General features: G+C 50.6%; 31 protein-coding genes (1 of these 31 running past the window's edge). 25 read left to right on the forward strand and 6 right to left on the reverse strand.

Annotated features, from left to right (window positions below):
• Positions 1 to 348: 348 nt before the first annotated feature.
• The 18 genes from H6F76_RS00445 (at position 349) to H6F76_RS00530 (ending at position 26,789) form a co-directional block, all read left to right on the forward strand.
• Complete coding sequence (locus tag H6F76_RS00445; RefSeq protein ID WP_190447138.1) at positions 349 to 540, forward strand: hypothetical protein; 192 nt, start codon at positions 349 to 351, stop codon at positions 538 to 540.
• Positions 541 to 1,289: 749 nt separating this feature from the next.
• Positions 1,290 to 1,898, forward strand: coding sequence for a hypothetical protein (locus H6F76_RS00450; protein WP_190447137.1), 609 nt, complete (start codon positions 1,290 to 1,292; stop codon positions 1,896 to 1,898).
• 30 nt (positions 1,899 to 1,928) lie between these two features.
• A complete protein-coding gene (locus tag H6F76_RS00455) occupies positions 1,929 to 2,321 on the forward strand; it encodes a hypothetical protein (RefSeq protein ID WP_190504972.1) in 393 nt (130 codons plus the stop codon).
• Between the two features lie 34 nt (positions 2,322 to 2,355).
• Positions 2,356 to 5,481, forward strand: a complete 3,126-nt coding sequence (locus H6F76_RS00460; protein ID WP_190504979.1) for a DUF87 domain-containing protein — start codon at positions 2,356 to 2,358, stop codon at positions 5,479 to 5,481.
• Positions 5,482 to 5,515: 34 nt separating this feature from the next.
• Complete coding sequence (locus H6F76_RS00465; protein WP_190504982.1) at positions 5,516 to 6,622, forward strand: hypothetical protein; 1,107 nt, start codon at positions 5,516 to 5,518, stop codon at positions 6,620 to 6,622.
• A gap of 10 nt (positions 6,623 to 6,632) precedes the next feature.
• Positions 6,633 to 7,793, forward strand: coding sequence for a hypothetical protein (locus H6F76_RS00470; RefSeq protein ID WP_190504984.1), 1,161 nt, complete (start codon positions 6,633 to 6,635; stop codon positions 7,791 to 7,793).
• 78 nt (positions 7,794 to 7,871) lie between these two features.
• Positions 7,872 to 8,615 carry a hypothetical protein gene (locus H6F76_RS00475; RefSeq protein ID WP_190504986.1) on the forward strand — a complete coding sequence of 248 codons (744 nt, stop codon included), beginning with the start codon at positions 7,872 to 7,874 and terminating at the stop codon, positions 8,613 to 8,615.
• 55 nt (positions 8,616 to 8,670) lie between these two features.
• Positions 8,671 to 10,350 (forward strand): hypothetical protein, encoded by a 1,680-nt coding sequence (locus H6F76_RS00480; protein WP_190447131.1) that lies wholly within the window; start codon positions 8,671 to 8,673, stop codon positions 10,348 to 10,350.
• 8 nt (positions 10,351 to 10,358) lie between these two features.
• The gene (locus H6F76_RS00485) at positions 10,359 to 11,129 is read left to right on the forward strand and encodes a hypothetical protein (RefSeq protein ID WP_190504988.1); all 771 of its coding nucleotides are present in this window, start codon (positions 10,359 to 10,361) and stop codon (positions 11,127 to 11,129) included.
• An 89-nt stretch (positions 11,130 to 11,218) separates the two neighbouring features.
• Positions 11,219 to 15,520: a Calx-beta domain-containing protein gene (locus tag H6F76_RS00490; RefSeq protein ID WP_190504990.1), complete on the forward strand. Its 4,302-nt coding sequence runs from the start codon at positions 11,219 to 11,221 to the stop codon at positions 15,518 to 15,520.
• A gap of 168 nt (positions 15,521 to 15,688) precedes the next feature.
• Positions 15,689 to 18,541 carry a peptidoglycan DD-metalloendopeptidase family protein gene (locus tag H6F76_RS00495; protein ID WP_190504992.1) on the forward strand — a complete coding sequence of 951 codons (2,853 nt, stop codon included), beginning with the start codon at positions 15,689 to 15,691 and terminating at the stop codon, positions 18,539 to 18,541.
• Between the two features lie 35 nt (positions 18,542 to 18,576).
• Entirely contained in the window at positions 18,577 to 19,272 is a 696-nt protein-coding gene (locus H6F76_RS00500) for a hypothetical protein (protein WP_190504994.1), read from the forward strand.
• A gap of 153 nt (positions 19,273 to 19,425) precedes the next feature.
• On the forward strand, positions 19,426 to 20,040 hold the full coding sequence (locus H6F76_RS00505) for a hypothetical protein (RefSeq protein ID WP_190504996.1): 615 nt from the start codon (positions 19,426 to 19,428) through the stop codon (positions 20,038 to 20,040).
• A gap of 151 nt (positions 20,041 to 20,191) precedes the next feature.
• Entirely contained in the window at positions 20,192 to 20,407 is a 216-nt protein-coding gene (locus tag H6F76_RS00510) for a hypothetical protein (RefSeq protein WP_190504998.1), read from the forward strand.
• Between the two features lie 133 nt (positions 20,408 to 20,540).
• Entirely contained in the window at positions 20,541 to 22,424 is a 1,884-nt protein-coding gene (locus H6F76_RS00515; RefSeq protein ID WP_190505000.1) for a type IV secretion system DNA-binding domain-containing protein, read from the forward strand.
• A gap of 246 nt (positions 22,425 to 22,670) precedes the next feature.
• Positions 22,671 to 25,340, forward strand: coding sequence for a hypothetical protein (locus tag H6F76_RS00520; RefSeq protein ID WP_190505002.1), 2,670 nt, complete (start codon positions 22,671 to 22,673; stop codon positions 25,338 to 25,340).
• A gap of 128 nt (positions 25,341 to 25,468) precedes the next feature.
• A complete protein-coding gene (locus H6F76_RS00525) occupies positions 25,469 to 25,861 on the forward strand; it encodes a hypothetical protein (RefSeq protein WP_190505005.1) in 393 nt (130 codons plus the stop codon).
• 82 nt (positions 25,862 to 25,943) lie between these two features.
• On the forward strand, positions 25,944 to 26,789 hold the full coding sequence (locus H6F76_RS00530; protein ID WP_190505007.1) for a hypothetical protein: 846 nt from the start codon (positions 25,944 to 25,946) through the stop codon (positions 26,787 to 26,789).
• A 918-nt stretch (positions 26,790 to 27,707) separates the two neighbouring features.
• Here the strand turns inward: H6F76_RS00530 and H6F76_RS00535 are convergent.
• The 4 genes from H6F76_RS00535 to H6F76_RS00550 all read right to left on the reverse strand — a co-directional run bounded on the left by H6F76_RS00535 (position 27,708) and on the right by H6F76_RS00550 (position 34,923).
• Positions 27,708 to 31,127: a HEAT repeat domain-containing protein gene (locus H6F76_RS00535; RefSeq protein ID WP_199321835.1), complete on the reverse strand. Its 3,420-nt coding sequence runs from the start codon at positions 31,125 to 31,127 to the stop codon at positions 27,708 to 27,710.
• A 722-nt stretch (positions 31,128 to 31,849) separates the two neighbouring features.
• Entirely contained in the window at positions 31,850 to 32,557 is a 708-nt protein-coding gene (locus H6F76_RS00540; protein WP_190505009.1) for a DevA family ABC transporter ATP-binding protein, read from the reverse strand.
• A 9-nt stretch (positions 32,558 to 32,566) separates the two neighbouring features.
• A complete protein-coding gene (gene devC, locus H6F76_RS00545; protein WP_190505011.1) occupies positions 32,567 to 33,742 on the reverse strand; it encodes an ABC transporter permease DevC in 1,176 nt (391 codons plus the stop codon).
• Entirely contained in the window at positions 33,739 to 34,923 is a 1,185-nt protein-coding gene (locus H6F76_RS00550) for an ABC exporter membrane fusion protein (RefSeq protein WP_190505013.1), read from the reverse strand. Before H6F76_RS00550 ends, devC begins: the two co-directional genes overlap by 4 nt.
• A gap of 776 nt (positions 34,924 to 35,699) precedes the next feature.
• Here H6F76_RS00550 and H6F76_RS00555 point away from each other — a divergent pair.
• The 6 genes from H6F76_RS00555 to H6F76_RS00580 all read left to right on the forward strand — a co-directional run bounded on the left by H6F76_RS00555 (position 35,700) and on the right by H6F76_RS00580 (position 54,337).
• Positions 35,700 to 35,867 carry a hypothetical protein gene (locus H6F76_RS00555; RefSeq protein ID WP_199305108.1) on the forward strand — a complete coding sequence of 56 codons (168 nt, stop codon included), beginning with the start codon at positions 35,700 to 35,702 and terminating at the stop codon, positions 35,865 to 35,867.
• Between the two features lie 460 nt (positions 35,868 to 36,327).
• The gene (locus H6F76_RS00560) at positions 36,328 to 37,968 is read left to right on the forward strand and encodes a PfaD family polyunsaturated fatty acid/polyketide biosynthesis protein (protein ID WP_190505015.1); all 1,641 of its coding nucleotides are present in this window, start codon (positions 36,328 to 36,330) and stop codon (positions 37,966 to 37,968) included.
• 11 nt (positions 37,969 to 37,979) lie between these two features.
• Positions 37,980 to 45,158: a type I polyketide synthase gene (locus H6F76_RS00565; RefSeq protein WP_190505017.1), complete on the forward strand. Its 7,179-nt coding sequence runs from the start codon at positions 37,980 to 37,982 to the stop codon at positions 45,156 to 45,158.
• A 21-nt stretch (positions 45,159 to 45,179) separates the two neighbouring features.
• Positions 45,180 to 46,013: a hypothetical protein gene (locus tag H6F76_RS00570; protein WP_190505020.1), complete on the forward strand. Its 834-nt coding sequence runs from the start codon at positions 45,180 to 45,182 to the stop codon at positions 46,011 to 46,013.
• A 299-nt stretch (positions 46,014 to 46,312) separates the two neighbouring features.
• Positions 46,313 to 53,320: a PfaB family protein gene (locus tag H6F76_RS00575; protein WP_199321836.1), complete on the forward strand. Its 7,008-nt coding sequence runs from the start codon at positions 46,313 to 46,315 to the stop codon at positions 53,318 to 53,320.
• Between the two features lie 705 nt (positions 53,321 to 54,025).
• Positions 54,026 to 54,337: a hypothetical protein gene (locus tag H6F76_RS00580; protein ID WP_190505021.1), complete on the forward strand. Its 312-nt coding sequence runs from the start codon at positions 54,026 to 54,028 to the stop codon at positions 54,335 to 54,337.
• 109 nt (positions 54,338 to 54,446) lie between these two features.
• Here H6F76_RS00580 and H6F76_RS30790 read toward each other — a convergent pair whose 3' ends face one another.
• The gene (locus H6F76_RS30790) at positions 54,447 to 54,569 is read right to left on the reverse strand and encodes a hypothetical protein (RefSeq protein WP_277881160.1); all 123 of its coding nucleotides are present in this window, start codon (positions 54,567 to 54,569) and stop codon (positions 54,447 to 54,449) included.
• Positions 54,570 to 54,964: 395 nt separating this feature from the next.
• On the opposite strand from H6F76_RS30790, the gene H6F76_RS00585 reads away from it, so the two are divergent.
• Positions 54,965 to 56,734 (forward strand): RNB domain-containing ribonuclease, encoded by a 1,770-nt coding sequence (locus H6F76_RS00585; protein ID WP_206754305.1) that lies wholly within the window; start codon positions 54,965 to 54,967, stop codon positions 56,732 to 56,734.
• Positions 56,735 to 57,037: 303 nt separating this feature from the next.
• Here the strand turns inward: H6F76_RS00585 and H6F76_RS00590 are convergent, their stop codons facing one another.
• Positions 57,038 to 57,671: the 3' portion of a hypothetical protein gene (locus H6F76_RS00590; RefSeq protein WP_190505025.1), read on the reverse strand. The gene runs 467 nt beyond the window's last position; 634 of the gene's 1,101 nt are visible here — the last part of the coding sequence; its start codon lies off the right edge, out of view; the stop codon is at positions 57,038 to 57,040.

Genomic DNA, 57,671 nt, shown 5'->3' on the forward strand with positions numbered 1-57,671 from the left:
TTTGGGGGTGCAGTGACATGGACAAAGCCCCTGATATCAACGCTACTCTGTCATCCTAGTCACTCTTTAGCGAGCAGAGTCTTGTATTAAGCAATGTTTCGCCAGCAGTATCAAAACCTGGGAAGAACCCAGATCTCTTGCTCATTCACACCAAGGTACAGACGATGATGACTCCATCCACTCAATACAGCCATCACTAATGGCAGATACAGATGGCCCACCTGTACTCTTGTTGCACCGCCAAGGCACTTTACAGCTGTTCAAGCGCACCCTTTAGCGTTGGCAAGGCTCGTTAGTCTTGTACCTCTGAACAATGAGAAAGGGCTAGCGAAACTCGGTGGTTTTTACATGAATAATCAAGAACAGAAGAACCAAAAACAGTCAGCATTTTTTGGCAAAGAGCAGGCTTCGTCTTATGAACAGCAATGGGCAAAATCAGCCCCTATTCGTGATGCGCTTCATCTCCTTCTTCGCATCAGGCTTTCAGAACTTCCCAAGGACGCTCTCGTTCTCTGTGTCGACATGGTATACAACCAATGAAGAGGGCGTGCTCAACAACTAGGCTGTTAAACCCAAAGTTTATTCAGCTACCTATCCCTCACCTAAAGATCAGCAACACTACACCATCCAAGCCGTAATCGAAGCTGGTCTCGTTTCCTCAGTTTATTGACTGCCTTCTCTATGGGCGCAAGCGACTAGGAGTAGTCTTCTCTACTCCGGCTGTCTTAAAAACTGTCTGCACTGTATGTTTGCCCTAGCTTTACGGCTGGGGCTTTTGTCGTTTAATTAGGCAATCACAGTGGGCTCATGCATTCAAGCTTTAAGAGAGCCGCACCTTGAAAGTGCGGCATCATATACAGACTCTCATGTAACGATCAATAAAAGCTTTGTTTCAGCCCCTGTAAAGGTTTCAGGCTGCTCACTTTTTGAAACGCATTTGTTGCTAACAGAGGCTTCCCACCCTGCACGTTTTTCCTGTACTAGCTCAAGAGTCATTTTGTTAGAGTAGCTGGCTGGACAAAAAGTCATTCTGTAACAATATTTTTGCCCAGTATTTTGTGTTTGAACGCCTCTTTGCTTTCTGTTACAAAATGTCTAACTCTTGTTTGCTAATTAATGCTCCGTAATAACAGCTAAACCCTCAAAAAGCGCTCTCCTTTTTGGGTGATAGTCCTCGGTACAAAAGTATAAGGAAGACCTTATGGTCTTTGGAAAGCGGCTGTTACAGGCTTTGTTCTGCTCTTTCAGCGCTTCTTCTATATCTTTTGTGTTACTGAGGAAATTCTTCTATGACGACTTCTCTTAGTCCTGCTTCTTCAAGTAGCTGTTTTTGGCTCGATGCCTTTCAGGCTCCTCGTACTCGTTTCTTAATTACGAATGCAGCGTTTCTACTAACAATTAAGTTTGGCATTGAAGGGTTTTTCTTTAATGCGCTTTGTGTGCTGCTTGCCTGGGGTCATGTCTACCCTCACCAACTGCTTAGAATGTCCCGCTCCGCTGAGCGGTTCCTCAACCGGCGTCGTTGGAGCCCGATCGGTTCAATGACTCTGCTGCTTTGTGCCGTTGTGGCAGTTATCGCGCTGGTTGGTCATACCGAACCTGCAAGCGCTCAGTTCTTTAATCAAACCGAGACCTGGATGAAATCAACACTGGGCAAAGGTGCAGCTGGTTCCGGTGGCAACGTTGCCGACATGATTGCTTTAACCTTCAACGTGCTGCGTGGTCTGTTCGTGATTTACCTGGGCATTTCCCTAGTCAAGGTGATCCAAAACGCACGTGACGGTGAAGACTGGCAAACCCTGGCAAAGACACCGTTGATCATTCTCGTGACGGTCACGCTAGGCGATGTCTTGGGTGGGCTGATCACTGGTGGCGGTAGCGGTTCAGCGAAAGCTTAAGCCAGTTTCACTTACGGAGGTAGAGCTTTTATGACCGAACGTCACCGCACTGTAAACCAAGCGTTGGGATTGCAACCACGCTTTGGCCCTATTCCTTCCGATCAACTGTTCCCCTGGCTAGCGATCGCGTTCACCTTCTACTTGGTCTTTAATCAAGCGTTGCGCTTTTCCTGGCTTTGGACAGGACTGCTGATTGTTTGGGCGTGTGGTACCTGGTGGCTGCTGACGGGTTCGCGTTCTTACCGCTTTCTAGGCAAGTTCATTGCCGCTCCGCATTGGACACGAGGGCGGGAACGGTACTGCCCTCTCCAATCAATCATTGCTGAGCAAGAGCGTTTAGTCCTCGAACGACACGCACTCCGTTCTCAAAAGAAGACCCCAGCAAAACAGAAAGCGGGCAGTACCCACAAAAAACGTTCTTAAGTTAATTCCTTCTTATTTGCTGTGAGCGCCCCGTATGAAAACTCAAAAACGTCTTGGTAAGCAAAAGGTGACGGCACCTACCGGTGGGAAAGCGGTCAGCCTGACTGCCATGGAGGATTCGTTAGACCTCCAATTCCCATTGCATTACAACTTACGCGGTCGGTCAACTGGTGCCTTAGTCTTGGGTAAAGGTCAAGCCAAAGATCGTCTCAAGTTCGTTTTTGGGTTTGAGTGCAAGGGGATCCACTCTACTTTGAGGGACAGCCAGATCGAGACTGCCTTTGACAAGCTGGAATCGGGTCTGAAAGACTTGCCACCGGGTGAAACGCTAACGATTCATTTTGGTTCCTTCTCGTCTGACGCTAGCCGTCAACGACGACTCACGGAAATTGCAGCCGGTGCGTCGTCTGACGCTTTAAAGTTCTTGCTTTATAGCGAAAAGCAACGGATTCAAGAACTGACTCAAACGGGCATGCGTAAGCCCAAGTTCTTGAAGCTCTACGTTACTTACACGATTGACCCAAATACCCACGGAGCGACTGACCCAATTGAGCGGCTCACCAAACGTGGGTTGTCGTGGTGGAACAAGTTTACCGGGCAACTGGAAGAAGTTGAACAAGTGCGCTTTGAAGACTTGTTCACGAAAGCCTTTACAGACGGGTTCCAGATCTGGGAGCAGCTACTCGGTAACAAGCTCGGTCTGGATGTGCGTCCTATGGACGAAACCATGTTGTGGAAAAACCTTTGGAGTCGACTCAACCAGACCGACGCACCCCCATTGCCTCAAGTAGTGACCATGAGTGAGCAGGGCTTGTCAGAAGTTGTACGTTCTGACATTCACCCTACAACCCTGCTGCTGGAGTCACAAGAAACAATGCCGGTTGCTGATCGTGCCTGGGCACACGTCAACGGTAAGTTTGTCGGTGCTTTGACCTTCGTTGACAAACCTGCGGGTTGGGCCAGCAAAGACGACCAATTACGTTACTTGTGGGACTTGCTGTCACGCGACAACGTGACTGACACCGAAGTGTTTTGCCAACTACAGCGAGCAAATGAGGCGTTAGTCAAAACCAATATGCAGCGACTGACCAAGCAATCGATCGTGTCGTCGAATTTGGCGACGTCTAAGAATTCGGTTGACGTAGCTGCCCTCTCTAAAGTGCGGAAGGCAGTGGCAGCTCAAGAACAACTCTATGAAGGTTCAGTGCCACTGCACACGGCTGTAGTGATTCTGGTGCACCGTGACTCGCTGGACGACCTTGATGAGGGTTGCCGTTACCTGCAGTCGTGTGTGCGTCGTCCTGCCTGGATTGACCGTGAGCTGGAATATGCCTGGTTGATTTGGCAGCAGACGTTACCTGTCTGTTGGGACTCGATGCTAATCCGTCCCTTCAATCGCCGTTTATGCTACCTCACAGGCGAAGCACCAGGCTTCATGTCATTGGTACTACCCCAAGCAGCGGACGAAGACGGCTTTGAGCTGATCTCAGACGAAGGTGGCGTACCGCTTTACATTGACCTCTTCAACCAGCATCGTCACCTGGCTGTCTTTGGTACCACCCGTTCAGGGAAGTCGGTCATGATTTCAGGCTGGCTGACTCAAGCTCTGAGCCGCAAAATTCCGATTGTGGTCTTAGATTTCCCGACAGACGGAGCTAGTACGTTTAAGGACTACGCAGCCTTCCTGGGTCCTGAGACTGGGGCATATTTCGACATTGGTACAGAGCGAAACAACCTTTTTGAAATTCCCGACTTGCGATCGCTCTCCATGGAGCAAGCGCAGAACCGCATGCAGGACTACATTGCCTTCCTTGAATCAGCGCTCATGACGATGATTTTGGGCGGCGACAGCACGACACCAGAAATGCTGGTGCTGAAGCGGACGATTCGGGCACAAATTAACCTGCTGCTGGGCAAGTTCTTCAACGACCCTGGAATTGACCGTCGTTACCTTGACGCCATGAATGCCGGTGTTGGCACTGCACTGTGGAAGCAAATGCCCACCATGCGTGACTTTCTCGGCATTTGCACTTTAGACAATGTTGGTTCTGGGGTAGCAGACGACCCAGACATTCGACGGGCAATGGGCTTCATTAAGCTACAGCTAGAGTTCTGGTTGAACTCCCGTGTGGGTCGAGCCATTTCGGAACCGTCAACGTTCCGCACTGACGCACCGCTGCTTGTGTTCGCTTTGCGGAACCTGACTGAAGACGACGACGCAGCCATTCTTGCCCTTTCGGCTTACTCTGCTGCTCTACGTCGGGCACTCTCGTCACCAGAGTCCATTTTCTTCATAGACGAGTCACCCATTCTGTTTGAGTTCGACCAAATTTCAGAGTTAGTCGCTAGGTTGTGCGCTAACGGTGCGAAAGCCGGTGTACGGGTGATCTTGTCTGCTCAAGACGTCGACACGATCGCTCAGTCACCGTCTGCCTCCAAAATTCTACAAAACCTTTCAACACGGCTGGTCGGGCGCATTCAGCCGAATGCTGTCGCTAGCTTTGTCAAATACCTGAACTACGACGAGTCGATTATTGCGCGGAATGCGACAGCTTCATTCTTCCCCAAGCGCGAGGGCATTTACTCACAGTGGTTGCTGGACAACAATGTCACCTTCACCTTTTGCCGCTACTACTCGCCGTACTTCCAACTCGGCATTGTAGCAAACAACCCACATGAACAACGGGCTCGCGATGCGTTCGCCGCTGCTTACTCTGATCGCTTTACAGCCGTAGCCAAGTTTGCGACTGAGCTTTGTGCAAGCCTGCGTGACGGTCGTAAAATGCGCCTCCCTAAACCACGTACTGCGATCGCAGCCGCTCCAACCACTCTAAAAGTTGCACCTGAAATTGCAGTTGCTCCGGTCGCTGTAAACGTCCCGCCTGAAGCGGTGGTGGAAGCTCCTGGCAGTCAAGCGGTGGTGGTAACAACGTTGGTGTCTGAGTCTTCCCTGTCTTTAGAGGCAACAGAACCAGAGGTCGAAGTTGAAGCCGCCCAGGAGGAACAGCTAGTTGCACTTGAGCCAACCTGGTCGGTCATCACAGCGCCTCCCTTTAACGGTAATGCGGTCACGTTCATACCGTCTGTTACCCCGTCAGATTCTAATGCTTCCGTGCCTGAGCCAGTTCCAGATTTGACCAGTGTTGGTAGCGCCGTTTAGTGCGCCTGTTTTGTCGGTGTTTGGAGTCCAGTTCTTGTCCTTAGTCTTTTTGGAGGTTGCGGTGGTACGTCAGGTTTCAGTTCCCTTTTCAGTCAAGCAAAACCCGGTTTCCCTGCCGCCATCGGTGCGGTCTCAACGCCGGACAGGTCTTAAAGCAGCGGCAGCCGTTGTATCAGGCGCTTTGTTGTCAGCGTCATTAGGTTTAGCGTCTCCTGGCTTAAGTCAAACATCGTTCAACCCTGGTGCTTCTAGCCCTACTGTTACGTCCACTTCTACTTCTAGTGCCTCGTCTGTGGGCAGCATTGGTGGTATGCAGCAGCAAGTCGAGCAAATTCAGGGGTTCGTAGGCGGCTACCTGAAGCGATTTGAAGCGTTAAAAGGTCAAATTGAAGGCGTTGTTCAAGACTACATTGGCGCTCTTGGAGACGACGTTTCCGAAGCCATTAAGAATGCACTTGGGGACTTGAACTTACCTGATCCTAACAAGCTGCTGAAGGGCCTTTTGGGCGATAAGGATCAAGAGGGCAAACCCGTTGTTCAAGCTGAACTAAACAACGTTAGTGGTGTAATGCCTTCCATTTTGAAAAACAATGCTGCGGCCCCTTTGCTAGCAGACCTTTGGGGACAAGCAAACTTCTCTACGGAAGCCCAGAAGGCAACCAAAGAAGACCTTCAGAACATTGAGAAGCAAGTCAAAGCCTCTCAGCAGGTCGCCTCTGCTTCCGAAAAGCTCACGACTCAGTCTACTCAAGCGTCAAGCACTTCTGGTCAGGCGGCGACAAAAGCGCAACAGCAGGCACAACAGGCACAGAAACGGGTTTCAACACAGGACGCGATTAAAGACCTCAACCTGACAGCTGCTACCTTGTCCAGCCAGTTGGCGGACGAGTCAAAACAGCTTGCGTCTCAGTCTAGTCAACTCGCTAGCTTGTCTCAACTGAACGCTACTCAAGTGGCTCTACTCGGTGATGCGTCTGCCAAGTTGAGCCAAGTCAATTTGGGTGTTGCGGCAGCGGTTACGCAGTTGTCCGACATGAACTCCCAAATGCACGGTGCTGAACAGCAACGCATTATTCAAGAAAACAGCCTGGTTGCTCAAACAGCTGAAGCCAGTGCCAAAGCCTTTCACCTCATTCGTTAGAGCCAAAATTATGCTGCCTTTTGTTTCCTTGTTCAGCCAGGTTAACTCCAATGCGGCTAGTGCCGGCATTCTCGGTGGTGCCGAAGTTATTAGCAAAAACGTGTCTGAAGCCTGGGACCGTACCTGGGACGTTGCCCTAAGTGGCGGTCTTTACGGTGCCATTAACAACATTGGGATTTTTCTTGCTGCTGGAGCATTGGTTTTCTGGTTGTTGGACTTTGTCCGTAAGTGGCTCTCAGACGAAGTAAATGGGCTTTGGGCTTTGCAAGACCTGGTCTGGCCGATCGTCATCATTCTGTTCACTGCCAATAACGGTGCCATGCTCTCTGGCTTCAGTCGTGGATTACGGGACACCTTGAACGACTTCACTCTCCAGGTAGTCCGTGTGGTTGCGGCAGAGCAAAACCTGGAGAAAACGCTCAACGAACTGGGTGATTACTCCATTATTCACGCGAAGTTGGTGACAGCTAGAGGTCAGTGCAACACGATCGTTGAGAATAACAAGTTGACTCAATGCTTAGAAGAGCAAAACAAAGCATTACAAGGCATTCTTTCCGAGTACCAAAACACCTACGGCGCGACTCTGAAGCTGAAGCAGTTGCAGCAAATAGCGTCTGATAACTTCGGTACTCCGGGTAAGGCAATCAGCACTGTGTCTGGTCTTACACCGCCTGCATTGATCCTTAAAGGCGGCAGTGCCCTGGCTTCTAGTGCCACGGTAGGGGTAATTATTCTGTTCATGGCGGCATGCCAGTACTGCTTCCAGCAACTGATTGAAGTCTCCATGCTACTGACAGCGCTTATGGCTCCATTAGCCTTGTCGGCTTCGCTGCTGCCCTTCGGTGCCAAGCCAATTTTTGCATGGTTAACGGCGTTCTGGTCTCTCAGCCTTCTCAAGCTCTCCTACAACATTATTGCGGGTCTGACAGCGCTTTCAATTTACGAAATCTCTGGTACAGAAACGCTCGGTTCTGCCGTGTTCTTTGGTCTGTTTTCCCCTCTGCTAGCAATCGCTATGGCAGCCGGTGGCGGGTTAGCAGTTTTTAACGGCATTCTGGCTGCTTCCGGTGCTGGTAGTGCTTTAGCAGTCAGCAAAATAGCCGCTGTTGGTGGTGGCGGTGGTAGTGCGGCAGCGGCAGCAGCTAGCAAGGTCATTGGAGCTGCTGACTGAGGTTTACCCGCTTTGGTTTACCTGTTTTGGTTGTTCCTTGTTTAGTCCCACAATCCAACACTCATTTCTGGAGTCCTTATGCGTTCGCTTTCCATTAGCAGGTCTGGTACTAAAGACGCCCGTAGCACTCTCGGCTTTTTCGTGCTTGCGTCTCTAGGCATACAAGGTTTTACTCTCCTTGCTCTTTTGCTACTGTTTGGTGCCTACATGGGCTTGTCCCGTAAAGCACCATCGTCTTTAGTGCAACTGGAGTCCGGCAAGACCATTGCAACGGCTCCTATGGACTCTGGTGAACGGACACCTGCGGTCATTCAGAAGTTTGTGCAAGACGAACTCACAATGCTCACCTCTGCAGTGGGTACGTTGCCTCCTTTAGACCCAAAAGTGCCGTTAGCCCCAGACCCAGGGGTTGTTATTAAGCTTCCGTCTGGCACTGCCAAAATTACCACGTTAGCAAGCTATGCCAGTTTCGGGCTTTCCGAAGACTTTCGGACGACCTACTTACAAAGGCTGGCTGAACTGACCCCTCGCAACGTGTTCAACCAGACAGAACGCCTGGTGTTGGTGGTACAGGACGTCAGCACACCGCAACTACTCAAAGATGGTCAATGGAAAGTGGTTGTGGTTGCCAACCTCGTGCGGTTTACGGCTGACAACCAAATTGGTGCGGGCATTCCCTACAACCGTGAAGTCTTTGTGCGTGCGATCACCCCTCCAACGGTGCTGCCTGTGACTTCCGAAGTTGAGCGCCAAATTGCACAGGTGCGATCGGCTGGTCTAGAAATTTATGCCATGCGTGACTTTGACGCCCCTAACCTCTGACGTGACTAACCGCTAACGACTGTTTGCTGACTACCAACACTACGACTCGACTGACATGACTACTTTATTAGAGCTGAACAATAAACACGCCACAGACACGGACACAGACACAGAACCTGACTTTGAGTACGCACAGCCCGACGGAAACAGTTTCGGTAATGGCTTTGACTCTCAAGCGGAGTTTGACGAGGCTGGCGAAGAAGAATTACCACCGCCAGTTTCACAGGTTGAAGACGACGACGAAGCGTTTGCGCCGTCTTTAAACCTGTCTCAATTAGCAGGCTATGACATAAGCAGCGAGGTACAGACATTACCTGCCTCTGCTCTACTGGACGACGACTCAGACGAGCTGCCTGATGCTGGTAAAGCTGCAGTAATTGCCTCTGGTGAAGAGGACGACGAGGAGGACATTGTTGATCCTCGTGCCGTAAAAACGAAACACGGCATTATTGGCAGTCCGTTCACTAAGTTAGCGGTCGTTGGGTCAGGCACGCTGGTCGTGATTCTGATGCTGGGTGCGTTTCTCTCTAGTGTTATGGGCGGTAAGGACGCTAAAGCACCGCTTGTGGTGACGTCTCCTTCTCTGGTGGCTGAAACGGTGACAGCGGACTCGCAGGCAGACGAAGTTGCTAAATACAAGACTCAATCAGCCCTGACGCGTCAAAAAGAGTTGCTGAATGGTGCGTCTAGCCCGAAACCGCTACCAACGACGCAACCGTCACCAGCGGCACCACAGAGAGTGAGTGAAGCTCCGGCACCTATACCTCTGGCTAGCCCAATGCCCATGCCAGCCGCTCCAGAAGCATTTGTCATGTCGTCACCAGTGCCAGCACCGTCACCAATTGCCACACCTGTTGATCCAATGGAGAAGTGGCGCATGGCCGCGACTATGGGTAGCTACGGTAATGTCCCCCCTGGTAGTGCTACTGGCGGTTCTAGCTTCAACAATGCACCGGTTAGTGCCCCAGCTTCAGCACCTCTAGCGTCTGTGTTGCCTGCTGCAACTCCGTCACCTGCTGCTACTGGTGGCGCTCGACCGTTGAGCCAACTGCGTGCTAGCTCCAGCACTCCTGGTTTGCGTGACCGTCCCTTGAGCGCTGTGCTTGTAGGTACAACAGCACTGGCTCAGACAACCACAGGTGTGGTTATGACGGGTGACAACACAACGCCTGTTAGCCCTGACAGCCCTTCCGCTATTAAGTACTTGGTGCAACTAAAATCGGGTCTGAATGACGCGAACGGAGCGGTAGCAATTCCGGCTGGTTCCACTCTGGTCATGGTACCGCGTTCGTTCAGCCCTCAAAATGGACTGGCTGAATTTGTGGTGAGTTCAGTGCTCGTTGACAACAAGGAGTACACCGTACCGAAGGACACGCTTGTGGTGCGCGGCTCTGACGGTGGGTTAGTCGCCTTTGGCAAGCGCAACTCTGGTGGGGGCAGTTTAATCAAGTCGATTCTGCCATCCTTCTTTGCTGGTGTCAGCCAAGCCGGTCAAATTTTGAACCAACCGTCTTCTTCAGCCACCGTGTCAGGCGGCAATGTTAGCGCTACAACCACGTCCAGTAAGGCCAGTCCGTTGGCAGGTTTTGCTCAAGGGTTTGGTAGCAACCTGGCTCAGTCTCTACAGCAAAAAGCACAAGCAGCAAACCAAGCGGCGGCGAATGCCCCAGCGTCTTGGCAGCTCGGTGCTGGTACGGAAGTCAAGGTCTTTGTCAACGCTTCGTTTGAAATGTAGGTGTCACTATGCTGATCCGCTCTGGGCGTTTGCCCTGGTTGGTTACGTTGTTGGTTGGGCTGTCTGCACTCCCGGTGGTGGTCACTGCGTCACCGTCCTTAGCTGAGACAGCAGCAGTGCTCCGTGTCTCGTCTCAGACTGCTGAAGGTACGACCCAGACAGGTATGCAACGTCTGGTTTTAGGTACACAAGGTTTGAATCTGTCGTTCCTGCGTCTGAACGAGTCTGTGCAGAAAGTGTGGTTAGACAACCCTAGTCGTGTCGTGATCGATTTCGACGGTTGCCTCTCGAGTGGCGGCTTGGGTGGTGGAGACAACAGCCGTATCGCTTCTTGTAGCGGTGCTTCAATTATGCGCTTGCGTCAGTTACCGCAGGCGATCGACTTCCCCAAGGGCATTTTTGCTGACGGTAACAGCACTCAGCTCACCGTGATTACAACAGCCAGCGGCGCTCGTAAGGTGTACCTGTTTCAGTTGGTGTTAGCCGGTGGCACGCCACCCTACAGCATGGTGGAGATCGTTCCTAGCCCGCCTCCAGCGCCGGCACAATTGGTCTCAATTTCTCAAGAGTACCAACAAAAAGTTTTGAGTCAGTTGAGTCAAGGTCTAGCGATCGCTGAGACCAGAAACCAAATTGACAAAACAAGTTTGGCTTACCAGCAGTTGACCGCAACGATTGCACTTATGCAGTCTGGTAAGCCTTTTGCTGAAGCGATGCAACAGACTGGCGTACCTAGTGCGCTAGTTGATCGCTTGCGTGGTTATAGCAATGCACCCTGAGGATGCGGCTTGACTACATCTCCTGACAGTTCGATTCCTTCCTGTTCCTTCTGTTTCGTTTTTGTACTTTTACTCTTTGGACGCCTCTCATGCTTCAGTCTTCTTCCGCTACGGTCTCTAAGCCAAAACCCGCTCGTGGTGGTCAAGGTTTCGCTCCCGACAAACAACGCCAACGTCTCAAAGCAGCCGCGCTTGTTTTAGGAACAACTGTTTCAGTTCTGCTTTCCCCAGGTTGGTTGACTGCTGCTCTGTCCGCACCGAAACTTAGCGATTACCCACTGCCACCAAGTTATGACAACAAGTTCATTAATGACATTGTCGGTGCCCAGCTTACAGGTCCGACCTTTCAAAGTTTGGTGGGAGACCTGACTGGCATTACTTACTTCAACGCTTCGGCTCAGACAGGCGGTATTAATGAGTACAACGGGTTTGAACTCTTGGCAATTTCAACCAACGACCCGTTGTTTTACTCCAACACCACACCCCGGTTTTACAAGTACAAGTTTTGCAACTCTGACCCAACCTCTTACTTCATTGTCGGGAATGTCTTGGTGCAATCGGGCGATCAACGACCCGAAGCGAAGAGTGCTTGGTATGGCAGGGACTCAGTGCAACCAACGCCTGACGTGACATTTGACCTGTGTACGCAGCCGAAAGTGCCGTTTGTTTACCCTGCTGGGTTTGTACCAGCAGCGGTAAACGGGAACTACGTTTTTGTTCGTCACTCCTTCGAGCAGAAACTTTCTGACACCGTACCGCAAAACTCACAGGACCCAACCTTTGCAAGAAACGGACTGGCAGTGGTTGTCACACGGACTAATCCTTCGACTCCTTTTGCCATGTCTTACACTCAGCAAGGAACTGCTGTAGTTGGTACTGACTACTCTACAAGTTCAAACAATGGCGTTGTTTTAACTGCAAACACGCTCACTCTTCCCGCTTCAAACCAAATTGAATACGTGCCAATTGGGACGCAAGTGCCGGTCTTCTTCAACCAAAACAATCACCCTCAATCAACCCTGCAATGGGTGTTTACGCCTCCAGCAGCTTACACTTTTCTGGGTCAGTCAACTTGGAACGCACGCATTCTTGAACTGAATAACTCAACAGTGTCAGTCACTCCCGTTAATAGTCAGTCAACCATTACACCTGGTAGCACGGCTGGCGGCTTTGTCTTAACGCGCCTCAATGGTGATCAGTCTAAACCTCTGACTGTAACTTACGGTGTGGCTGGTACAGCCGTTAATGGGACTGACTACGGCTACCTGTCAGGCACAGCAACCATACCTGCAGGTCAAAGTACGTTGAACGTGCCGATTATTGCTCAAGCTCCTTCTGGCTCGACAGCAGTACCTCAGAAAGACGTCCAAATTTCTCTGTCGCCCCCTACTGACTTCAATTACCTGACTCCCGCTTCAGGCGCCGCTGCTCAGTCTCAATCCTTTGTGATCCCTGCCTATAACCCTTCCACTGTGAGCTTCACTCAAGGTACTGGTGGTGGCACACTGACTCCCGGTCAGACCCAACCGTTCACTGTGACTCGTGCGGGTGGTGACACCACGCAACCGCTCACCGTGAACTACATAACAGGCGGTACCGCTCAACCAGGCGTTGACTACCAACCGTTGTCAGGTTCAGTCACGATTCCAGCGGGTCAAACCTCTGCTACTGTACCGCTCTCAGCAATCCAGAAGACAGGAACGACTGCTGCTCCTGCCACGACGCTTAGCCTCACCCCTGCTGCTGGGACGGGGTATGACGCAACGGGCGCAACACCGATTAGCTACGACATTCCGGCGTACACCCCCTCTACAGTAAGCGTGTCGTCACCGTCTAATGGCGGCGCGATTCCAGCAGGCGGTTCGGTGCCTTTCACTGTGACCCGCACAGGCGATACGTCGCAGCCTTTAACGATTCCTTACACCATTGGTGGTACAGCGACTCCTGGTACGGACTATAGCCAGCTTCCTGGCAGCATTACGATCCCTGCTGGTGCAACGTCTGCGACTCAGACGATTACGACTCCTACGAAGAACGGCTCCACGGCTGAACCGTCTGAGACGATCGTTCTGACTCCACAATCAGGTACGGGCTACAGTGTTGACCTGACTGGTGGAACTATAACCTACCAGACAGCTGCTTACACTCCTTCGTCTGTGAGTGCAACTCCTGGTACTGGCGGCAGCACAATTCCTCAAGGCACAACAGGTGGCTTCACGATTTCCCGTACGGGCGACACGAGTCAGCCATTGCCTGTTTCCTATACATTAGGCGGCACAGCTCAAAACGGGACTGACTACAATTCTCTACCTGGTTCTGTGACCATTCCAGCTGGTCAAGCGAGTGTAACTGTACCTGTGACAGTACCAGCAGCAACCGGTTCAGCTGCAACCCCTGCTAAAGACATTCAAGTTGCGGTCAGCCCTGGTAATGGCTATGCGCCTGACGCCACAACACCGACAACCACACTGACGATTCCTGCCTTTGCACCTTCAATGGTAGACTTTGGTACTGGAAACGGTGGGACATTGACACCTGGTAGCACTTCTGACGGTTTCACCGTGACACGCTCAGGTGACACAACAAAACCGTTGACTGTGGGTTATACCGTGGGTGGTACTGCAACGCCTGGTGTTGACTACGGTCAACTGCCTGGGACTGTGACCATTCCTGCTGGCGCAACCTCTGCCACTGTGCCACTTTCAGCCTTCCCTCAAAGCGGTACTGCTGCCGAAGGTGAGGAAGACGTGCAGATCACCCTACAGCCTGGTAATGGCTATGCTCCTAGCAGCACAGCTCCAGCGGTCTACACCATTCCCGCTTATTCACCTAATGCTAACGGTAATTCTGCGGTGACGGTTTCGGTGCCTGCTGGTCAGGACACAATTCTGACTCCTGGCACCAGCACAGACGGCTTTACCGTGACCCGTACAGGTGACACAAGTGCGCCTCTGCCTATTAACTACACTGTGGGCGGTAGCGGTGTCTCTGGTACTGACTACAATCCACTTTCGGGCACCGTAACGATTCCAGCAGGTGCTACGAGCGCTACAGTGCCGCTTGGTATACCTGCTGGTGCAACTCCAGGTCGTACCGTAGCGATCGCTGTTACGCCTGGGTCTGGTTATGACCAGGGGACTAACTCGACTGTTACCTACACGGTCGAACCCCAAACAGCAGTAGCACCGACAGAAGGTGTCATTGGCATTGGCTTCGACTCGTCGATTCCTGCCTTTGTGCTCACCCGCGACGGTGGTGATTTGACTCGCCCACTGACAGTGCCAGTTGATTTCAGCGGCACAGGTGTCTCGGGTGTGGACTACGCTCAGTTGCCCAACGCAGTGACTTTTGGCTCAGGTCAAAAGTCCGCAACGGTGCCTGTACGCTTACTGCCAACGGCGACGACTGGTAAAACACTGGCGGCAACCGTGCCCCCTGGCAGTGGTTACATGGTCGGTGGTGGTAATGGTACTACCTTCACTGTCCCCGCAGGCTACAACGACAAGGTTGCAGTGGCAACGCCTAAACCCGTTCCAGCTACACCTGCTCCGACGACCTCTGGTAAGAAAGGCGGCAACGGTGGTGCTGTTGGGTTTGTAGCGGCTGCTGGTGCTGTGGGTGGTTCAATCGCCCTTGGGAGTGGTGCTTTCGGTGGTGCTGCTGCTGGCGCTGCTGGTGCTGCTGGTAGTGCTTTAGCAGTCCCTGGTCTCCTGGCAAGTGCTGCTTTCGGCATGATGCCTCAGTCCTGCTCTACAACTGGTGAAACCCCAACTGAGCTGGTGCGTTTGATTCCTCAGCTTAAAGAGAGTCAGCCGAACTGGAGTGCAATCACCTTCCGTAGTTTGCCTGCTCCGTCCCAAGCCGGTTCAATGAAATTCGGTGGCAACCGGCGCGATTGGAAAGCCGGTCAAAATGTTGCCGACATTGTCCGCGTCAGCGACACAATAGGCAGCTTCAACCTGCATTGTTTAGGCTTGTCCAGGCTTGCCTCAATGGGTCAAATGGGCATAGCAACGAAGCCGCTCAGCACACTCAACCTGGTATCTGACACGTCTATTCAAGGCTTGAGCAAGACCTTGTACCTCCGTGCTAAGAAGATCGGTGACGTTAAAGGCATGGCTGAATGGCTTGCCTCAAAGTCTAGCGGTAAGGTCACGGCTGAACAGCTTTCAGGCATGAGTTTTGCTGACGCGATCAAGTCTAATCCGTCTTTGGGTGGGCTGCAAATGGGTTCAATGCCTTTGAGTGAGCTACCTGGCTATAACGACATTCTTTTAGGTGACATTCCTAACTGGAAAACGTCGACTGTCTCTCAGGTGTCGGGTTTGGCAAATGTGCCTTTCAGCCAATTTCCCTCACAACCAAAACCGTTGAACGCCCTCAACAAATAGTGTTGGTAGATCATGACTGGGAGTCTTTCGGCGCTCCCAGTCTTCCTTTTTAGTTAGTAATCCAGTGGTAAAGCCCAGTCAGTTGACTTAACTCTGACTCGCCGCTTTACCGCTGGTGTTGCTTTCGTCCCTCGCTGTCTTCTTCACTCTCTTCATAAGTGATCGCTCATGGACTCATTTACACCGGAGTCATTTGCTCTTGGCATTGAAATTATTGTTTGTTTAGGGTTGCTGTACGGCACGTTCTACGTGGGTCAGTCACAGCACAGCGTCAAGGTATCAGCCCTGGTCATTGTGCTGTGGTTTTTGTTGTCTGGTTCTGAGAACGCGCTCGCGCAGACGACTCAGACAACGTCTACAGTAACCGCCCCTTCAACGTTTCCGTCCATTCTGAAAGACGGTGTGACGCTGCCTGACTGGTCGAAGATCAGCTTCGACTCTATGGCTCCTTTTACAGAGGGTGGCGCTGTCGCCATGCCACCCGAGGCTGCCGGGTCTCTAGGTTTTGACAAAATTGAGTGGAAACCAGGACAGAAAATTGCGGACGCTTTACCTTTAGGTGCCATTCAGGGTTGCCTGGGCTTTGAGTCGTTGACCCAGAAGGGTATTGACGGCATTACAGGTCAGGTTTCCAGTACTGTCGGTCTCGACAAGTTTCTCCCAACTGGACTACAAAGTATTAAGTCGTTAAACGACATTGTGCCGAACTTGTCTCAAAAGCTTGTGGGAGAAGTGAAGCCGATCGCTGACTTGCTGACTGCTGGCTTATCTGGTAAATTACCAGGTTTTGACCTTAACAGCCTACAAGGTTTTGCAGGGCAGCTTACAGGCGGCGGCGCTCAACAAATTCTTGACTCTGCTGGTGGCTTGGTAGGTAGCCTCTCCAAGGGTCAATTTCTCGACACAGCGGGCAACCTGGTTGGTCAGGTCAATGGCTCTGGTCAGGTGCTTGACATGGCTGGCAACGCTCTCGGTTCTTTGAACCAAGCCGGTCAGTTTGTGAACCAGGCAGGGCAGGTTGTTGGTGCGTTGTCAAACCCTACAGGTGCGATCACCCAGGCAGCAACCCAGACTGTGGGCCAACAGTTAGGACAGGTAACAGGACAGCTTCCTGGTGGGGCAGGTCAACTGCTGAACGGGGTTAGCCTTCAGTCCCTCACGGTGGGTCAACTGACTGAGAAGTTCCCACAGTTAGCGGCACTAGGCATGAAAAACCTGGATTTGTCGCAGTACATCATGTCCCAAATTCCGGGACTGGAGAACACTCCGCTTAAACAGTTTGCCAACTGGGAACAAGTGCTCATGAAAGGCATTCCTGGGCTGGACAAAGTTCCTTTTAACCAATTTCCCAGTCCTTTGAAAGAAGCCGCTGACGCCTTTGTGGCGCGAGTTGACGTACCGCTGGACAGCGAAGAACAAAACCGCGATCGCTCACTTTCTGGTAGCTACAAAGAAGGTTTCCGCGTTGCCTGCACCGAGAACTGCGAACACGCTGAGCTGTCGCCTATTCAAGGGTCTCAAATGGACGCGGCAAGCGTCGGCGCCTTTGCTAACGGCAAGTCTTGGATGAGCAAAAAGCAAATGGTACAGGGCGGTGAAGGCATTTTGGGTCGTGTCAATGGTGGCAAAGAACCAACCGGTCGTCACCCTTATTGTTCCATGTTCAAGCAGGTGGTCACGAAAGTTGACCAACCGGCTGGGAAGGTAGGCACGTCCATGTACCTACGCCTTTGTAAGCGCGGTGTGCCTGACCTGGGCTGCACACCCTACTTCATTGGTCCACTTCCCTTCCTGACCTACAACGAGAAGCAGTTTATTTACCTCGGTGCTGGCAACCCGAAAGACGACGGTAGCGGCATTGGGTTTCCTGGCAGCGACGATCCGCTGTCCGCTACAGACGGCTTTGACGACTGCGGTGGAACGAAGTTGAGTGGTGAGTCAGTCACTAAAGCGACTGGTGCGGTAGAAAAAGTAGCGAAAACATTGGGTGCTGGGACTGCAAATAACGACGGTGCCTTTAGTACCAGCAGTGCCAATGGCTCTAAACACATTCCACGCATTCTAGCGGCACTAAAAGAAGAGGGGATTACAGACCCTAACCAGGTGGCGTATGTCCTGGCTACAGTCCACCGTGAGACAAGCTTCGTCAACCTGGAAGAAGGCGCTACTCGCCTTGAGTCCTCGGGTGGTTCTCAGTACTGGGGGCGGGGTTACGTGCAACTAACCCACAAAGCGAACTACCAGGCGGCGACAACTTACCTGAAGTCCAAAGGTATGAATGTCGATTTAGTAGCTAATCCTGAGCTTGCTAAACGCCCTGACATTGCGGCGAAGGTGCTGGCTTACGGCATGAGAACCGGGAAGCTGTATGGCAACGGTACGACTTTGAATAGTTGTGCGGGTGGTGGTCGGGTTAACTGGGTGAAGTGTCGGTGGATCGTCAATGACGGCGCTGAAGCAGAGTCCATTGCTCAAGCAGCCAAAATTTACCGCGACGCGATCGCCACTTCTAATTTGGCTGACGCTAAGTCCGAGGCGGGCAACTGTACCGCTCCTAAAGGCGGTAAACCGTGTCCACCTGGTCAAAAGTGTCTGTTGCAAAACCCCCTCCCCGGCGGTCAGAGAACCAGTCCTTTTGGTCCACGTAATGGCAGACTTCATGCAGGCGTAGACCTTCAGACCGCAAAAGGCTATAACGCACACCCAACGGGTCCTGGGGGACAGGTATTGGCAGCAGCTGACGGTCGAGTGACTGAATACACACCTGTAGGCGGACGTTGCGGTGGGGTGATTAGCATTTCTCACCCGCAACTAAAACTTGAAACCCGCTACTTGCATATGGTCAAGCTGCTGGTGTCAAAAGGAGCAACCGTTGCACGTGGACAACCGATTGGGTTGGAAGGTAACGAAACACCCGGTTCCTGTTCTGGTGGTGTTCACCTTCACTATGAGATTTACGCCGGTGGTGGTGGAGCAGTCGACCCAATGCAGTTTGAACACTCACCCCCTCTCGGTCGTTAAGCAAATTCACTTTCAACTCATTTTGGAGGTTCGCTATGTCTCGTTGGTTATGTTGGGTCTTTTTAGTTTTAGTGGGATTCGTTCTGGCTTCGCTGTTGCATTTTGGCTTAGGTACCGTAGCTCATGCTACTGACGGAGCGGAAAGCCCTGTAGAAGAGTCGGCTCCTGCTGTTGGCAACGACTCAGAGTTTTACCCCATTGCCATGTCCGAAGCTGTGGACTTCCTGAATGGTCAGAGCACTCCGACTTTACAGTCGATCGTGTCTTGCCTACCGCAGCGTCCGGCACATTTACCTGTGCCTAAATTCAGTCTCCTGGCTTCCCGTGAACTGAACGGTGGAACTTACCACTACCTCAATGTCTACGTCGATCACGGCTTCGGGGGTCAAGCAGAACCTTGGCAGACGTTGGTCAAACAAGCAGGTGAAGCCTGTGTGAACTTGATCGGTCTACCTTCACTGCAAAGCCTGACTCAATATGTCGATTTACCAACTGCTGTGTCGTTTGCTGTTGCTCGTTACCAGGAGCTGAAGCGGCAGAACCCGACTGAGTTTCAGTCACTGACGCGAGCCATTACTTCTGGTGGTGGTTTGTTTGTTGGCACCACACGAGCGTCATTCGGTAGCCCTATGGACGATGAACATGGTTGTGAACTCTTTCAAGAGGACAAGTCAGCCTTGGAAAATCTTGGTGTCGCGGTTTCCTCAAAATGCCGCGCCCCTAGTCGTTGAGGTGAATTGCAATGAAACGTCGAGTTTTACTGTCTCTCGGTCCTGTTTTGCTGTCAGCACTGTTGAAACCAAGCCGCTTGGCACCCTGCCCCTCCTGTGGTGAATTTCATTTGAGTACTTGTGTTAACGCTGAAAACGCCGGAGGTAAGCCCCATGTCCAGGCTTAAAGTACTGCTAACCGTCTGTTTGTCACTCGTTCTTATCTGCCTGCTGGCGATCGCCCCTGCGTTTGCTCAGTCCAACCAGGTTGCTTCAGCACCGATTGACTACCAGCGTGTCACTCCTGACTTGCAACAGTTGGGAGTGCCGCTACACTTGCCAACTAAACTCGTCTACCGCAATACGTTGGTCGGTCCAAACACCTTTTTTGCAGTGGGTGGTGTCATGACTGATCCCAACACAGAACAGCAAGGCTACAGAGTACAAATTACGAACAGTCAGAACTGCTTGAATGGTTCGCTGTCTTGCATTATTGCCTACGCCAATGCTGAACCACTGCGTGCTGATCAGGTAGACATTGAGTCAATGTATACCTGGTTTAGAGCGCCTGGTGCTCTCGATCGCTACGTGCGGGTTTCCTCTGACCCCATTGGTTGGGTGCGGCTCTCTAACGGTCAGTCGGTCTACTTTGTGCCGTGGGTAATGGGTGCTGGCATGGGCTTTGCTCAGGCAATGTGGGACGAAGGTGGCTACCGTTACACCATGGGTCTGAAAGGCGGCGCTCGTGCGTGGTTGCTACCAATGGCAGAAACTGCGTTTGGTCGCTAGCCACGCTGCACTCTTCTGACCCGTACTCCCGTACTCACGCTTTCTAGCGGTTCTGTTTGCTGTGTCGTTGGTCTTAATTGTTTTGTTTGCCGTTTTGACTGTTTTGGCTCTGCTGTGGTTTTGTTAGCTCTTTGCGCTCGGAGTGGTTACTGTGTCGAGTCCTGATCTGCCTACCCCTTCAACACCACCTGATCCCTTAGTTGACGACTCGGATCAGGTGGAACCGTCTTTACCCGCTGCCTGCTTTCAGAAGGCGTTGGAAGACCTCAAAGCAATGGCTCAGACCCCTGGTCGTAGAGAGTCGTTGTTGTGTCAAATGCACTCCTATCTTCACGTGGCTTATGGCGGAGTAGAGGCTTCTCTGTAGCCGTCTTCTACTGATTTATAAGCCGATCGTGATCTTTGAAATGAACGCCCTGTAAAGCGGCTGCGACCTGTCTGGAGCGAGATCACTAAAGCAAGCGTTTACCTTCCACACTCTCTGCACTGGGTTAGTTCTTATGTCCCCTCAAGACCTCTCTGCAACGACACATACTTTAATCCTGGCTGCGAATCCAGTACCGGCTCCGCTGGAAGCCCTGCCTGCGTTTCTTATGTCTCGGTCTGGTCTTACACTTCTGGCTTGCGCTGCTGGTCTTGCTGTCATGTCCTTTTTCAGCCAGGACACGAAGTCTGGGAGTACCAAAGCCAACGAGAAAGCACGCGCTAAGTGGGCTTCAAAGCGCGAAATCAGTGCAGCCCGCAAGCTAGCCGTTAAGCAGTTGAACGGACGTTCCCGCAAAGCCGCCTGTGTTTGGATTGTGCGACCAGAAACACTGGTTTACCCAGAGTGCGTCCTGAAGCGACGTACAACCAGAAATGGTAAGCCGACTGCTTTTCCACCGGCTCCTGAACTCGGCTCAATCCCCAAGGAGACGCCAGTGCAGTTGAAGGGCGACGCTAAAACCATTTGGATTCCTGACACTCAGCGATCGGTTATGGTGGTGGGTGCTCCTGGGTCTGGTAAGACATTCTCAGCGATCGACCCTGCGATTCGTTCAGTGGTGGAACAGGGCTACCCGCTAGTGCTTTATGACTTCAAATACCCCACTCAGACCAGCGCTGTCGCCTGGTATGCCGAACAACTAGGGTACAAAATTCATGTGTTTGCCCCAGGCTTCCCTGAGAGTGACGTATTGAACCTCATGGACTTCTTGTGTGGCGACCCCAACCGCGACTCAGCCGACGCGCGGCAGTTGGCAAACACCATGAACAAGAACTTTAAGATTGGCGCTTCTGGTGGTGGTGATCCGTTCTTCGACTCAGCTGGTGACCAATTTACACAAGCGGTCATGATGCTGACCAAGCAAATGAAGTGCGCAGACGTGCTCATGACGTCTGTGATCATGTCTGCCCCTCAGCTGATTGAACGGCTCTACCCCGAAAGCTCTGGCATTGACCCCTGGATTCGGCAGGCGTTCGGTCAAATTTTCAGCGTGAAGGACTCTGAAAAGACCGTCAGTTCGATTATTGGTACAGCGTCCTTGAACTTCGGTAAATTGGTCATGCCCAAAATTCTGGCAGCCTGTATTGGCGAGACGACGCTTCCCCTCGATCTGGACGGTAAAACAATGGTTGTCTTTGGTCTTAACCGGGAACTACGGGACGTCATGGGTCCGATTGTGGCAACAGCGATCCACATGCTGATCAACCGCAACCTGTTCCGTACAGGTGGACGAAAAGACCCGCTCTTTTGTGTGCTGGACGAACTGCCCACGCTCTACTTACCGCAGTTAGTGAACTGGGAAAACGAGTCCCGGTCAGACGGGTTTAACGGAATTATTGGCTTTCAAAACAAGTCGCAGCTGAAGAAAATTTACGGTGACGAAATGAGCCTCGCCATTATGGGCGGCTGTGCCACCAAATTCATTTTCAACCCTGGTGAAGTGGAGTCAGCAGAGTATTTCAGTAAGTTCTTTGGGGACGAAGAAATTGTCCGTAAGAACAAGAGTAAGACGCTTGGTGGTGGTAAGCCGTCCACCAGTCACTCCCTTGAAGTGGGCACCCGTAAACTCGTCTCGCCAGAAGAGTTCATTTGCCTGCCGCCTGGCACTTGTGTCATGACCAACCCAGCGTATGAGAACAAAGAAATGTCTTACTTGCCACGCCGCATCAAAATGGTCATTCCTCCGGCTGAAATCGAGCTAGCAGGGCTGATTGAGCGTAAATGGTCTGCTGTCCAGTCTCGGTTAGTGGGACGCGCTGCTGGCTCCTTCCGCATGCCGACTCAGGAAGACGTGAACGTGCGTGTCGCCGAGTTTAACGAGCGGTTCCCAGTGCCCGTCGAAGGCGAGGCAGCGGAAGCGCCGCCACCGGTAGACGTACTGGCAGGTCTCTTTGGTTAAACCTGAGAGTTTTTGCGAAGGTTTGCAAATCGCTATCTTTGACCCATTTCGCCCCGTTTTGTCCTGTTTTACCCTAGTATTGCCCAGTATTGCCCAAGCTTGACCATAAGTGACCCAGCTAGACCCAGGCTTGCCCTTAAGTGCCCCGTTCTAGCCTGGGCCTGTCTTGTTCTTGTGGTTCTGAAGCTTTTTTGCGAACCTTCATAGTTAGTTTTAATCGGCGTGCGATCGCACAAGGAGTCTGACATGGTTAAAGCTCAGTCTTTGGACAACTACCACCCTGACGCTTATGGTAAGGACGCGGCTACTATCGCTTCTGTAGTGGCTTTAGGGTCCCACGCAGAGTTGTTTGACCGTGACACGTCTGACGAAGAGATCGTTGAGTCCTACTTTTTGAAAGTGCCAAACTCAACGCTGATTGTGAACCGAGTGGACACCCATGATCAGTATGGATTGTCCAAAAGTTTCACAGTGCTGAACGGCGAGGAGCCGTTGTTACAGCTTGATTCTGGACATATTGTCTTCAATCACCTGTCACTGTCACAAGCAGCAGCGTTACAGACAGGGCAACGAGCGGTTGCCAATCCGTTACTGGTGTCTGAGCTTTTCTTTCAAGCGGACGTGGCGCAGGCAATGACCAGGAGCGGGGAAGCTCAAGCACGCGTCATTCTCAGCCAGGGTGACGCTATTACGCCTGCAATAGTAGCTGAGTTGAATGACCTTCTAGCAGCAGAGGAAGCCATTCGGGGCGAAGACCAGTCGTCAAGCGGTCTGACTGGACACGTGTCGTACTCCCGATTTACAGAGTATGAGCTAAATCAGAACCTCTCCATCGACACGATCGCTCGTCAGTTGAGTGCTCAGTCCCCAGTGGTAGAAGTCCAGCTAATCCAGGAACCGCCCATGCAGTCAGTGTCTGACTACCTAGAGGCTACGACACCCGAAGCGTTGGGTTCGACAGTCTACTCTACTTACTACCGTTGGGCTGACCGTAACTATGAGCGGGACAAACCAGAAGCTGACCTTGTAGTGAATGGTTACCGAGTTGACAATCTTGGTGACCGACTGGGCGGTACTGAAGCTATGCAGTTCCAGGTCGTTGACGTAGCGGCTGAACGTGTGGTCATGGACTTCACCTTTCAGAGCGGGGACTGGGTAGAACGTCCGCAGACAGAACCTGGTGAGCAACCCAGGAGTGAATACACAGGCGACACAGTGGTCGTTAGCGCTTTGGACGATCGGTTTAAGACGCAGTTAATAGCGGCGTTTGAGTTCCCTGTTAAGAAAGCCGGTCTTGTTGCTTCGACGTACCTGAATGAGGCAGGTGTAGACGAGTTGTCACTACCGAATGGTCTGGTCTTTCAACGCGAATACCATGACGACAGCTCACTTTGGCGTGACCTGGTGTTCTCTGGTGACGCTGTTTCAAGTGAAGGAAACGCTTACGCGATCGCTCAGGCCTTTCCTGACGGTGACGGTATGGGCATAGGAATGCCTGCCAGCGTTGAGCTTGTGATTCAAAAAGAGTTTGCTCAGTTGGTGGAGCAATACGAACAAGCCCAACAAAAGCAACCGGTAGTTGCTAGGGGCGCTGAGCAGGTACAACCCTCACAACAATCTCAGAAATCGGTCACGCAAAGTGTTTATGACCGTCCAAAGCCTGAACTGGAGCGTATGGAGACGCTTGCTATGACGCTCTTAAAGTCAGGGAAGACCCTTGTTAGCCCAGCGACATTCACTGAAAACGGTAGACCGCTCTTACCACCCATGCAGTTGTCGTTAAGTGACCAGGTTAGCCAGGGTCAACCGTTAATCCAACGGGTCTACGAAGAGACTGAGTATAGTCCTGGTCAACAGTCGTTGCACTTGTCTACTGTCTTGCATGACGGTGTACTACAAGCCATGCAGGACGACACTCTAAAGACCGCTGACGGTCAGCGTGTGTCTTTACCAAGCTTTGATCAAGAGCGTCCTCAGGCTGTGGTGCAAAAGCCGCCTGTGGTGGGTTACGAGTCCAATGCAAACTTACATTTAGAACAAGAGTCCAACGTTATGGTAGTCGTAGAAACACAAGTCGAAACTGAAATTGATTTACGCGATCTCATGAGTCAGAAGACTCTGGGGATTATGGAGACCGGCAAAGTTCCTCAACAGCGTGTGGAGGTAGAGGGTAAGCCCCAACTGGTTGGTCGTACACCTGCAGAAGGTTTCACTATGGTGGCTCGGGCTGCTTATGGCGCACAGAACTTCTGTCAGGAACACAACTTACCGCATACGCCTGCTACTGAGGTGATTGCGACAGCAGCTGATCGGTTGTCACTAGATGGTTTGGCAGTCACAGGCGTTCTGAACTCGATTGATAAAGCTAAGTGTAGACCTAGCATGGAGGTTGCCACTCAATCTCAGTCTGGTGTTTGGGCACGGATTGAAGCGAAGTACCCTGAGTACGCTGGCAAAGTGCCTGAAGCACTTAAAACGGAACGTGCGGCGGCACAGGCAGCTGTGGCACCTGCTCAAGCAGCCTTAGTTGCAGCGACAACTCGTCAGGTCAAGGCTCCTGTCCTTAAACAGAGCGTGCCAGCACAACAACCGTCTCAGTTTGAAATGGCTGTTGTTGTTGCGGCGTATCGTCTCCAGGAAGCTGGAACTGACCGCTGGGGTCACGACAATGAAAAGTCGACTTTAATCTTCAATCGGTCGAAAGAAGGCAACATTTCAGTTATTAACAAGGCTGACAACGTGGTGATTGCAACTCGCAATGCCGTCACAAGTGAGGTGATTCCAGGTGTCCTGCCTCCAGGTCAAGACTACTCCCAAGCTTTCAAGACTGTGGTGGAAAAGCAAACTGAAAAGTACGCGGCTAAGACTGCGGCAGCAACTCCGAAAGCGAAAGTAGTGGCGGGCGATGGTCGTTAGTCTGCACGAACGGTTAAACCAATTGGCTTTGTCATTTTCACGGTGCGGCTTGGTGGTTAGTTCAACCGTTTCGCTGCTTTGTCCTTTGATGACTCTGTTTTTTGTTCTTTTATCTCAAGGTTCTTACTATGCTTTCGACTCCAGTTCAATCGGTTCCGACATCAGGCAATGGTACGGTAACGTCTCCGTCCCACCGTGCCATGTCAATTTGTTTGCACGACCTTCAGTCGTTGCCGTTAGAGATTCGCCCAGATAGCGTCAAGATTTGTTTTGGTCAGACTCCCGCTTACACTATTCATGTCGAAGAAGGCGTGGAAGCACCTAATCCTGAGTTCCGTTCCACGCCTAAAACGTTGGCATCTGATCTGACGGTGTTATTTGAATACATGCTTTACGCTGACTCAGATTCAGAAGACGCAAAACGGCTTTCTCAAGTCGTTTTTCAACGTGATTCCGGTGGCCGTGTAGTCACCGACAAGCTACTCGATCTTTTTTCGCAGGTTCCGGTGATGGGCATCTGAAGATCAGTTGGTCTGAGTGATTAGCTGGTTGCTCAGACCAATTCTCTGTTGTTTTACACCATGTTTTTTAGGAGTTAGTTCAATGCCATTTGTTAATGCTGGAGAAGCTTCAGAGGCGGGTCGTCATGCTCAGTCCCACATGCAAACGCTCATGGAAATGCTGTTTAAATTAGCTGAAGCAGCAGCTTTGCGGAACAAAGACGAGCCAGAGCCAAAAGCTGCTGACAAGACATTACAGGACGCTGAACCTTCACTCTCAGACTCGCTAGAGTCGCATGTAGAGCGAGACGCTCTGCATGACTCGGTGTCTCGTTTGTCCGATGGCAAGGGCGAGGGACTGGTCTACCGGGCAGAAGGTTTCTCTGTCTTTCGTCACACCGAGACAATGGGCACCACTTACCAGGTGACCACTCCAGACGGTGAGCCGCTATTGACGTTTGAGCAAGTTGGTAATGACTTGTATTTAATTGAAGACCGTTTGTCACTGGAGCTGAAGCAGGACTTATTGGCAGCTGGTGAACGGTTGCAGACGAGTGACTTAGCGTCTGTGCTGCACCACCCAAACCCAAAAGTCGTGATGACCACTATGGGTGAAGCTGCCCCCGCAGGCACTCGTGCTGCCTGGGTGACTCAGCAAATGTTGCAGGGTCGTAATTCGTTCACCCCCGACCACAGCAATTTCCAGTTTGACCGCGACACTTGTGGAAACCTCTCGGTCACAGATCGCACGAATCAGCAGGTCTTGTTGTATATGACTCCTAGCGGTCAGGTGACTTGCACGATGAACGTTGAACAACTGGAACAGTTTAAGCCTGCATTTAATAGGCTGCAGTCATACGAAACGCAACAAGCAGCAGCGAAAGGAGTGGGTCAGGCGGCCCAGTCATCGAAAGGATCGAAGACAGTTCAATTGGCTCTTGAACGTTAATCACTCATGCTTTGCCCATTCAGCCACCTATCGCCTCTGTGGTACCGTCTTTGAAAGCTGATCAATTGGGGCTTCGCTGGGTCTGTGACGTAAGCTGAGTGCTTCTTTCAGATCCCGACCTATGGTCGTAGCAGTTTCAAAAACCGCTGCAAACGATCGTGGTTAGAGATTGGTTGCTGCTTCTACACCCCGACGATTGCTCGTTAGTCATTGCTTGCTTTTTACCCTTGTTTAGTGCATTTGATTCCACAACTCAAGCAGCGCGATTGAGAGAGCCAAGATTGCTCAAGCTTCGGTTTGCATCAGCTAACCCTAACAAAGCTGGAAAGCGGCTCGATCTAGCACTAGAAACAGGACAAATTCTTATGTACAGACACCTTTTCTTATGTACAAAGCATTTTTTTGACTGAGGTGATACCAGAAAGGTTGCGGCAACCCAGTGATGGCTGTTGCTCTAACTCGTTTTAGCTGTTCGAAGTTCGCGAAACACCGTTTGGGGATGTGCTCAAGCTAAGGCTTTCTTGTCCTGGTTGTCCAAAGACGCAGGCTGAGATTTGTTAGGTTCAAGCGACCGACCTTAAGGGTACGCTGCTCGCTAAGCGCTCTGTACATAAGAATTTAAGTTTTGTACATAAGATGAAAACTCTGCTTAACGCTAGCTCAATCAGGAGCAGAAGCAACATTGAGGTACTTTATTCACCACTACATATATCCTTACTTGGGGTTGGGTCGATATACGCTCAATTTAGTGCAGGAAAGGGCTAGAAGCCTGATTCTGGCGTAGATTTTTGACGCTTTTTCCCTTGCTTAGGGCTTGATCCAGAAGCTCAACGTAGCAAGCCTTTCCACCCCATGTTGCACCTTCTTAGTCTCATGTCGGCTCAATCTCTTGAGTCTTTCCCCTATACCCCACACCCTTTATCCCTCCCCTTCTACAATCTCCCACAGTGCATCAATTCCGGCTCCTACACATTCCTTATCCTGATGCTGCCCAATCCACTGAACTAATGTAGGGGTAACCCAACCAACTTTTCTCCCTATGTTGCCTATTGCATCAGCCGCGCTGGAACGCACAAAAAGTGTTTCGTCTTTAAGCAAAGGTAATAGCGCTTGCACTGTTGGTTCTGAAGCAATACCTAAATTACCTAAAACTTTAGTTGCACTGTAACGTACACGAGAATGCTCACTTTTGAGTAATGCCAGAAGCTTTTGTGTTAGTGCTTCTGAAGCGATGCTTAACTTTCCCAGAGCTTCAATTGCGCAATAACGCACTCGATAGTGTTCACTGTTAAGCGATTCTAAAAGGCTTTGCACGATGACATCCGAGGTGGTACCCATCTTGCCTAAAGAACAAACTGCCCAAAACCGTACATCAGAATTCTCATCGTTGAGCAATAGAAGCAGTGCTTCTATTACAGTAGGCGGCGCATTAGATAAACTTCCCAGCGAGTTAGCAGCCCTGAGACGTATAAAAGAATCTTCATCATTAAGTAAAGTCAGCAGTACTTGCACTACATTGTCCGAAACATGACCTAAACTGACTAATGTATTTGCTGCTCCAAGACGTATATAGGAATTTTCATCATGAATTAGAATTAGAGTCGCTTGTACTAACGAATCTGACGCAATACCCATCTTGCTTAAAGCATTGGCAGCTCTAAGAAAGACAAAAGAATCTTCATCCTTGAGCAATGCAAGCAATGCATTAATTACAGGGTTTGTTACATAATCTAAATTCCTTAAAGCATTGGCAGCACTGAGGCATACGAAAGAATTTTCGTCATTAAGAAGTGCTAAAAGTGACTGCACTATCGACTCTGATGCATTACCTAAGCTACCTAAATCTTTTGCTGCGCTAGCGCGCACAAGGTAATCTTCACTGTTGAGAGATGCCATTAAATTACTAACAACAACTTCTACCTCTCCTAAATCAGCTTGATATTTCTGTAATCTTTTGTGATCAATTCGATCTACTCTATCCTTCAAACGCTGAAGCACTTCAGTTTCAAAGACGCTTTCCTTTAAGCTGCAAAGAATCTGCAATACCTCTCCTCGAATTTTGTCTCCGATTTGCTTTGATTCAGCCAGCTCTAATGCAATCAACCCATTCAAAACTTTGCTGACGAGCACAGTATCGGTTGCTTGCAATCCCTTTGGATCTTCTGCCAAGCAACGACCTGCAAATAATAGATCGCGGTGGAGCCATTGTTCATAGAGACTGTTGGCAGTGAGGACTTTACGGATGGCTCTCGCGGCTTTTTTGGGGCTTTGTTGGGCGATGAGGAGGAGCAGCACCTCGCGCCAGTGGGGGGCGTGGAGGTGTTGCTCAATGTGGGTAAGGACAATCTCGAAGTCGTCTTCGTTGTCTGCCTGGTAATTGATGTCTTGCGCGGCGAGGTATTCCTGAAAGGTTTTGTGGACGAAGGCGTAGCAGTCCTGTCCCTGTTCGTTGAGGAGTCCGGTTCTGTCGCGAATGAATTTCACGAATCGTTCCGCTTCTGCTTTTGCTTCGTAGTGCTGGAGTTGTTTGAGCGTTTTAATTTCCTGGGTCAGTTTTTGGATCAGTTCATCTTTGTCAATGAGCGTGCCGCCTTCGGTGTCGCCCGTCGTTCCCTGAGTATGAATCCAGTACGCTAGACTTTCCATTAATCGGCGCAGGTCATCCAGTTGTAGGTATTTGAGAACGGTCTGATTGCTCAGTTCTTTGTTGTCATCCCAAGCAGTGAGCAGCGTTTCCACCGCTTTGTCATAGAGTTTGTAGCGTTCGCGGGGCAGTCGTGCCTGATAGCGATGAATCAGGGCAATGATGGTCAGCAGTAAGGGGTTTCGCGCCAACAGCTTGATGCGATCCTGCTGATTCAGCGCTTTTTGCAGGCTTTCTTTGCGGCGTTGCGCCTCTGCTTTGTCTGGTACGCGGCTAGTGTACCAGCGATCGCAAAACTCCTCAATCTTCCCATCATCAAAGGACTGCAACTCGTAGTGCGGAAACTCCTCCGTGCGGAAAAAGTCGCGCTTGTACCCGGCAGGACGCGACGTGATGATGGCGCGATTCTGCGGATACTGTCCCAGAAAGTTTTCGATGCACTGCACGAGATGGTAACGCTTCGATTCTTCTGCGACTTCGTCTAATCCATCCAGGAGGATGAGCGCCCGTCCATTGTTGAGCCAGTGTTCAAAGAAGCCCTTCGGCAACCGCTTGCAAGACATGGTGGTTTCTGCAAACTGTCGAGCATACTCAGGAATGGTGACAGCGGGAGTTCGCGCCCAATCGCGAATGCGAATCAAGATCGGCAGCGGCAATGCGTCTGCATCGGTCTGCAACTCTTGTGTATCGCGATCAATGCCTTCTGCATTCGGATACATTTGTGTTCGATCTCGTTGCCTTTGAGATCGAACACAATCGGTTCCTTGCGTAAGTCGAACAATTTGAGCTTCATCGTAATCGGTTCCTTCTGCATGGCGATCAATTCCTTGTGTCGAGGCATCACTTGCTGGTGCGATCGCTCCTTGCCTCTCTGCCCCCCGTTGCTCTGCCAGCGTCACTGCAAAGAAACTCATGAGCGTTGTTTTTCCTGATCCGGGTGCACCCAACAGCACGACCCTTTTCTGATGCTGGTTGAGGAGTTGCCGTGCCGAAAATTTTCGACCAGAGCGTTCTAGCTGTGCTCTCAAGCGTTGCTCCTGCAAAAGCTCCCTCTGCCGCCCCTGTTCCCCTGGCTCCCCTGGCGCTTCAAAGAACGATCGCTTAAACGCCCCCCGCGAGCGCCGCCCCACGTCCTCCTCCACATCGGGCATCACAAAGATCTGCGCCAAACGCTCAGCGCATTCTACATCCTGTCCCGGCACCGCGACGCCTGCGAACTTGACATCATCAAACCAGTTGGCTAATTGCTCTAGGTAATCGGACTTTGCCACCTGAAACCGAATCGCGGTAATAGCATTAAAGTAAGCATTGGCAAAGGTCTTCAGCCAGGGTTCTAGAGTGTCGTATGGAATGTCAAGAGTGCGATCGACGGCAATGTGTTTAGCAACCTGCACCACCATGGCGACATCAGGCGCACCATCTTGCTCCAACGGTTTCTGCAATTCGCGCTGTACTTCTGGATGTTCGAGCAGTGCGGCTAGAAACGTATCGGCATCTTTATCAGTACAGCGATAGAACACCGCATTGTTGACCTTTTGCCTACGCTCAAAGGCACCCGATTTCTGCAAGCCAACGTTCAGCGCTTTTTCAAGCTCAGTAGGATTTAATTTGTGTTTTACGGCAGTGGCGATCGCGCTTGCCACTTTTGGCAATGCTGCTTTGACCAATCCACCTGTGATCGACTCAAATACCATAGGGCGAGACCTGTTTGCTCTGACCGTATTATGGCTTAGTAGTCTGTCTTAGTAGTTTGAGAGGTACCTTCAACTTAACCATGTCTGTTCAAAATTAAGCACAGTAATCCTTGAACATGCAAGTGTTGCTCAATGTTACACAGCAGCTTTCACACAAGCAATATATTGCCACTCCTCAAAGCCTTGGCATAGCTGTGCTCCTTCGCCTTGCTCTCACTCTGGGTTGATGCGAGTTTGCCGCCCGATGATTCAATCCCTCGTGCTGCCGATGTTCTATGCTCGGTCTCACTCGTTTCTTTGCGGCTTTGTCACGCTTCAATTTGTTGGTGACCATTACCCGTGGCATGCACCCTTGTCTCTTCAACCGTATCCTGATGTCGTTGTAGCAATACCTTCAGTACGTTGCCCTCAGAAGCCACCGCCCGTCATAGATAATATGGGCTGCCCTTTGAGCTGCACCACCGCTGCATCGAGATGCCACTTAGCCGCAATGTACAGACGTTGACATCGCCTTTGGCTGGCAGACTGCTGCCGGCACATCTAACACCCTTCCCGCATCGTTTCGTCAGTCACTACAAGCCCTCGCTACAGTGGCATCTTCGCAAGATCCCGGTCGCTCAGCGGCAAGGTGTAATCAAGCCAACAAACACAGTAGTCGTTAATCATTTCCGGGGGAACCGATAACGAGAGTGCAGGGACAAGCAGTCGCGCACGCAGTGGCATCAGTACGATGATTCTAATTTCTGATTAAGCTGACAACACCCTAATATGCCATCTTCCATGTGAATGATCCGATCAGCAACATCTAAAATTCGATTGTCATGAGTTACCAACAAAATTGTGCAGCCTTGCTCTTTGGCAAGAGCTTGCATCAGGTTGACCACATCCCGACCCGATTTGCGATCTAAAGCGGCAGTGGGTTCATCTGCCAGCACCAGTTTGGGACGGTTGACCAGCGCTCGGGCGATCGCCACTCTTTGCTTCTGTCCACCCGATAACGCATCAGGATAGTAATTAATGTGCTCTCCTAAGCCGACCTGTTCTAGCATTGCGATTGAGCGCGCTTTCATCTCTGCAGGGGCTAACTCTCGATGCAATTCCAAACCCATTTTGACGTTTTGCAGTGCGGTCAAACTGCCATGCAGGTTGTGTGCCTGAAAGATGTAGCCGTGATGTTTGCGGGCTTGCGTTAGTTGTTGAGGGGTTGCTCCACGAAATTCTTGCCCCAGGACTTGTAGACTGCCAGATTGGACAGACCGCAACCCCCCGACCAGCGTCAGCAAGGTTGTTTTTCCAGAGCCGGAAGGCCCTGTCATGATCACAATCTCACCTGTGTTGATGGCGAGCTTAAGCTCGAATAAGACTTGCCTACGCAGTTGACCTTGACCAAAGTAGTGATCAAGCTTTTGAACCGAAATAGCGATCACCATTGTTTGTTCCTAAAACATATCTGCTGGATCAGCGGACTGTAGTTTGCGAGTAGCGATCACTCCTGAAAGCGCACACATCACAACCGTGAGCACGAAGACAAACACCGCCCTTGAGGCCGTCATATAAATCGGTAAAGCGGTTGCGTTCGCAGCTAAGGCATACAGTCCTAACGGCAAAATGGCACCGGGAATAAAGCCGAGAAAGGCCAGGATAACTGCTTCTTCAAACACGATGCTCAGTAAATAGACATTGCTATAGCCCATCGCTTTGAAGGTGGCATACTCCTTCAGGTGTGCATTCACGTCGGTCGATAACACTTGATAGACAATCACAACGCCGACCACAAACGCCATGGTGGTGCCGAACCCAAAGACAAAGCCAATGGGGCTGGTAGTTTTCCAATAGTTTTCCTCAAATTGCACATACTCCTGAGCCGTTAGCACACGCACATCTTCGGGTAAATGAGCTTTCAAGGCAGCGGCGACTTGTAGTGGATTAGAACCCGGTCTGATCCGAATTAGCCCCAGGCTAATACTGGCGGCATCGCGTCGCGGAAACAGACGGAGAAAGGTTTGATCGCTCACCATCAAGTTAGCATCGGCACCAAACGAAGCTCCTAAGCGAAACAATCCGGCAATCGTGAGGGTGCGGCGATCAACTTCGGCAGTGACTGGTTTTCCTTGATTTACTTGGGCGATCACCTCGGCATACTGACCTTTGGCACCACGATCGAACAGCGCTGTGTCCGGTAACTTTAGTTTGTTAAGTTGTTGATGGACTTCCGGTAGGTTAAAGGTTGGCTGCTCGGGCGCAAAGCCGAACACTCGCACATTGGCGTTGAGGCGCGTTTGAGGATTTTTCCAAGCGATGCTGTTGACGTACAATGCAGTTGATGTTTGGACACCCGGAACATCCTTTGCCTGGAGCAACCGTCGCCGTGCAAAGGTCGATGGATTTTGTAAATTCAGGGCTTTGGGACTGAGCAAGACAATGTCAGCTAACATAGCGCGAATAACACGAGTATTGCTGTCATACAGCGCATTCTGAAAGCCAAGCTGCATAAACATCAGTACATCGGCAAAGGCAATCCCTGCTAGTGCCACCAGCAAGCGACCTTTTTCATGACGCAGTTGCAGCCACCCGAGGGGAGTACGGCGCTGGAGTTGTTGCAGCAATCCCATCATTGTGCAATCACCACCTGCACTTGCAGATTTGTGAATTTAGCAGCTTTTTGACTGGAGGTATTGTCTAAGTTGATCTGCACCTCAACGACCCTGGCATCAATATTAGCGCTGGGATCGGTATTGACGATCGCTTGTCGGCGTACTTGAGACCCTACTCGCTCAACCGTTCCGGTTAATTCACCCGGAATTGAATCACTTGTGACCCGCACTCGTTGCCCAACCCGAACTTGACTGACATCGCTTTGATAGACTTCTGCGATCGCTTGCATTTGCTGCGTTTGCCCAAGCTCGGCAATGCCATCCGTCGAGACAACTTCGCCCGCTCGCGTGTGAACATCCAGCACTTCACCATTGGCAGGAGCACGCACTAAGGCTTGCTCAAAACTTGCCTTTGCCTGTTTGCGGGCTGCGATTACACGCTTCAATTCTGCTTGAGCCGAACGCACATCGACAGGGCGCACTGCAGCAATTTGATCCAGCGTTGCTCTAGCTTTGTTCAATTCCTGCGGAGCGGTAGAACGAATCTGATCGAGAGTGAATTGCGCTTCTTGGACAGACTTTTGAGCCGTGTCTAATGCTAAACGCCTGCTGTCACGTTCAGACGCTGAAATTGCGCCTGCCTGATACAGCAATTGATAACGATTGAACTCAGTTTGGGCATTTTGCCACTCTGCTTGCAGCCGAGCGACAGTTGCTACTTGTGCGGCAATACTGCCCTGGTGTTCTGCACTCAAGCGCTCAATTTCTGCTTGCTGGGTCTTGATTTCACCTTGTTTCGCACCGGCTTGAACCACGTCCAGTTTGGCGTGCGCCACGTTCACTTGTCCCTCAGCTTCTTCGAGGGCAGCTTGGCGCTGATCATACGAGTCCAGAATCGCAATCACTTGACCGGCTTTAACGCGATCGCCTTCTTGCACTAGCAAGCGATCGACTCGATTGCCTTGACTTGACATTGGAGCGGAGAGCTTCACGACTTCACCCTCTGGCTCTAACCGTCCCAATGCCGTCACAGTCTGAATAACAGGGGTGACCACAGGTGTAACAGCCGCCTGTTGCACTGATGCCATTCTCAAGCCATACACCGTGGCACCGACGCCTAGCAAGAATACCCCAGCGAACGCAACGCCCCGCTGTGGTATCACCTTGATGAACTGCTTCCTGTCCTGAGTCGTACCTTGCATAAATGAGGGACTCCTGAAAATGTAGAAATTAACCCAGTTCAACAACCTCATGGCAGTAAGCTTTGGGATCGTTTAGGGAACAACTGGGAGAGGGCAAGGCCATGTCGTTAGCGGATCAGCAAGCCCTTGAGCAATTTGTGGTTTGAACCGTGTCCTTTTGCATTGTTTGGAGCCCTACCAAGCTAGGCTAATCGGCTTAGCTCAGTAGGGCTCCAAATGTAATGATGAAGGAGTAGAGTTTTTTACTTTTCTAATCCCGTGCCAGCCTGCCCCCTTTGTAAGTCTTCCCAAATGGTCAAGCATGGTCACTCCATACTGGAAAACTGTAAGTCTTCCCAAATGGTCAAGCATGGTCACTCCATACTGGAAAACAACGGTTCAAAGGCCAAAATTGCGGACACTAATGCGTTGAGCGACCAACGAAAAAAGTAATCCACCCAGCGACACTTGCTCTTATCGATCAGTTGTTGCTGAAACGTCTTTCACTGGTTGGCATCGCTCGTGCTGCTCAGGTTTCTGAGCCATGGCTGCAAACCTATGTGAATGAGAAGGTGCGCCGCCAAGTGCAGGTAACACTAAAAAAAGGGTCGGCTAACGCTTCAAGGTGATGAATAATTGTCGTTTGTCGGCAATAAAGGCAACAAGCAGTGGGTTTGGTTAGCACTTGCTATAGACACACGTGAGACTGTGGGTGTCTACATGGGTGCACGCGATGAAGCGGCGACTCACAAACTATGGGCAGTGGTAGAAAGACTCCGAAACGGGAACGTAAACTGATGTTCGACCCAGCTATCTTTCAGGAACGCTTTCGCACCATTGAGCGAGTGTTTGCTTGGGAAGATAAATTCAAGCGCTTACTGCTGCGCTTTGAGCGGATCAGCAAGCTGCACTATGCCCTAAAAACCCTAGCTTACACGATGATCAATTTTCGGCATTTCTGCTAGGGCTAATCCTTTTGTTTGTCCTTCATCCTCTTGGAGGTCTCTGCGACAGAGACCCAGATTTGTCATGCTTTGAAAACCGGACTCGGGGCAAAAGCCGTAGCAAACGATTCAACTCGATCGTTCTGGTGCTTTAAAGGCTCAATTTGACCTTGCTGTTCATTACTTCAACTCAACTTTGGAGCAAAACCCGCTACCAGTTGAGAGCCGCCGCCGCTTGGTTACGATCACTCTCGGTTTAAATCTCGACAATCAGTCCATGATGTACCAACCAGACATGGTGCTGATACTGACCATCGTCATGTATCTGATTTCTGGCGCGAGCGCAACTTGCAACCTGTAATCTGCCAACCCTGCTGATATGTTTTGGTCAGAATTTTGGTTAGAAGATAAACACGTATGGTGTTAGTAAGAGTATTTTGGGCAAACTAAACACAAGAAAGTGCATTACCACCCTAAATCTATGGCATCAGTACTGCTTTGCGATAAGCACCTCCATTGGGCGACAAAGCAATCCCAATGCACATTCAGGTGGTTAGGTTCCTTAGAGACAGTTTCTTGGGACATTGCGGGAATTCAAACAAAGCTGAATACGATCAAGAAGCCTTGCTATATTGTTCGACAGAATGGGGACATTGGAGTAACCCATGAAGGCACAATTCAAGAAACTGATTCACATCAAGCCATCGAAATTCTAACTGCTGTATCACCTATCCATACACATCAACTGGGTGATTCACGGTTCTGTTCCGCTCATGGTACTAAATACGCCTACATGGCTGGTGCCATGGCGAACGGTATTGCCTCAGAAGAACTTGTGATTGCTCTAGGTAAGACTGGAATCCTCAGCTCTTTTGGCGCTGGAGGCTTGGTGCCCGATCGCATCGAAGCAGCCATCCATCGAATTCAACAGGCATTACCGTCAGGACCTTATGCCTTCAACCTAATTCATAGCCCGAGTGAAGCCGCGATCGAACGCCGTACTGTTGAACTCTATATCAAGCATGGCATCAAAACAATTGAAGCATCTGCATTTCTGGGTCTGACTCCCAGCGTTGTACATTATCGGGTCAGCGGTTTGCAGTTAAGTTCCGCTGGGCACATTGAGATCAACCACAAAATCATTGCGAAAGTGTCGCGGGCAGAGGTTGCGACCAAGTTTATGAGTCCGGCTCCTACGAAAATTTTGCAGCAATTATTAGAACAGGGGCTCATTTCAGAACAACAGGCAAAACTGGCTGAAACCGTGCCCATGGCAGACGATATTACTGTGGAAGGGGATTCCGGTGGGCATACTGATAATCGTCCGATAGTTGCCTTATTGCCAACCATTTTGCAACTAAGACACGAGATTCAGGAGAAATACCGATATGAAACGCCTATTCGCGTGGGCGCTGCGGGTGGGATTGGCACGCCTCACTCAGTTCTAGCCGCGTTTATGATGGGAGCAGCATACGTCGTCACGGGCTCGGTGAACCAAGCTTGCGTGGAGGCAGGAACCTCCGCACAGGTGAAGCAGCTACTTGCCCAAGCCAGTATTACGGATATGGCGATGGCACCTGCCGCCGACATGTTTGAGATGGGTGTGAGACTTCAAGTCTTGAAACGGGGCAGTTTCTTTCCCATACGGGCGCAAAAGCTGTTTGCTTATTACCAGAAATATGAAGCCATTGAAGAGATTCCTTTAAACGAACGGCAACAACTGGAACAACAGATTTTCAGGAAAGACTTGGATACTGTTTGGCAGGAAACTGTTGCTTATTTCCAACAGCGCGATCCCGATCAAATTGCCCGATCGATCGATCATCCCAAACGTAAAATGGCGCTAATTTTTCGATCGTATCTAGGGCAGGCTTCCCGTTGGGCGATCACGGGAGATGAATCCCGGGAAGCAGACTATCAAATCTGGTGTGGTCCGACGATGGGGACCTTTAATACTTGGGTAAAAGGCACTTATCTGGAACAGCCAGAGAATCGTCGAGTTGTCGATGTGGCAACTCATTTGATGCAGGGAGCCGCAATTCTATACCGCTTGCAAATGCTGAAATTGCAAGGGTTAGAACTGGCACCTCACTACTTCCAGTATTTACCAGAACCCTTCTAGAGGGATGCCCTATGAATCGAGGTGTCGAGTGTTCCTTTCCCTCGCCGGTTCTACAACGACTACTGCAACTGCACCAAGACATTAATCAATTACAAACACAGATCGAACAAGGTATTGGACATCAGTCTATGCAACCGGAACAATCATCAGAAATGGAAGTTTTGAGTACGAAAATGAACCAAACACCGATCGCGATTGTTGGTATGGCAAGTCTTTTCCCGCAATCGAAGGACTTGCAAGCATACTGGACTAATATTGTTCAAAAAGCTGATTGCATTACAGACGTTCCTGCTTCTCGCTGGAATATTGATGATTACTATGATCCAGACCCAACTGCACCTGACAAAACCTATTGCAAACGGGGTGGCTTTCTTCCTGACATTGACTTTAACCCAATGGAATTTGGCTTGCCGCCGAATATTTTAGAAGTCACCGATATTGCCCAAATTCTTTCTCTGGTGGTTGCTAAGCAAGCCCTGAAAGATGCAGGCTGTGACCAGGCAACGGAAGCGGTGCGCGATCGCATCGGTGTGATTTTGGGAGTTGGCGGTGGGCAGAAGCTAATCACTCCCTTAACGGCACGGTTGCAGTCTCCCATTCTGGAAAAAGTTTTGATCAGCAGTGGCTTATCGCAAGAAGAAACTCAAACCATTGTAGAAAAAGTCAAGCTGGCCTACATTGGCTGGGAAGAAAATTCCTTTCCTGGCATGTTAGGAAATGTGATTGCTGGACGAATTGCTAATCGTTTAGATCTTGGTGGCATTAATTGCGTGGTTGATGCGGCCTGTGCAGGGTCACTCAGCGCCTTGCAGATGGCACTCGATCAACTCTCCAGTGGACGGAGCGACATGATGATTACGGGCGGGGTTGATGCTGACAACTCTCCCTTCATGTATCTCTGCTTTAGTAAAACCCCCGCCTTTACTAAACAGGATCAAATGCGCCCGTTTGATGCAGCATCCGATGGCATGCTCGTCGGTGAAGGGATTGGCATGATGGTGCTGAAGCGGTTGGCAGATGCAGAGCGGGATGGCGATCGCATCTATGCCGTCATTAAAGGCATGGGCGCGTCGAGCGATGGCAAATATAAAAGTATTTATGCACCACGTCCCTCCGGACAGGCAAAAGCCTTGCGTTGTGCCTATGAGAATGCGGACTGTGACCCCAGTAGTGTGCGGTTAATCGAAGCGCACGGTACGGGGACTGCAGCCGGAGATCCCGTTGAGTTTGCGGCTCTACAAGAGGTATTGAGTGAGGCGAACGCAGAGGTACAGGCGATCGCTTTAGGGAGTGTCAAGTCACAAATTGGTCATACCAAAGCTGCTTCTGGAGCTGCCGGCCTAATTAAAGCTGCATTGTCTCTGCACCACAAAATCTTACCGCCCACGCTGAATGTCACTCAGCCCAATCCCAAACTCAATATCGAACAATCGCCCTTCTACTTGAACACTGAGCCACGCCCCTGGATGCGAAGTGAAGCGGACCCACCCAGACGAGCCGGGGTTAGTTCCTTTGGGTTTGGTGGCACCAATTTTCACGTAGTGCTGGAAGAATACACAGGCAAACAACCGCAAGCTTATCGGTTACATCAAGTGCCTGCAATTCTCCTATTTGCAGCCAATGATCCTGCTCAATTACTGACCCAATGTGAAACAGTCTGGACAAAATGGCAAACTGATGCAGCGGAGAAACACTACCAGGAATGGGTCCTCGCCAGTCGGGTAATCGCGATTCCCGCCACATCTGCCCGTCTAGGCTTTGTTGCAGCTAGCTTGAGTGAAGCCAGACAACTGTTACAAACCGCGATTCAGACTCTGAAACATCAGATGGCGGTTGATTTTTGGCAGCATCCTCAAGGGATTTGTTATCGCAAGGCGGGCATGGATACGGCAGATAAAGTGGTGGCGCTATTTCCTGGTCAAGGATCGCAATATCTCAATATGGGACGAGAGTTAGCGCTCAATTTCCCCGCTGTCCAACAGAGTTTTGCCACTATGGATTTGTTGTTCCAACGGGATCAGCTATCTCCCATTTCTCAGGTTGTCTATCCGCGCCCTGTCTTTACCACTGCTCAACAGCAACAGCAGACCGAGTCCTTGCAGAAAACAGAACATGCCCAACCTGCGATTGGGGCATTAAGCATGGGACTGTACAAAATCTTGCAACAAGCTGGCTTTCAGGCGGATTTTGTCGCTGGACATAGTTTTGGCGAAGTCACAGCCCTATGGGCAGCAGGTGCCTTAAGTGATGCGGATTACTGCTTCCTAGTGAAAGCTCGCGGTCAAGCATTGGCAGCACCCGCACATCCCAATTTTGATGCCGGTGCCATGTTATCCATCACGGGCGATTTAGAAACTATTCAAAATGTGGCCAAAAACTTTCCCAATGTACTGATTGCGAATTGGAATTCCAATCAACAAATTGTCTTAGCTGGAGCCACGCCAGAAATTGCCAACATTGAGCAACGGTTTACCGAGTTTGGCTGTTCCGTCACCCGCCTACCTGTTTCTGCGGCATTCCATACGCCGTTGGTGAGTCACGCCTATCAACGGTTTGCTCAAGCACTGCGAATTGTCAACTTTAACCGTCCGAGTGTACCTGTTTACTCCAATGTGACTGCCGAGCCTTATCCAAATAATGCAACCGAGATCGGACAAACGCTGGCTTCTCAATTACTCAATCCCGTACACTTCAAGCAGGAGATCGAAAAGATTTATGCCGCTGGTGGTCGCATTTTTGTGGAGATTGGTCCTAGAAGCGTTTTGACTCACCTGACGCAAAATATTCTGGAGGGTCAACCCCATCTGGCGATCGCATTGAATCCCAGCCGCACCGGAGATAGTGATCGTCAGTTCCGCACCGCAGTAATGCAGCTGCAAGTTGCTGGATTGCCCCTGAAAGATTTCGACCCCTACGGATTGGAACCAGAACCCGCTGTACCCACCACCAAGAATGGGATGACCGTTCGCGTAAATGGAGGCAACTATGTCAGCGAAAAGACCAGAACCGCGTTTGAGCAAACCTTGCAGGATGGCTATCAAATCTCAAGACAGCCCCAACTTCTGACGCAACCTGTTACCCCATCAGTAGTGCGTCCTACTGTTGCAGTCCCGATCATGGTACAGCAAGTGGTAGAGCTACAAATTGAGCCGCAGCTCGTTCCATCTGTGCGATCGCCAAGGGAGGAACCTAAGAGAGCTTTATCTCAGCCACAGATCGATGTTACTCAGTTCATCGCACCAATGCTGCAAATTGTGAGCGAGAAAACGGGCTATCCTGCTGAGATGTTGAGCCTGAGTATGGATATGGAGGCTGATCTTGGCATTGATTCGATTAAGCGAGTCGAAATTCTGGGTGCGATGCAGGATCAATACCCTGAGTTGCCACCTATGCAGCCAGAAATTCTCTCAGAATTGCGGACGTTAGAGCAAATTGTGGACTATCTAGGTCAGCAAAAAGTTAATTGTGAAAACTCAGAGTCACCCACAATCGTTCCAGTCAACAAAGCAGTTCCATCAATTTCAACGCCTTCGGTAGGAAACTCTCCAAGCACTGTAAGTGTAAAGCCACAAAAAATATCGTTTGACTTGTCTCTGATGCAGACCTTACTCGCGATCGTCAGTGAGAAAACAGGATATCCAGTTCAACTGCTGACGCTTGAGATGGATATGGAGGCGGACTTAGGGATTGATTCCATTAAGCGGGTGGAAATTCTGGGCGCAATGCAAGATCAGTTTGCTTCCCTATCGTCTGTAGAACCAGAAGCACTGGCTGAGTTGCGCACCTTAAGTCAAATTGTGCAACATCTGGGACAACAACCAGAAAGCACCACAATGATGAGGGCAACTGAAGCACAGTCTGTTGCCGTTGAGACCAGTGTTCCCTCGCTATCAGCGCAGCCTCTGGTCGCCCAGTCAGCTCTCTTAGGACCCGCGCTTGCTAGTGTCACAACCGCTCCTGAATTAATCGCCACTCCTGCTTCAGCGTTGGAACCTAGTCAATTGGTCTCACCGTTATTAACCATTGTTAGTGAGAAGACAGGGTATCCATCTGAGATGCTGTCTCTTGAGATGGATATGGAAGCCGACTTGGGAATTGATTCGATTAAGCGAGTCGAAATTCTAGGCGCGATGCAAGATCAATTCCCAGATCTACCGGCTGCAAATCCTGAAACCTTGGCGGAGATGCGTACGCTAGCACAGATTGTCGAATACATGGGGCAGTCCCAAGTTGCCGGATCACATCCAGTTAGCAGTTTGGCTCCTGTTGCGTTCGCAGCACCGACGATGCCAGTCACAATTCCAGCGATCGCTCCAGAGCCGTTTGAAGTGGCTGCATCGACGATCGTCCTCAAGCAACTTATTGCAGACCTGTTAAACATCGTTAGTGAGAAAACGGGTTATCCGGCTGCCATGCTGAATCTGGCGATGGATATGGAAGCCGACCTAGGAATTGATTCGATTAAGCGAGTCGAAATTTTGGGCGCAGTTCAGGATGCGTTCCCAGATTTGCCCGCTGTTGATCCGGAAGCATTAGCTGAGATGCGAACGCTAGAGCAGATTGTGCAATACATGGGGCAACAAGCTGCTACAACTGAAAAAAAAAAGGCCATAGTCTCTGAAGCACCTCCTGTATTCAAGTTGCCAGAAGAGACTTTGATCCAGCGGGGAAAAGCGACCTTAACCCCGCTACCTCCACCCGATTGGTTAGACTTTTCCCTGCCAATTCAATCTGTGTGTTTAGTTACGGATGATGGTAGCCCGTTAACAGGGCAATTGGTGCAGAAATTAACGACCCAGGGCTGGCAGGTTGTTGTATTGAGTTTCCCAGAAACGTTGGTAGCACAGCTACAACCTTCCACTTTGCCCATTCCGCGCATTGTGCTGAAGGATTTGAGTGAAGCCCATTTGAAACAGCAACTTGATGCCGTTACTCAACAGTATGGTTCTATTGCCGTATTTATTCATCTGCAGCCACGATTCGAGACTAGTTCTATAGCTGCCATACCAAAGCGATCGCAAATAATGCTGCATCATCCAGCAGCAACGGCGACTTTAAAGCACCTGTTTTTCATTGCAAAATACCTGAAGCGATCGCTGACGGAAGCGGCTAAAGATCATCGCAGTTGTTTCCTAACGGTGACACGCTTGGATGGCGAATTTGGATTAAAGTCTGCATCGTTAAACAGTGCAGATATGCTCAGTGGTGGACTCTTTGGTCTGACCAAAACTTTGAATTTAGAATGGTCTCAGGTCTTTTGTCGGGCGATTGATATTGCACCAGATTATTCAGTCACCACTGCAGCACAACAGATTGTGCAGGAATTGCATGACCCCAATCAATTAATTGCGGAAGTGGGCTATGGTGCTGCGGGTCGAGTCACGTTAACCTGTGGGCAAGCGATCGAATTGGCATCCACCAGACCTATGACGATTGATCGCCACCCCGTGTTTTTAGTCAGTGGCGGTGGTAAGGGCATTACGGCTCAATGTATTACCCACCTTGCCTGTTATACCCACTGCAAGTTCATCCTAGTGGGACGCTCTGAACTCATTGCAGAACCCAACTGGGCAGAGGGGGTCGAGCCAGCCTCAGAACTCAAGCAGCGCGCGATCGCTGCACTGATGGCAGAAAACCCTAAAACAACCCCTGCTCAAATCCAAAAAGCGGTAAATGCGGTATTGTCACATCGGGAAATTACAGCCACGTTGCAGGCGATTCAGCAGGCGGGTGGTGAAGCTGAGTATCTAAGTGCCGATCTGACTCAAGTGACGGATTTACGCCCTCGCCTTGATACAATCATCCAACGATTTGGATCCATTACAGGAATCATCCACGGTGCAGGCACTCTTGCGGATAAGCTGATTGAAAATAAGTCAGAACGGGATTTTGATCGGGTTTACACGACCAAAATTGTGGGTTTAAACACGCTTTTGGCTAGTGTGGATAATAACCAACTCAAACATCTGGTTTTGTTCTCCTCAGCAGCAGGATTCTACGGCAATATTGGTCAGTCTGACTACGCGATCGCCAATGAAATCTTGAATAAGTTTGCCCATCAGTTCAAACGCCAGCACCCGGACTGCCATGTGGTTTCCTTCAACTGGGGACCCTGGGACAGTGGCATGGTTACACAAGAAGTGAAGCAGATCTTTGCTCAGCGCAAGATTGAGGTGATTCCGACAGAAATCGGCACTCAGGTGTTTGCGTATCAACTCCTACAAGGCAATCCCGAAACCGTACAGGTTCTGGTGGGTAGCCCTTTAGCCGTCCTGGCTGCCAGTATGGGTGGAGACCTCAAAACCTACTGCATTCGCCGTCGCCTGTGTCTATCAGATAATTCATTTCTGGCTGATCACACTATTGGTCAACAGGTTGTGTTGCCAGTCGTTTGTAGTGCTGCCTGGGTCGCCAATACCTGCGAACAACTGTATCCCGGCTATCGCTTTTTTCGCTGTGGGCAGCACAAAGTCTTCAAGGGAATTGTGTTTGATCAATCCTTGGCATCTGAATACATCCTCAGTGTCGAAGAAGTGAACACGGACCAACCGGGCGAGATTCAATTGAAGACCATGATTTGGAGTCAATTACCCAGTGGTCAACCCCGCTATCATTACAGCACAGACATTACTCTGGTGCGGACGCTGCCCCCGGCTCCACGCTATAAATCCTTTGATTTCACCCCCGATCCGGCGATCGCCAAACTCGCAGCATATCAGGATGGCACGTTGTTTCATGGTCCCAGCTTTCAGGGCATTCAGCGCGTTCTCAACCTAACCCCGCAACGACTGACCCTGGAATGTGTGTTGCCTACAGTCAGTTTTGACCAGCGGCAGCAGTTTAGTGATCAGGCGCTGGATGCGATCGTCCAGGATATGTCCTATCAGGGCCTCCTCATCTGGGTACGCCAGTTTCATCAAGCGGGCAGCTTACCACTCAGTTGTCAAAAGAGTGAGCAGTTTGAGGCTGTACCGGTCGGGCAACCATTCTACGTCTCCATAGAGATTGTATCCAGTACATCTACGAAGCTGGTAGCAAATGCTGTGACCCATGATGCCGAAGGGAAAGTCTATTCCCAAATATTCGGTGCAGCAGTAACGATTAGCCAACAGTTGAATCGGTTATTTGGCGTGCCGGATACAACTTCTGCTGGTTTCCCCCCTGCACTCCATCCCAGCTTATTCAGCTAGCGTTCTACCCAGAGAAAAATTATGAGACCCTTGTTTTCCAAACGCACGCTATCCGACAGCGATGATCTCACACTCGTCGTCGAGAGACTTCGCCTCAGAGCCTATGCCAGCTTCTTGGTCGTTGTGCTTGTCGGCATTCTACTGACGAATTTATTCGCCAATATTGACTTGAATGACAGCCTACTCATGCAAGTGTTTGGGTTCAACAATATCTGTGTGTATTTCGACTACCCACCGTCTACTTACGTCCTTCCCTTTTTATGGGCGATTACGCTCGTCTTGATGCTCCAGTACATGGTGGCGCACTGGCTACAAATGAATGCACAAGTTGAGCAAGGCACCTTAAATCGGAAGCTATATAGAATCTTGACCCGCATGAAATTATTCGAGGCATTCACAGTGGTGAGCTTCTCGACGATCTTTGCGGTTAGTCCTGAGGGGTGGAACCACACGTTATTCATCCATACAGCGCCATTCTTTCTCTTGCAGGTCGGTCTTGTTTCGCAGGCTATATCCAACACGCTTCACGGCACAAAATCAGGTTACTGGCGTCGGCTAGGGCTTCCTGCTTGGTTCAACAGGGCCGCGATCATGTATTGCATCCTTTTCAGCATCATTGTTTTTTTCAAGATTCTCTCAGCAACGAACGCAATGGCAGGCAGCCCATGGTGGCATCAAACTGACATGTTGAAGAGGGTTGCCCAAGGCTTTGATCGCATGTTCTTTTTCCTCGCGGTCGTTGTGCCAATGGTCAAGATGGCGTACTTAGCGTACTACAGAAGCGAAAAGCTGGAAGTCGTACACCTAACGGTAAATTCAATCAAACAAGCATTGTTGCGTAAATCAATTCAGTAAGATCAAGGGTTTCAGCGATTTAAAACCGATAAAAATCAAAATTGTGGCTTCTTAAACGTCTGAAATCTTTATCTAGTAGCGAGCATTCATGCAACAACGTTGATCAAACGTGAGATCAATCATGTGCTTGGTGTGAAGATGGGGTTACTCAACACGAACTAAATCGAATTCTTAACAATAAGTTGATGAACAATGTTCAGTTTTCAATTGAAGAAGTAGATTCTTTTAGTGTTAATGAGAAATCGGGAAAGTTTCAGCTTGTCGTCGTTTAAAAATCTTTTTGCAACTGCCAAATAGCTATGATGGAACCGATCGCGATCGTTGGCTTATCCTGTCTATTTCCCGGTGCCGAAACACCGGAACAATATTGGCAAAACCTGGTTGCTCAGAAAGATCTCACGTCTCTGGCAACGACAGAACAGATTGGGGTCGATCCCGATTGGTTCTATCATCGCCAAAAGGGCAAAGCGGATACGTTTTACTGTCAGCGGGGCGGCTATATCCGCGATTTTCAGTTTGATCCGACAGGCTATCGTTTAGATGCTGAATTGCTCCAGAGTCTCGATTCGATGCATCAATGGTCACTCTATGTGGCAAAGCAGGCATTACAAGATAGTGGCTATTTAGGAAGCGCAGAAACCCTGGCACAGTGTGGCGTGATTCTGGGCAACCTGTCCTTCCCGACCCGCCGTTCTCATCCCCTATTTGCCCAGATGTATCACCGGGCGTTGCAGCCCTCCCTGCAAGCGTTACTAAACTGTGATCATTTCAGATTCAATGAGAATACGAATCTACCCAATCCATTAAATGGCTTATTAGCTGGCTATCCTTCGGCATTGATTGCCCAGGCACTATCGCTATCGGGCCTGAACTTCTCTTTAGATGCGGCATGTGCGTCATCGCTATATGCTATCAAACTCGCCTGCCATTATCTTCAGACCGGTAAAGCGAACCTAATGCTGGCGGGTGCTGTGAGTGCTGCCGATCCCTTGTTTATCCACATCGGCTTTTCGATTTTTCAAGCCTATCCAGAAAACGATCGCACCTCTCCGCTTGATCGCTCCTCGCAAGGGCTGGTCGCCGGGGAAGGAGCCAGCATGGTGGTACTCAAGCGCTATGCCGATGCCGTGAAAGATGGCGATCGCATCTATGCAGCCATTCAGGGCGTTGGTCTTTCCAACGATGGCAGCGGGAAATTTGTGCTCAGTCCCAATCCTAAAGGCCAGATTTTAGCCTTCGAACGGGCATACAGCGAGGCTCAGATCAACCCCAGCCAGATTGAGTATGTGGAATGCCATGCTACGGGCACACCACTGGGAGATCGCACTGAACTCAACTCCATGGAGGCATTTTTTGGACGCACGAATACTACACCTTTGATTGGTTCAGTCAAATCGAATTTGGGGCATTTATTGACCGCAGCAGGGATGGCAAGTCTGCTGAAAGTGATTCTGGGTATGAACCATCACTCCATTCCGGCGACCCTGAATCTCACACAGCCTTTAAATTCAGAGCGAGGGAGGTTTACAGGGGAGCAAATGGTGCGATCGCTTATACCCTGGACAACCCCGATTAAACAGGCGGCGATCAGTGCCTTTGGGTTTGGCGGCACCAATGCCCATTTAATTCTGACCTCTGAGTTACTTGCGGTCGCACCTCAATCCACATCTGGTTCATCCTCTATCTCACCAAAACATTCACCTAAGAATTCACCCACTTTCAATCCAACGACCATTTTGCCGCTGGCGATCGTGGGAATGGATGCCCATTTTGGTGAATATGGCAGTCTGGATACCTTTGATCGTGCCATCTACAGCGGTATCCAATGTTTCAAACCTGTTCCCCCTCAGCGCTGGAAAGGAGTGGAATCCGATCCGGACTTGCTCAAAGTCTATGGCTTTACCAATGGTGAAGCGCCCCAGGGTGCTTATATTCAAGACTTTGAACTCGATTTTCTCCGGTTTAAGCTGCCTCCCCGTCAACAGGATCAGTTGATTCCACAACAACTCCTCGCCCTCAAGGTAGCTGATCGGGCAATTCAAGATGCCGGGTTACAACCCAGCCGTCCGGTCGCGGTGATTGTGGCCATGGGGACAGAGCTATCGCTACATCAGTATCGTGGACGTTGCGATTTGGTCTGGCAACTACAACAAAGTCTGGAACAAGCCGGACTAACGTTGACGGAAGCCCAACAAATTGAACTGGAAAAAATCACCAAAGACAGCCTCCATTCGGCAGCTGAGGTAAATCAATACACCAGTTTTATTGGGAATCTGATTGCTACCCGAATTGCCGCCCTGTGGGATTTCTCTGGGCCTGCGTTTACTCTATCGGCAGAAGAGAACTCAACCTTTCGTGCTCTGGAAGTGGCGCAATTGCTGTTAGCGGCTGGCGAAGTCGAAGCGGTGGTGATTAGTGCAATCGACCTGGCTGGAAGCTTTGAACATGTGCTCCTGAGGCAGTCCCAAAATCCGATTAATTGCGGCAGTCACACCCTCAGCTTTGATGGAAACGCGAACGGTTGGATGCTTGGTGAAGGCGCAGGCGCGGTTGTGGTCAAATCCCTGCCCACGGCACAACAGCAGGATGATCGCATCTATGCCATAGTTGACGCGATCGCCCTTGCTACCCAATCCACCCCAACGCAAGGGCAGGATGCCCCCATTGCACCGACTGCCGCAACCGTGACCCAGGCTTGCCAGCTTGCGCTGGACAATGCCGCGATCGAACCTGAACAGATTGGCTATCTGGAAGTCTGTGGGAGCGGTGTTGCGTCCACTGATACAGCGGAAATGGTTGGTCTTCTCGCTGCTTATGGTGCTGTGTCTGGAAGTACACAACCAACCTTAAGCTGTGCCTTGGGCAGTGTTAAAGCCAATATCGGACACACTTTCGTGGCAGCAGGCATGGCGAGTTTGATCAAAACCGCATTGTGTCTCCACCATCGCTATATCCCGGCGGTTCCAGCCTGGACAGCGCCCAAAGAGGGTGATCGCTGGCAGGGCAGCCCGTTCTATGTTGCCACCGACTCGCAATGCTGGTTCCTGACCCCTGAAACACCCAGACGAATCGCTGCTATCAACGGTATGGGGAACGATGGCACGGTTGCCCATTTGATTTTGTCGGAAGTCGCAAACTCAGCGCCACGTCCCAATTCTCATCTGACCCATACACCGGGCTACTTGTTACCCATCGCTGCACAAAATCAGTCTGATCTGCGATCGCGTCTGCAATCCTTACAGCAGGTGATCGTGCAAACCGCTTGCTTGAAAGCAGTGGTTCACCAAACCCTGTACCAATTCCAAACTCAGGTTCAATCCTCTCCAGCAGAGGCGCTTTACCGATTGGCGATCGTCGGTACCAGTCAGGAGACGATACTTCAGGAAATTCATCTAGCATTTGCAGGCATCACAGCAGCGTTTGAGCAGGACACCGATTGGAAGACCCCATCCGGTAGCTACTTCACAGCAAAGCCGCTGGCAAACCAAGGGCAGATTGCCTTCGTTTATCCTGGCATGGCGAGTTCTGATCTAGGCTTAGGGCGAGATCTGTTTCGGCTATTTCCTTCTCTCTACGATCGCTTCTCTGGTCTAACCAATGAAGTGACTCAGGCGATGCAGACGGATTTGATCTATCCTCGTAGCTTAGAAAAGCCAACGAATCAGGTGCTGTCTCAACAGCACGCAACATTTTTCGGGAATGGAGCCGCCATGTGTTTAAGCGGCATCAGCCTAGCGGTACTGCACAGCCTGGTTCTGCGCGAATATTTTCAGATCCAGCCCCAGGCAGCATTTGGCTACAGTCTAGGTGCTGCCAGTAGTATGCTCTTTGCGTTAGGCGTTTGGCGCGATGACCACAATCTGAGTCAAACCCTGCATGCCTCTCCGCTGTTCACCACTGACCTCTGCGGTCCCTGCGAAACCGGACGACAGGCATGGCGGGTGCCGAATTATCAGACACAATTTTGGCAATCCTATGTATTAAAGGCATCCGTCACAGAGGTTGAAGCGCTTCTCCAAGATGATCAGCGAGTCTTTATTACCTTTATCAATACTCCTAAAGAACTGGTGATTGCGGGCGATCCGGTGAAGTGCCAGCAAGTGATTCAGACCCTTCAATGTCTTGCCTTTCCAGTAAGCTTTGAGAGCGTATTGCATAGCTCGATCGTACAGTCCCAATATAACGATCTGGTGCAGCTACACCAAATTCCGGTTCATCCGGTGACCGATATTCGGTTTTATTCAGGGGTCAGTCACGCGCCAATGCCTTTGGAGCAGAATGCGATCGCACATAATTCTGCCCAGATCTGCTGTCAGGTTGTTGATTTTCCAGCACTGGTGCAGCGTGTATATGCAGATGGCGCGCGCATATTCATTGAATTGGGCACGGGAAATTCCTGCTCACGCTGGACTTCGGAAATTTTACAGGCGCAGCCTCATGTAGCACTGTCGGTCAGTCTCAAGAAAAACGATGATCAGACAGGGCTGTTGCGCCTGTTGGCGCAGTTGATCAGTCATGGTGTAGCCCTCGATCTAGCACCGCTTTATGCAACTTCAAGCACAGAAAGCGATTTGACGCGATCGCTAATCAAAACCGTGACACTCGGCGGCGAGCGCCTCAGTGATACTCTTTTGAGCACAGACCATCGCCAATTCTTTCAATCTACCCAAACACCTTTGGAACCCCCAAAATTCACCATTATGCAACCACAAGATCCGCACCTAAAAAACTTTAGAATTCTGCAATTGCAACTGGTGAATGCCCAACAATTCACATCAAATCAATCAGCAACTACTGGCTTATTATCACAGAGTCAAGACCCTCAGATTGATCTGAGTCAAACCAATGCAGACGGAAACCAAGCAGCGGTGGTGAACGCACTGGAAACCCTGACCCAGAAACCTGAAAAAGCCAAAGATGCCATTTGGGATGAAGCAGATCTTCTGGAATTTGCTGAGGGGAACATTGCGAATGTGTTTGGCGCAGATTATGCCATTATCGATACTTACTCCCGACGGGTTCGATTGCCCATGCCACCGTATTTGCTGGTTAGTCGCGTGACTCAACTGAAGGCACAGCGCGGAGAGTTTAACCCCTCCTCCATGACTACCGAATACGATATTCCCCTGAATGCACAGTATTCTGTTGATGGTCAGATTTCCTGGGCAGTGGCGGTGGAATCTGGGCAGTGTGATTTGTTGTTGATTAGCTATCTAGGAATTGATTTTGAGAACAAAGGCAATTTAGTGTACCGCTTGTTAGATTGCACTATCACCTTCCTGGATGATTTGCCCAAAGACGGAGAAACGCTCCGTTACGATATTCAAATTAATTCTTTTGCTCGTAACGGTAAGAACCTGTTGTTCTTCTTCAGCTACAACTGTTTTGTCGGTGACAAGATGGTGATCAAAATGGATGGTGGCTGTGCTGGCTTCTTCTCTAATGAACAATTGCAGCAGGGGAAAGGAGTCATCTACTCGGCAAAAGAATTACACCAGCGCCAGCAAATCCAAAAGCAGTATTTCAATCCATTATTGATTTGCCAGAAGACGACGTTCAATTACAGCGATTTACTCAATCTATCAAGCGGTAACATTGCCGCTTGCTTTGGCAAACACTACTGGCAAGATCAACGCAATCCATCCCTCCGGTTGCCTGGAGGGAGTTTTCTTATGCTCGATCGGATTGCTTCGGTGGAGCCAACGAGCGGTGCCTGGGGCTTAGGGATAGTTGTTGGAGAGAAGGATTTGCATCCTGAGGATTGGTATTTTCCCTGCCATTTTAAGGACGATCAGGTGATGGCTGGCTCTCTGATGGCGGAGGGTTGTGGGCAACTTTTGCAGTTTTACATGCTGTATTTAGGCTTGCAACTCTGCACACTCGACGCTCGCTTTCAACCGCTGCCAGGAGTGGGTCAGGTGGTGCGCTGTCGTGGACAGGTCACCCCCACAACAGGAGTGCTCACCTACCGGATGGAAGTGACCGAGATTGGCTTTAACCCCAAACCGTTTATCCGTTGCGATGTTGAAATTATTCTTAACAGCAAGGTGATCGTTCACTTCAAAGATCTGGGTTTGCAACTGTCTGAGAAAAATTCTGCCCAGGCGATCGCTCCAGAGCAATTCTTGAGTTTAGCGCCCTATCCAGCCCAAGCACCCCGCAAACCGGCATTGCTCACTGAAGACCAAATTGCGGAATTCTGTACTGGGGAATTAGCCAAGTGCTTCGGGTCAGAATATGCCATTTACGACCAAGGAACTGTTAAAGCATCACGGATGCCGAACACACACTTGAATGTCGTCAGCCGCATTCTTGCAGTGGAAGGTGCACGGCATCAGATTACGAAAGGTTCGGCGATCGTGACGGAATATGATGTTCCGCTCAACCCCTGGTACTATCGCCAAAACGCTGCCCCAACATTGCCCTATTCAATTTTGATGGAAATGGCATTGCAACCCTGTGGGTTTCTCTCGGCATATCTGGGCACGACGTTGATGTTCCCAGATAAGAGTCTTTATTTTCGCAATCTGGATGGTAAAGGGCATGTGCTGAAGGACATTGATCTGAGAGGAAAAACGATTACCAACCGATCGATATTGCTCTCCTCCAGCAATGTTCAGGGCATGATTATTCAAAACTTTGAGTTTCAAATGCACTGTGAAGGGGAGTTGTTTTATACAGGCACTGCCGCTTTTGGACACTTCAGCCCTGAAGCATTGGCAAATCAGGTGGGACTTGATCGCGGTCAAACAGTGTCTCCCTGGCATGAAGTAACGGATCATCATCTGCCTGTGATTATGCGATCGCTTGAAACTCCTGAAAGTCGAGCTAAGTTTTATCGCGTTGATCTCGAACGCCCGCACTATCGTCTCGCAGCGCACCAACTGGATCTCTTGCACCAAGTGACGCTGATCCCCAATGGTGGTTTGCACAATAAGGGGTATATTTTTGCCCAGAAGCAAGTACACCCCAGTGATTGGTTTTTCAAGTGCCACTTCAAAGATGATCCAGTTATGCCAGGTTCTCTGGGGATTGAAGCCATGCTACAAGCCATGCAGGTCTATGCCTTAGAGATGGATCTCGGGAAACATCTGAAATCACCCACCTTTAAACCATTAATCGATCATGCAACCATCTGGCGATATCGCGGGCAAATTCTCCACGGGCAAATAGACATGAGCCTGGAAGTTCATCTAACACAAGTTGAGACAGCCTCTGATCACGTCATCATAGTGGGTGATGCGAGTTTATGGAGATCAAAACTGAGAATCTATGAGGTGAAAAATCTTGCTATCATGCTGTGTTAACGTGATTCTCCAACGAAAGCGCACTAACGGCAAAGGCGCAAGAAACGAGAGACAGAGGGCAATCGGTTGTAGTGTAAGTAGCAAGGCAATGCTCTTACAGCCAAAACCGCTAGAACAATGGTGCGCGTTCGCCCGTTGTGAGTTTGGTTCTAGAAGCTTGAGTGAAAGGCACTGGTGAAAAGGGGCAGTTCCTTTATTCCGTTTTGGAGAATCCAACATTCGCTGCTTCCGGGTGAGGCATTTGTGAATGAGCAAAAGCTCTAGTGCCACTGGCAAATGAGTGGCGTCAGCTTGCAAGGCTAGAACGCTGGTCTAGAGGGATACTGACCCATGGCACTACTCGTTTGCTAATAGCGCTACATCTTCGGCTCATGCACAGGTATTGAGTGCTTTAGTTCAACTTGGCTCTGCTGCCTTTACCCAGTTGTTGGAGGCAGCATGGTTGATGAAGTGCTATCGTGCAACAATGAGCACTGTATGGCGGAGCGTCGACCGATGGGCTCAAGGCAGCGAGTTCGCAAGCAAATAGACGAAGTCTCCAGTCGTTACCGCCATGAGATGAATCGGCAGTTGAAACTTGAACTACACAGCCTTGAGGAAAGGCCAGACTTGAACCAGGGTAGCAAGTAGGCACCCTAACGGAGAAGTACCAAGCAGCAAGAGTGAAGCTGAAGCCTGAAGCCTTTGAAGCGTGACACTGACACTATGAATCGTTCTTTTCCACCAGAGCTTCAACGAGCAATTCTGCAAAGCTTGCAGGCAAGCGCTGCTCAAATGGGGCAGCCGCTGCCCGATGTTATAGCAGAACAGCTGTATCAAGACGCCAAGGCCCTGCTGGCTCATCTCTCCCATGAGCCTCTCACCTTAGCGCGGGTAGCAGGCACACTGCTCGTGTACCGCGTGCAGGACACCGAACTGGAAGAATTAGAGTGGTTCAAAGCTCAAGTGCAGCAATGCTCCAGTGATGAAGCGATTGAGGAACTCATCGAGTCCATGCATCGGGTTGACGCGCTGTAGCCCAAGGTTCTTTGCCTTACAAGTGAATGTCCTGGCAAGCCTCATCCTGCCATAGTACCGTCAACTTAACGGAGCAGCATCGGCATGAAGCACGATCGTCTTTAAAGCTTCAGCGTGGCTCAAGACCATGAAGCAGGTTTCGTGCCAGCGCTTGCTCGCCCATCGACGAGTTGTTGGCGTTGCTGTGCTCGGTATAGCCTTGCAAGATGACGCCAGATTTTTGCTCATTCACAACAGTACGGTACTCTGGTAGAGCAAAGTTGCCAGTACTAACTAGCGCACGGACATAACAGGGGAGGAAACAAGAGCCGCTTCATTGGCACATAAACCGGGCGTGGCCAACGGAGCAAGCGGTAACGACCACAGAAGCAGCAAGCCAGTGGTTCTCAGTGTGACGAGCCAACTGAGGCAGAAGCACTTTTGTTCCATTGTGTTGTTTCCGCAATCGGTGTGGTGACCAAACCAAAGGCTTTAACGGTAATTGCATTGTAAGGCGCTAGCAGTAGCCGTTATGGTGAAACTTGAGTAGCAACAAGCGAGCACTCTGATCGTTACTCAGCAGTACCTAAAAGTGAACCAAACAGCGTTGGTCGTAAGAGTCATGCTGTCCTTTCTACTATGAACACAGTGACGGGTTTCACCATTGACGGTGCCAGCTCTACAGACCTAGACGACGCGGTTTGGGTCGAGGCAGACGGCAACAACACGCGCGTGCAAGTACACATTGCTGACGTCGCGAGCAAAGTGCCACAGGATAGCTTTCTCGACCGTCAGGCACTCAAGCGTGGCGAAACAGCGTACCTGCCAACGACCCGTAAACCACTGTTCCCACACAGCCTGGAAGCGTCGCTGAGTCTGTTGCCGTTGGTGGAACGAGCCGTACTTACGGTAGACATACTCGTTGACCCACAGGGCGAACTGCTGGACATGCAGCTCAGTGAAAGCGTGTTGGTGAGTCAGGAGCAGTTCAGCTACGAAGCCGTTGAGGGCGTACTGAGAGGCGCACCACATCACTTGCAACCCCAATTGCAACTGTTAGAACGTGTGACGGGACTACTAGCCTTGCAACGGCAGCAGCAGGGGGCTGTGTTTGGTCGCACCGTCGGGACCAACTACGTTGACGAAGACGGTCGCGTGGTCACGCAAAGTCTGCGGTCACAGCAAATCATTGCCGAACTCATGATCTTGACCAACCGGGTCGTTTCAGAATTTATGCGTGATCACAAGTACGAGTGGCTCTACCGCACACACGACTACCGTGACTTGAGCGAGCTACCGGCTGAGCGACAGCAGTTTGTGCAGGAGTTGAAGGCAATCGCTGACGACGAGCAACTGAGACGAGCACTCGCAAGCCACTACGACCGTGCGCGGTACAGTCCTGAAGCAAAGCCACACGTGGGACTAGGTTTAGCGGTTTATGCACATACGACCTCGCCCATTCGACGGTACGCTGACCTGGTGAACCAACGGTTGTTGAAGGCAGCGTTACACGGTCAACCAGTGCCGTACACGCCTGCGGTGCTGACTGACATAGCCACGCAACTGACAGCGCTGCAACACGACAAGCGTGACCAGAAAAACGCGTGGTACAGAGAGCAACGACGCACTGAAGTCGCGCAACAAGTGCAGCAGACTGACCTGTCAAAGTTGTCGCCAGAGTTGTTTAGTAAGGCCTTGAAGCAGGGTGTGCTTGACGGTCAGTGGCAGGCGTTAGAACAGACGCTACTGCAACGGCTAGCAGACGGCACGCTCACTACGGTGGACTTCTACCAGGTGTTGGTAGTCATACCCAACACGCCTGAGAGCGTGAGCTTCAAGCTGCAAGTTTGGGCAGCGATCGCTGACAACTCCATGAGCCTGCAAGTCCTGAACCTGGTCCGTACTCACTGGAAGCCAACGACTACAGTTGAGTTCCAAGAGCAAAGTACACCAGACGGTTGGGCAGCGCTCTGTGTGGTGACCCAGGAAGGCAAAGAGCAGTGTGCGACTGTCTGGTCAGTGGCTCAACGTAAAGCGTTGGCACAGCAGGAGTCTGCGTACCGCTGGCTAGAGGCGTGGGTCTGGGGCGAGCTGGTGACACCAGCACAGGCAGCGTTACCAGAGGCAAAACCAGTCTTGCCGGTTGAGACCGGACGTCCCGCACCAGAACTGTTACTATCCACGCACCAGACACCGGACTACGTCAGTGCGCTTAACCAATACGCCCAGCGCTTGGGTGTGCCGTTGCCGTCGTACAGCTTTGCACCAGCCTGCGCGCCCAACGGTTTGTTCCAATGCGTCTGTGAGTGCCTTGACCTTGTGGGCAAGGGCGAGGGCACAAGCAAAAAGCAAGCCAAACACAAAGCGGCTCAGAGTGTGTGGGTGCAGGTGGAGAGCAGTGCTGCGACAGAACGATAGCCCAGCCGTTGCAAAGCTTTGAGCCACACCAACACGCTGAGTTGTCTGCTGCCCGTGCAGGCTTCAGCTTGAGCAAAGGCTACTGCAGTAGCCCTTGGCGTATACAGTGCGTCCCATTCTATTGATGTCAGTGAAGACTTGAAAGTGGGATAAGCTGTGTGTTCTAGTGCGTGTCTTAAAATTCCAGCAAAAGCTCTGGAGGCAAATCGAGAATGCCAATAACCCTCTCATCTCTATGAGAAGGAAGCCGCTCAGGTACGCTCTGCATCATGAGTCGGTGCATTCACACACAACCATAGATTTTTAAGTACAATCACTCAAGTTCGATTTCAGCTTTTCAGGATTGATTTGAAATTGAATGCTCGGTGTTTTTCTTTTCCCAGATAGCTCTTGCGCACCAAGAACATACCCCTCTTGCTGCAATTCCTCAACAGTGCGCCAGAAAATTTGATTATTTCGTGAGGAATTACTTCCTAGCAAATCAAGATTTTTGAACAAGTATTGTTTAGAAATCGCTAGATACTGACCCTCTCGCGGGGAATCCCACTTGAGTCGGCTTGCAAGATAAATCAATAGTTTGGTTCTATAGTCATTTTTAGTATTACTACCAAGTTTTTGAGTCACTTCGACATCGCCAGCAAACAAGACGTAATCACCAGTACGGCTCGGTCCTTCAAAGAACTCTAAAGAGACTGTGTAAGAATCAGCTAATTCATAAGTGTAGTCAGCAGCTTTTACGAGATCAAAGTCGCGTGAGAGGTTTTCGATCTTGTAGCTTCGGATACGCAAGATACTCTTGATAATTACCTCTGCTCCAATTTTATTGCCTTCCCTAAGAGACTTCGCTAAAACTAATTCGACTCGATGCAGCGCCACAAGGTCACGGTTTAATTGCGAGCGCACTTTGGCATGAAAACTACCACCCTTGGCACGTGAA

This window comes from Leptolyngbya sp. FACHB-321 (assembly GCF_014695975.1).
Lineage (GTDB): Bacteria > Cyanobacteriota > Cyanobacteriia > Leptolyngbyales > Leptolyngbyaceae > Stenomitos.

What these genes read in the sequence shown, in the direction of transcription:
- H6F76_RS00530 (WP_190505007.1), top strand. Translation starts at nt 25,944, where the DNA reads ATGCCATTTGTTAATGCTGGAGAAGCTTCAGAGGCGGGTCGTCATGCT.
- H6F76_RS00450 (WP_190447137.1), top strand. Translation starts at nt 1,290, where the DNA reads ATGACGACTTCTCTTAGTCCTGCTTCTTCAAGTAGCTGTTTTTGGCTC.
- H6F76_RS00555 (WP_199305108.1), top strand. Translation starts at nt 35,700, where the DNA reads ATGTTCGACCCAGCTATCTTTCAGGAACGCTTTCGCACCATTGAGCGA.
- H6F76_RS00575 (WP_199321836.1), top strand. Translation starts at nt 46,313, where the DNA reads ATGATGGAACCGATCGCGATCGTTGGCTTATCCTGTCTATTTCCCGGT.
- H6F76_RS00445 (WP_190447138.1), top strand. Translation starts at nt 349, where the DNA reads ATGAATAATCAAGAACAGAAGAACCAAAAACAGTCAGCATTTTTTGGC.
- H6F76_RS00520 (WP_190505002.1), top strand. Translation starts at nt 22,671, where the DNA reads ATGGTTAAAGCTCAGTCTTTGGACAACTACCACCCTGACGCTTATGGT.
- H6F76_RS00505 (WP_190504996.1), top strand. Translation starts at nt 19,426, where the DNA reads ATGTCCAGGCTTAAAGTACTGCTAACCGTCTGTTTGTCACTCGTTCTT.
- H6F76_RS00490 (WP_190504990.1), top strand. Translation starts at nt 11,219, where the DNA reads ATGCTTCAGTCTTCTTCCGCTACGGTCTCTAAGCCAAAACCCGCTCGT.
- H6F76_RS00485 (WP_190504988.1), top strand. Translation starts at nt 10,359, where the DNA reads ATGCTGATCCGCTCTGGGCGTTTGCCCTGGTTGGTTACGTTGTTGGTT.
- H6F76_RS00570 (WP_190505020.1), top strand. Translation starts at nt 45,180, where the DNA reads ATGAGACCCTTGTTTTCCAAACGCACGCTATCCGACAGCGATGATCTC.
- H6F76_RS00500 (WP_190504994.1), top strand. Translation starts at nt 18,577, where the DNA reads ATGTCTCGTTGGTTATGTTGGGTCTTTTTAGTTTTAGTGGGATTCGTT.
- H6F76_RS00580 (WP_190505021.1), top strand. Translation starts at nt 54,026, where the DNA reads ATGAATCGTTCTTTTCCACCAGAGCTTCAACGAGCAATTCTGCAAAGC.
- H6F76_RS00470 (WP_190504984.1), top strand. Translation starts at nt 6,633, where the DNA reads ATGCTGCCTTTTGTTTCCTTGTTCAGCCAGGTTAACTCCAATGCGGCT.
- H6F76_RS00525 (WP_190505005.1), top strand. Translation starts at nt 25,469, where the DNA reads ATGCTTTCGACTCCAGTTCAATCGGTTCCGACATCAGGCAATGGTACG.
- H6F76_RS00535 (WP_199321835.1), bottom strand. Translation starts at nt 31,127, where the DNA reads ATGGTATTTGAGTCGATCACAGGTGGATTGGTCAAAGCAGCATTGCCA.
- H6F76_RS00540 (WP_190505009.1), bottom strand. Translation starts at nt 32,557, where the DNA reads ATGGTGATCGCTATTTCGGTTCAAAAGCTTGATCACTACTTTGGTCAA.
- H6F76_RS00480 (WP_190447131.1), top strand. Translation starts at nt 8,671, where the DNA reads ATGACTACTTTATTAGAGCTGAACAATAAACACGCCACAGACACGGAC.
- H6F76_RS00495 (WP_190504992.1), top strand. Translation starts at nt 15,689, where the DNA reads ATGGACTCATTTACACCGGAGTCATTTGCTCTTGGCATTGAAATTATT.
- H6F76_RS00550 (WP_190505013.1), bottom strand. Translation starts at nt 34,923, where the DNA reads ATGCAAGGTACGACTCAGGACAGGAAGCAGTTCATCAAGGTGATACCA.
- H6F76_RS00565 (WP_190505017.1), top strand. Translation starts at nt 37,980, where the DNA reads ATGAATCGAGGTGTCGAGTGTTCCTTTCCCTCGCCGGTTCTACAACGA.
- H6F76_RS00455 (WP_190504972.1), top strand. Translation starts at nt 1,929, where the DNA reads ATGACCGAACGTCACCGCACTGTAAACCAAGCGTTGGGATTGCAACCA.
- H6F76_RS00515 (WP_190505000.1), top strand. Translation starts at nt 20,541, where the DNA reads ATGTCCCCTCAAGACCTCTCTGCAACGACACATACTTTAATCCTGGCT.
- H6F76_RS00460 (WP_190504979.1), top strand. Translation starts at nt 2,356, where the DNA reads ATGAAAACTCAAAAACGTCTTGGTAAGCAAAAGGTGACGGCACCTACC.
- H6F76_RS00560 (WP_190505015.1), top strand. Translation starts at nt 36,328, where the DNA reads ATGGCATCAGTACTGCTTTGCGATAAGCACCTCCATTGGGCGACAAAG.
- devC (WP_190505011.1), bottom strand. Translation starts at nt 33,742, where the DNA reads ATGATGGGATTGCTGCAACAACTCCAGCGCCGTACTCCCCTCGGGTGG.
- H6F76_RS00475 (WP_190504986.1), top strand. Translation starts at nt 7,872, where the DNA reads ATGCGTTCGCTTTCCATTAGCAGGTCTGGTACTAAAGACGCCCGTAGC.